This is a genomic window from Butyrivibrio sp. XPD2002 (assembly GCF_000423945.1).
Taxonomy (GTDB): Bacteria; Bacillota; Clostridia; order Lachnospirales; family Lachnospiraceae; genus Butyrivibrio.
In genome coordinates this window covers 1-45441 of sequence record NZ_KE384118.1, presented here as the reverse complement: position 1 = coordinate 45441, position 45441 = coordinate 1, and the positions used below count along the sequence as shown (strand labels likewise).

Annotated in this window: 46 protein-coding genes and 3 tRNA genes; 41 read left to right on the top strand and 8 right to left on the bottom strand. The window is 42.3% G+C overall.

Translation table 11 applies throughout. The annotated features are described in order from the left end of the window. Positions 1–429: 429 nt before the first annotated feature. A complete protein-coding gene (locus tag G587_RS0120465; RefSeq protein WP_026493760.1) occupies positions 430–774 on the top strand; it encodes a phenylpyruvate tautomerase MIF-related protein in 345 nt (114 codons plus the stop codon). A 28-nt stretch (positions 775–802) separates the two neighbouring features. On the opposite strand, the gene G587_RS24900 is transcribed toward G587_RS0120465, so the two are convergent. Both G587_RS24900 and G587_RS0120455 read right to left on the bottom strand, forming a co-directional pair. Beyond that, entirely contained in the window at positions 803–2329 is a 1527-nt protein-coding gene (locus tag G587_RS24900; RefSeq protein ID WP_207637489.1) for a sensor domain-containing diguanylate cyclase, read from the bottom strand. Between the two features lie 33 nt (positions 2330–2362). Continuing rightward, on the bottom strand, positions 2363–3502 hold the full coding sequence (locus G587_RS0120455; protein ID WP_026493758.1) for a GGDEF domain-containing protein: 1140 nt from the start codon (positions 3500–3502) through the stop codon (positions 2363–2365). A 168-nt stretch (positions 3503–3670) separates the two neighbouring features. On the opposite strand from G587_RS0120455, the gene G587_RS0120450 reads away from it, so the two are divergent. The 7 genes from G587_RS0120450 (at position 3671) to G587_RS24890 (ending at position 12759) form a co-directional block, all read left to right on the top strand. Continuing rightward, the gene (locus G587_RS0120450; protein WP_026493757.1) at positions 3671–4903 is read left to right on the top strand and encodes an ABC transporter substrate-binding protein; all 1233 of its coding nucleotides are present in this window, start codon (positions 3671–3673) and stop codon (positions 4901–4903) included. Between the two features lie 120 nt (positions 4904–5023). After that, on the top strand, positions 5024–6736 hold the full coding sequence (locus tag G587_RS0120445; RefSeq protein ID WP_026493756.1) for an ABC transporter permease: 1713 nt from the start codon (positions 5024–5026) through the stop codon (positions 6734–6736). A 50-nt stretch (positions 6737–6786) separates the two neighbouring features. Continuing rightward, complete coding sequence (locus G587_RS0120440) at positions 6787–7848, top strand: ABC transporter ATP-binding protein (RefSeq protein WP_026493755.1); 1062 nt, start codon at positions 6787–6789, stop codon at positions 7846–7848. Positions 7849–7971: 123 nt separating this feature from the next. Next, positions 7972–8670, top strand: a complete 699-nt coding sequence (locus tag G587_RS0120435; RefSeq protein WP_026493754.1) for an MgtC/SapB family protein — start codon at positions 7972–7974, stop codon at positions 8668–8670. A gap of 33 nt (positions 8671–8703) precedes the next feature. Further along, entirely contained in the window at positions 8704–10551 is a 1848-nt protein-coding gene (locus G587_RS24895) for a DUF3298 and DUF4163 domain-containing protein (RefSeq protein ID WP_051201204.1), read from the top strand. 194 nt (positions 10552–10745) lie between these two features. After that, entirely contained in the window at positions 10746–10961 is a 216-nt protein-coding gene (locus tag G587_RS0120425; protein WP_026493753.1) for a DUF1858 domain-containing protein, read from the top strand. A 193-nt stretch (positions 10962–11154) separates the two neighbouring features. Further along, positions 11155–12759 carry a GGDEF domain-containing protein gene (locus G587_RS24890; RefSeq protein ID WP_196812640.1) on the top strand — a complete coding sequence of 535 codons (1605 nt, stop codon included), beginning with the start codon at positions 11155–11157 and terminating at the stop codon, positions 12757–12759. Between the two features lie 29 nt (positions 12760–12788). On the opposite strand, the gene G587_RS23870 is transcribed toward G587_RS24890, so the two are convergent. The 3 genes from G587_RS23870 to G587_RS0120405 all read right to left on the bottom strand — a co-directional run bounded on the left by G587_RS23870 (position 12789) and on the right by G587_RS0120405 (position 16892). After that, positions 12789–15566 carry a translation factor GTPase family protein gene (locus G587_RS23870; protein ID WP_035787483.1) on the bottom strand — a complete coding sequence of 926 codons (2778 nt, stop codon included), beginning with the start codon at positions 15564–15566 and terminating at the stop codon, positions 12789–12791. A gap of 100 nt (positions 15567–15666) precedes the next feature. Next, entirely contained in the window at positions 15667–16623 is a 957-nt protein-coding gene (locus tag G587_RS0120410; RefSeq protein ID WP_026493751.1) for a CPBP family intramembrane glutamic endopeptidase, read from the bottom strand. A gap of 195 nt (positions 16624–16818) precedes the next feature. Beyond that, a tRNA-Pro gene (locus G587_RS0120405) sits at positions 16819–16892 on the bottom strand. 211 nt (positions 16893–17103) lie between these two features. Between G587_RS0120405 and G587_RS24885 the strand changes: the two genes are divergently transcribed. From G587_RS24885 to G587_RS0120360, 9 genes are all read left to right on the top strand, one after another. Next, positions 17104–18396 carry a CAP domain-containing protein gene (locus tag G587_RS24885; RefSeq protein WP_051201203.1) on the top strand — a complete coding sequence of 431 codons (1293 nt, stop codon included), beginning with the start codon at positions 17104–17106 and terminating at the stop codon, positions 18394–18396. Between the two features lie 45 nt (positions 18397–18441). Next, positions 18442–19368, top strand: a complete 927-nt coding sequence (locus G587_RS0120395; protein WP_026493750.1) for a serine O-acetyltransferase — start codon at positions 18442–18444, stop codon at positions 19366–19368. An 80-nt stretch (positions 19369–19448) separates the two neighbouring features. After that, positions 19449–20798 (top strand): flagellar hook protein FlgE, encoded by a 1350-nt coding sequence (locus tag G587_RS24880; protein WP_196808938.1) that lies wholly within the window; start codon positions 19449–19451, stop codon positions 20796–20798. Positions 20799–21242: 444 nt separating this feature from the next. Continuing rightward, entirely contained in the window at positions 21243–22010 is a 768-nt protein-coding gene (locus G587_RS0120385) for an adaptor protein MecA (protein WP_026493749.1), read from the top strand. Positions 22011–22012: 2 nt separating this feature from the next. Beyond that, a complete protein-coding gene (locus G587_RS0120380) occupies positions 22013–22795 on the top strand; it encodes an arginase family protein (RefSeq protein WP_026493748.1) in 783 nt (260 codons plus the stop codon). A gap of 146 nt (positions 22796–22941) precedes the next feature. Beyond that, complete coding sequence (locus G587_RS0120375; protein ID WP_026493747.1) at positions 22942–24975, top strand: methyl-accepting chemotaxis protein; 2034 nt, start codon at positions 22942–22944, stop codon at positions 24973–24975. A 107-nt stretch (positions 24976–25082) separates the two neighbouring features. Continuing rightward, entirely contained in the window at positions 25083–25412 is a 330-nt protein-coding gene (locus G587_RS0120370; protein ID WP_026493746.1) for a hypothetical protein, read from the top strand. A 90-nt stretch (positions 25413–25502) separates the two neighbouring features. Continuing rightward, positions 25503–25586 (top strand) — tRNA-Leu (locus G587_RS0120365). Between the two features lie 39 nt (positions 25587–25625). Continuing rightward, positions 25626–25709, top strand: a tRNA-Leu gene (locus G587_RS0120360). A gap of 841 nt (positions 25710–26550) precedes the next feature. On the opposite strand, the gene G587_RS0120355 is transcribed toward G587_RS0120360, so the two are convergent. Beyond that, positions 26551–27123 carry a DUF3793 family protein gene (locus tag G587_RS0120355; protein ID WP_026493745.1) on the bottom strand — a complete coding sequence of 191 codons (573 nt, stop codon included), beginning with the start codon at positions 27121–27123 and terminating at the stop codon, positions 26551–26553. Between the two features lie 219 nt (positions 27124–27342). On the opposite strand from G587_RS0120355, the gene G587_RS0120350 reads away from it, so the two are divergent. Next, on the top strand, positions 27343–28230 hold the full coding sequence (locus tag G587_RS0120350) for a mechanosensitive ion channel family protein (protein ID WP_026493744.1): 888 nt from the start codon (positions 27343–27345) through the stop codon (positions 28228–28230). An 85-nt stretch (positions 28231–28315) separates the two neighbouring features. After that, positions 28316–28573, top strand: a complete 258-nt coding sequence (locus tag G587_RS0120345) for an ATP-binding protein (RefSeq protein WP_026493743.1) — start codon at positions 28316–28318, stop codon at positions 28571–28573. A 464-nt stretch (positions 28574–29037) separates the two neighbouring features. Here the strand turns inward: G587_RS0120345 and G587_RS0120340 are convergent, their stop codons facing one another. Beyond that, on the bottom strand, positions 29038–29646 hold the full coding sequence (locus G587_RS0120340) for a hypothetical protein (protein WP_026493742.1): 609 nt from the start codon (positions 29644–29646) through the stop codon (positions 29038–29040). A gap of 257 nt (positions 29647–29903) precedes the next feature. Between G587_RS0120340 and G587_RS0120335 the strand changes: the two genes are divergently transcribed. The 22 genes from G587_RS0120335 (at position 29904) to G587_RS0120225 (ending at position 45124) form a co-directional block, all read left to right on the top strand. Further along, on the top strand, positions 29904–31091 hold the full coding sequence (locus G587_RS0120335; RefSeq protein ID WP_026493741.1) for a hypothetical protein: 1188 nt from the start codon (positions 29904–29906) through the stop codon (positions 31089–31091). Positions 31092–31210: 119 nt separating this feature from the next. Beyond that, entirely contained in the window at positions 31211–31774 is a 564-nt protein-coding gene (locus G587_RS0120330; protein WP_026493740.1) for an alpha/beta hydrolase, read from the top strand. 81 nt (positions 31775–31855) lie between these two features. Continuing rightward, the gene (locus tag G587_RS0120325; RefSeq protein ID WP_026493739.1) at positions 31856–32233 is read left to right on the top strand and encodes a DUF1622 domain-containing protein; all 378 of its coding nucleotides are present in this window, start codon (positions 31856–31858) and stop codon (positions 32231–32233) included. A gap of 33 nt (positions 32234–32266) precedes the next feature. After that, on the top strand, positions 32267–33154 hold the full coding sequence (locus tag G587_RS0120320; RefSeq protein ID WP_026493738.1) for a ParB/RepB/Spo0J family partition protein: 888 nt from the start codon (positions 32267–32269) through the stop codon (positions 33152–33154). After that, on the top strand, positions 33141–33671 hold the full coding sequence (locus G587_RS0120315) for an HAD family hydrolase (protein ID WP_242830125.1): 531 nt from the start codon (positions 33141–33143) through the stop codon (positions 33669–33671). The genes G587_RS0120320 and G587_RS0120315 overlap by 14 nt, the downstream gene beginning before the upstream one ends. 224 nt (positions 33672–33895) lie before the next feature. Continuing rightward, complete coding sequence (locus G587_RS23855; protein WP_051201201.1) at positions 33896–34465, top strand: hypothetical protein; 570 nt, start codon at positions 33896–33898, stop codon at positions 34463–34465. Between the two features lie 16 nt (positions 34466–34481). Beyond that, positions 34482–35099, top strand: coding sequence for a class I SAM-dependent methyltransferase (locus G587_RS0120305; protein ID WP_026493736.1), 618 nt, complete (start codon positions 34482–34484; stop codon positions 35097–35099). An 82-nt stretch (positions 35100–35181) separates the two neighbouring features. Next, positions 35182–35418, top strand: coding sequence for a tautomerase PptA (gene pptA / locus G587_RS0120300; RefSeq protein ID WP_026493735.1), 237 nt, complete (start codon positions 35182–35184; stop codon positions 35416–35418). A gap of 3 nt (positions 35419–35421) precedes the next feature. Then, positions 35422–35865 carry a GNAT family N-acetyltransferase gene (locus G587_RS0120295; protein WP_026493734.1) on the top strand — a complete coding sequence of 148 codons (444 nt, stop codon included), beginning with the start codon at positions 35422–35424 and terminating at the stop codon, positions 35863–35865. Between the two features lie 17 nt (positions 35866–35882). Continuing rightward, positions 35883–36029, top strand: a complete 147-nt coding sequence (locus G587_RS25750; protein ID WP_155829642.1) for a hypothetical protein — start codon at positions 35883–35885, stop codon at positions 36027–36029. Between the two features lie 109 nt (positions 36030–36138). Then, the gene (locus tag G587_RS0120285; RefSeq protein ID WP_196812639.1) at positions 36139–36456 is read left to right on the top strand and encodes a hypothetical protein; all 318 of its coding nucleotides are present in this window, start codon (positions 36139–36141) and stop codon (positions 36454–36456) included. A 170-nt stretch (positions 36457–36626) separates the two neighbouring features. Further along, positions 36627–37442, top strand: a complete 816-nt coding sequence (locus tag G587_RS0120280; RefSeq protein WP_026493732.1) for an NAD-dependent epimerase/dehydratase family protein — start codon at positions 36627–36629, stop codon at positions 37440–37442. Continuing rightward, on the top strand, positions 37432–38010 hold the full coding sequence (locus tag G587_RS0120275) for a GNAT family N-acetyltransferase (RefSeq protein WP_026493731.1): 579 nt from the start codon (positions 37432–37434) through the stop codon (positions 38008–38010). Before G587_RS0120280 ends, G587_RS0120275 begins: the two co-directional genes overlap by 11 nt. Before the next feature lie 409 nt (positions 38011–38419). Beyond that, positions 38420–39022, top strand: a complete 603-nt coding sequence (locus tag G587_RS0120270; RefSeq protein WP_242830124.1) for a DUF5714 domain-containing protein — start codon at positions 38420–38422, stop codon at positions 39020–39022. A gap of 84 nt (positions 39023–39106) precedes the next feature. After that, a complete protein-coding gene (locus tag G587_RS0120265) occupies positions 39107–39682 on the top strand; it encodes a DUF6434 domain-containing protein (RefSeq protein WP_026493729.1) in 576 nt (191 codons plus the stop codon). A 140-nt stretch (positions 39683–39822) separates the two neighbouring features. Beyond that, the gene (locus G587_RS0120260; RefSeq protein ID WP_026493728.1) at positions 39823–40329 is read left to right on the top strand and encodes an NUDIX domain-containing protein; all 507 of its coding nucleotides are present in this window, start codon (positions 39823–39825) and stop codon (positions 40327–40329) included. A gap of 159 nt (positions 40330–40488) precedes the next feature. Then, the gene (locus G587_RS0120255) at positions 40489–41058 is read left to right on the top strand and encodes a TetR/AcrR family transcriptional regulator (protein ID WP_026493727.1); all 570 of its coding nucleotides are present in this window, start codon (positions 40489–40491) and stop codon (positions 41056–41058) included. Between the two features lie 2 nt (positions 41059–41060). Next, on the top strand, positions 41061–42185 hold the full coding sequence (locus G587_RS26705; RefSeq protein ID WP_081679550.1) for a GNAT family N-acetyltransferase: 1125 nt from the start codon (positions 41061–41063) through the stop codon (positions 42183–42185). 17 nt (positions 42186–42202) lie between these two features. Continuing rightward, positions 42203–42964: a GNAT family N-acetyltransferase gene (locus G587_RS0120245; RefSeq protein ID WP_026493725.1), complete on the top strand. Its 762-nt coding sequence runs from the start codon at positions 42203–42205 to the stop codon at positions 42962–42964. Positions 42965–43274: 310 nt separating this feature from the next. After that, on the top strand, positions 43275–43619 hold the full coding sequence (locus G587_RS0120235) for a hypothetical protein (protein WP_026493724.1): 345 nt from the start codon (positions 43275–43277) through the stop codon (positions 43617–43619). 89 nt (positions 43620–43708) lie between these two features. After that, positions 43709–44650 carry a hypothetical protein gene (locus G587_RS0120230; protein ID WP_026493723.1) on the top strand — a complete coding sequence of 314 codons (942 nt, stop codon included), beginning with the start codon at positions 43709–43711 and terminating at the stop codon, positions 44648–44650. Between the two features lie 27 nt (positions 44651–44677). After that, a complete protein-coding gene (locus G587_RS0120225) occupies positions 44678–45124 on the top strand; it encodes a GNAT family N-acetyltransferase (RefSeq protein WP_026493722.1) in 447 nt (148 codons plus the stop codon). Between the two features lie 101 nt (positions 45125–45225). On the opposite strand, the gene G587_RS26440 is transcribed toward G587_RS0120225, so the two are convergent. After that, a complete protein-coding gene (locus G587_RS26440; RefSeq protein WP_196812581.1) occupies positions 45226–45372 on the bottom strand; it encodes a hypothetical protein in 147 nt (48 codons plus the stop codon). Positions 45373–45441: the final 69 nt, after the last annotated feature.

Below are 45441 nucleotides of genomic sequence, written 5' to 3'. Positions count from 1 at the left end.
TATCTAATATATTGACTCCCCTCGCGGGAGGGTTGTTCAGGAGCCGTTACGTCTATTCGCGAACAAGTATTACTATAGACTTCACGGATGGAGTAGCGTAGACAATCGTATTACGCCAGTAGAAGGATTTGTTCGCGACCGGGTCTATCGGCAACTTGAAGACGCACCCCACGAGGTAACCGATAACTAGAATTGTTCGGGCATCGGCGTAATGCCACCCGGAAAGCCATCCCCGCGAGGTAACCGATATCATCACGGCCTACAAAATAGGCGTAACACCCACCAGAAGCCCTCACCGCGAGGCAACCAACATCATCATCCTTCTTCAAACAGACGTAACGCTCACCCAAAATCTCCCCTCCCGCCAAAACTTTTGTATTATAATATTCATAAAACAGACAATATCGACAAAAGAACAGGAGGACCACCATGCCATTTATTGATTCAAAAGTAAGTGTAAAAACCACACCTGAACAGAGAACAGAACTCAAGGAAAGACTTGGACAGGCCATCGCTCTGATTCCCGGAAAGAGTGAGAGCTGGCTCATGATCGACCTTGCTGATGAGCAGGAGATGTACTTTAGAGGTGACGGACAAAAGCCCACAGCCTTCATTTGTGTAAATATTTTCGGAGATCCCGACAGGGCTGCATTTGAGAGAATGACTGCAGAGCTCACAAAAATATACGGCGAGGTGCTGGGAATAGCTCCTGACCGCATGTATATAAAATATACAGCTTCTCATGAATGGGGATGGAACGGAAGCAATTTCTAAACAGAATTAAAAGCATGAAAAAACAAGACTATCTCTTACCACGGCGCTCGTAGCCTGTTTCCTGATAGTATTTTGTTTTTTCTTCATACATTATCTTGTCAGAGAGTTTCTTTAACTCGTTTATGCTTGCATCCGGATGATCCTTATGGGATGCATAGCCGATAGAAAGCGCAAGATCATCGGAGTAGCTTCCTTTCCAGGAAGCTGCTTTTTGATTAATCTTATCGACGATTGCAGCTATAGCGGTGGAGTGAACAACAGCGGTGAATTCGTCGCCGCCTGTTCTGTAAACCTTGCCTTTTTTACCGATGGCGGAGGTGAGACAGTCAGCTGCTGCGCGGATAAGCTCATCGCCGGCGTCATGTCCCAAAGAATCGTTGATGGCCTTAAGTCTGTTGATATCAATAGACAGGATAACAAGATCTGCCTCCATGGGTCCACTTTCATAGCGGGCAATATCAGCATCAAGACTTCTCCTGTTGAAAAGCTGAGTCAGCTCATCAGTAAGGGAAATCCTGATAAGATTTTCCTCACGTCTCTTATCAGAGTTGATATTCTGAACAGTGTAAATAACGGTGGTGGGAACGCCCTGACCATTGGATTCCACATTGATGTACTGGGCGCGGAACCATCCGGTCTTAGTGTTAACAAATTCCCCGAATATAAATCTTTTTCCTGTAAGTCTCCTTTCAAGTGTTCTTAAATTGGTAAAGTCCAGAAAGGCTTCAAGATAATCAGGAGAAACCTGCTTTTTTATCATGTGATTCATGACGGTGTGAGCGTGCTTCTCAAAATCCAGCTCGTAGGTCTCGTAGGACTGGTCATTGAGGGACGTCTCAGTCATGGAATTTAAGTCGATCAGATTCACATGGTCATAGATTTCTGCCATTGAAAACAGAATGTTCATCTGCTCCTTTAACCTGTCAGAGTTTTCCAAAGCTTCCCTGTTTTTCTGCATAAGAGCGGAAAAGAAATCGTAGAGAATCTTAGTCAGGGTAAGTCCTGCTACCAGCATGACCATAGTCTCGATGGTGTAACCCAGCATCGTATTTACAAAGTACTCAAAGGGTGTATCGAACGTGGAATTAGTGCTGCTGTCGTAGGGTGATATAAGCCAGGTAGAAATGACCATTGCGGCATAATTGGTCAGCAGGGTAATTGAAAACAGTTTTCCATCGCAAAACAGAATACTTAGTAGTGGAATGAAAAACCAGGTGATGTGAATGTGGATATGGTGATACACCATAAATACCAAAAGAAGCTCCATGGAAATAAGAGCAAGCAGGCCAACGTGCTCAGAATAGGGCCAGATCTTGATGATAAGGAGATGGAGCAGAGCCACGATAAACATGTACATGGAAACTGCCATGCAGGTCGAATAGGTAGCTGCCATAAAAACGCCGAACTTAATACCGACAGCAATAGCAGGACCTGTCAGAATGCAGAACCAGAGAACAGTGTTTAAATATCTGTTCACCATCTGTCTGTTTTCACGTATGAAGGATGAATAATCGGTGACATCAGAGATAGAGTGTCTGATATCAGAAAAATTCATATTTACCATATTTATACCTGTCGCGTGAAATGATCAACTGCGCTTTTCTAATTCTTCATGCCTGATTCTCTTGGCTTCATACATGTTGTTGTCCATGTGCTTTAAGAAGGCATCAAGAGACTCGTTTTCGGAATCGTAGGTGCTGCATCCCATGGAAAGGGATAGCTTGTAGGGTCGCCTGTTCTGACTGTTGAAAAATTCGACTGCTCTGGTCATACGGATTTTTATGTTCTCTAATTCTTCTATAGAAGTGTCATAGGCCAGGAGAATAAATTCATCTCCTGCAAAACGTATTGCAGTTGCATTGTCAGGCTTATTATTGTTAAGAATCTTTGCTACATCGGTCAGAGCTTTATCACCGGTGGAGTGTCCATAGGTGTCATTTATCTGCTTAAAATAGTCCACATCCACCATAATTCCGCCAAGCTTTGGATCCTTGAATTTTCCTGTGAAATCAAGCTTGTAATACAGATATGCCCTGTTATAAAGACCTGTCAGAGTATCAAGGTAGGCGGATTCGTTCTGTATGGACATATAGATTGCGGTGATTCCGACTGCAAGTGATACCCAGATAAGTGATACACCAAAGAATATTAGCTGCAGCGCACATCCTAAGGTAATTGGGCCAAGAAACAGGTATAGAGGGAAAAACCTTACCTTACCGTACTTTTTCTCATATTTTGCAATGACAATATAGCTAAACAGAAGATATACGGTATCGATCAGGTAGTAGACATAGCTCAGCGGAAGCCTGTGATATACATTGTCCTCTGTGACATAGAAAATTATCGGGTAAAAAAGATTAACGAAAACAAGAATTATCATTATAACGGCAGGAATAGAAGCCAGATTATAGATTTTTCTCAGCCTGTAAATGGAGTGGTAGAGCTTATAATCCTCATAAAGGCACCAGCTGAAAACAAAAACCGGATTTGCAAAAAAGCAGAATGAATTAGCCATGATGTTGATAATTCTCCAGGCATTACCGGGGTTTCCGTCCGCATAAAAAGAGATGAAATCAACGAAGCATGAAATCAGTGTAAGAAAAGCGATATTTGAAAAAATCTTCATGTCAAGCTGCTGATCGACGCGCTTAAAACGACTGTTGATCAGCAGAGCTATAAGAAGAATTATTCCTATGTAATCTGTTACTGCGACTGCAACTATATTCATAAATTCCTCCAAATGGGAATTGAAATCACTTAGTGCATTCACCTCTTCAATTATGATTGTACCATGTTCAGTTTTACGGATAAATAAACAGAAAATTGGGTATTTAAAATTTAATATTTTCTTTATGATTTGTTTATCAATTGACCGATTTTGAAAGGAGAGAGGGATATGAAAAAGAAATTGGCATTGGCGTTGGCCGGAGTAATGACATTTGGCCTTATTGGATGTGGTGGTTCAGGTTCAGCACCTGCAAAGACACCTGCAGCTGACACAAAGACAGAGGAGGCAGCATCTGCAGAGACTTCTACTGCAGAGGCATCTACAGAGGGAGCTGCTGAGGAGACAGCTGAGGCAACAGAAGAGACATCTGAGGACGGCGCAGCTACAGAGGTTGCTGGAATGGACGAGCTCATCGAGGCAGCTAAGGCTGAGGGCGAGCTGGTTGTTTACGGTTCCTGCGAAGAGGAGTATCTTGCAGCAGCTTGTGAGAACTTCGAGAAGTTATACGGCATAAAGGTTCAGTATCAGAGACTTTCAACCGGTGAAGTTCAGAGTAAGATCGAGGAAGAAAACGGTAATCCTTCAGGTGATGTATGGTTTGGCGGCACAACAGATCCTTACAACGTAGCAGCAGGTGAGGGCCTTCTTGAGGCTTATGAAGCTCAGAATGCAAGCCACCTCATCAGCGATACATACAGGGATAAAGACGGCTACTGGTATGGAATATATAAGGGAATCCTTGGCTTCATGGTAAACAGGGACGAGCTTGAGAGAATGGGAGTTGAGGAGCCCGCTGACTGGCAGGATCTTCTTGATGAAAAGTATAAAGGCCTTATCTGGCTTTCAAACTACAACACAGCTGGAACAGCTAAGCTTGTTATCAACACAATGATCCAGAAGTACGGTCATGATGAAGGTATCCAGTACCTTGTAGACCTTGATAAGAACATCGAAGTTTACACAAAGTCAGGTTCAGGCCCTTCTAAGAACGTTGGTACAGGTGAGTGTATCGTTGGTATCGGTTTCCTTCATGATGGAATCACACAGATCGTAGACAACGGCTATGGCAACATTGATCTTATTATTCCTTCAACAGGTACATCCTTCGAGGTTGGTGCAACAGCTATTTTCAAGGGTTGTGCTCATCCCAATGCAGCTAAGCTTTGGATCGAGTATGCACTTTCTCCTGATTGCGTAGAGCTTGCAGCTCAGAACGGTTCTTACCAGTTCCTTGTAATTGACAACGCACAGCAGCCTGAGGTTGCTTCAGAGTTCGGCCTTGATCCTGAGAACGTTATGGACTATGACTTCGAGGATGCCAAGCAGAACACAGAGAAGTACATTGAAGAGGTTATGACAGCTCTTGGAAGCGCAGCAGACGATCGTTTCCAGACCGAGTAATTGTTAGGGGCGGCAATCTAAAATGATTGCCAGATTAGAGAAGTATTTCTTGTGGTTACAGATTATGAAGGACGGATGTAAAAATCTTCCGTCCTTCTTTTTAAGAGGAGGATTATATTGATGGCTAAGAGTCAAAGTGCCAGCCTTGACAGAAAAAAGCTGATGGCTGATCCGATAATGGTCACAACCATTGTGCTTTTGGTGGCTTTTCTTACTTTGTTTATTCTATATCCGCTGGCAATACTGCTGGTGGACAGCTTCATTTCAGAAGAAGGTTTCACACTTGCTATTTTCGAGAGAGTAATGGCTCTTGCAAACTTCAGAAGAGCTATAACAAATACACTTAAAGTAGGATTTTTGGTAGGTATTGCATCAGCTCTCATAGGTCTTCTTTTTGCCTATGTAGAGGTTTACGTTAAGCTTAGAACGAAATTTATGGAAAATCTTTTCAAGGCAGTTTCCATGCTGCCTGTAGTATCACCGCCGTTTGTATTATCTCTTTCAATGATAATGCTCTTTGGTAAGGCAGGTATTATTACAAGATTTTTATTACACATATACGACAACAGTGTCTACGGTTTCTGGGGAATTGCGATTGTTCAGACACTTACATTTTTCCCTGTTTGCTACATGATGCTCAAGGGACTTCTTAAAAACATCGATCCGTCACTTGAAGAGGCTGCAAGAGACATGGGCGCTTCAAGATTAAAGGTATTCATGACTGTTACATTCCCGCTTATTCTTCCGGGACTTGGAAATGCTTTCCTTGTAACCTTCATCGAGTCAATCGCAGACTTTGCGAACCCTATGATTATCGGTGGTTCCTATGACACACTTGCAACAACGATTTACCTGCAGATCACAGGTGCCTACGACAAAGAGGGTGCGGCTGCAATGGCGGTAGTACTTCTCGGAATCACACTTCTTATGTTCGTAGTTCAGAAGTATTATCTTGAGGCGAAGAGTACAGCAACTCTTTCAGGAAAAGCTTCAAGAGAGCGTATGCTCATCACTGATAAGTCAGTTACAGTGCCGCTCACAATCCTGTGCTCAGCACTTGCAATGTTTGTTATTCTGATGTACATCTGCGTTCCCTTCGGCGCAATGTTCAAGACCTGGGGATATGATTTCCATCTTACCTTCAAGTGGTTTGGACAGGTATTTACAAAGTACAAGGGACTTAAGGCATTTAAGGACAGCTTCATACTTTCACTTATTTCAGCGCCTATAACAGCACTTTTGTCCATGATCATTTCTTATCTGGTTGTAAAAAGAAGATTCAAATCAAAGGGCTTCATTGAGGCAGTTTCAATGCTTGCAATGGCAGTTCCCGGAACAGTACTCGGCATTGGTTACATCAGAGGTTTTTCAGGCGGTATCTTCGGAACAGGAATCCTTCAGAGCCTGTACGGAACAGGAGCAATCCTTGTAATCGTATTCATCGTTCGAAGCCTTCCTACAGGTACCAGAAGCGGTATCTCAGCTCTTCGTCAGATCGATAAGAGCATCGAGGAATCAGCTTATGACATGGGTGCGGACAGCTTCAAGGTATTCATGACAGTTACTCTTCCTCTTATCAAGGACAGTTTCCTCAGCGGATTTGTAACATCCTTCGTCCGCAGTATTACAGCGATCAGTGCGATCATCCTTCTGGTTACACCTTCTTATCTGCTCATCACAGTTCAGATCAATGAGTTCGCAGAGAAGGGATCCTACGGAATTGCCTGCGCATTTGCATCAATCCTGATTCTCATTACCTACAGTGCGGTTCTTATCATGAACCTTCTTATGAAGTTCTTCGGAACCAGCCGCAAGGTGAACCTGGATAACTAATAATCAATATGTCAGCCGAACCTTTGATACGGCAGAATGGAGTATAAAAAATGGCAAAAGAGAAAAAGGGCGTACGCCTTGAGCATATTTCAAAAATATATAAGGATCACAAGACAGGTAAAGATTTTTATGCTGTTAAGGATCAGAACCTTGAGATCGAACCAGGGAGCTTTGTAACACTGCTTGGTCCTTCCGGATGTGGTAAAACAACAACACTTCGTATGATAGCAGGCTTTGAGTCACCGGATGAGGGTGAGATTTATCTTGGCGGTGAGCCGATAAATGCACTTACACCCAATAAGCGTGATACAGCGATGGTTTTCCAGAGCTATGCGCTTCTTCCTCACTACAACATTTTTGATAACGTTGCATACGGACTTAAGCTTCGCAAGATGGATACAGCTACAATCAGGAAAAAGGTAACAGATATCCTTGCCCTGGTAGGACTTGAGGGTATGGAAAATCGTATGACAAACCAGCTCTCCGGTGGACAGCAACAGAGAGTAGCTCTTGCAAGAGCTCTTGTAATCGAGCCCGGTGTTCTTCTTTTCGATGAGCCCCTTTCAAACCTTGATGCAAAGCTTCGTGTTTCCATGAGAACTGAGATCAGACGTATCCAGCAGGAAGCAGGAATCACAGCGGTTTATGTAACACATGATCAGTCTGAGGCTATGGCTATTTCAGATAAGGTCATCATCATGAACAAGGGTATCGTTGAGCAGGTGGCATCGCCTCAGGAAGCATATTACTACCCGAAGAGCAGGTTCGTTGCTGACTTTATCGGTGAGTGTAACTTCCTTAAGGCTAAGGTTACAGGACAGGATCAGGTTGAGATAAACGGACACTCCTTAAAGTGTGCAACAGGAAACCTTGCTGTAGGTGCTGCTTGTGACATGGTTCTTCGTCCTGAAGGCGCAACTCTTGCGGACAGCGGCGCTGTAAAGGGTGTGGTTGATTACTCATGCTTCATGGGAGCTTATCAGGACTATCACATCAGAGTTGGTGAGAGCATTGTTAAGATCCAGGAGTACAATCCGAAGAATAAGAAGATTTATAAGGTAGGAGAAGAAGTACACCTTAACTTTGAGGATAACACTCTTTACGCTTTATAAATTTCTTCTAAAATATTGCGTCTTCCTCTTTTCGGATATGCCGGTTTGTTTGTAACATTAATATAATCCATATGACAGAGTCGGAAGATGAAATACAAAAGCGTAAAGAATGGAGAATGTTATATGAGTATTGGCGTTATCATAGATTATCTGCAGAGTACTGCTGATGGCGCTGTGGCCTTCAGACTGATCCTTGCTACTATTCTTGGAAGTATAGTGGGGTGGGAGCGTCTTATAAGGCATCACAGTGCAGGTATCAAGACCTTCGCTCTTGTAAGTCTTGGTTCAGCTGTAGCAACTGCTCTAAATATTTATCTTGCTATGTTCCCGGGGCTTAATGCTGATGTCAGCCGTATCCCTGCCGGCGTAGTAAGTGGAATCGGCTTCCTTGGTGCAGGTACCATCCTTGTCACCGGTAAGAAGCAGATCAAGGGTCTGTCAACTGCAGCATCCCTGTGGGTTACCTCCTGTATGGGTATGGCCATAGGTGGTGGTTATCTGGTAGTTGGTCTTACATGCTTTTTACTTATAGCCTTTTCCAATATGGTTCTTCTTCATGCCAGCAAAAAGGTTGAGGAGCACAGCCTGTATATGAGCATATACATCGAGGTGAACAAGAACCACGGTGTGACCAAGCTCTCCAAGGTTATCTCGGATGAAGGCATTGTGATTACCAGCCTTACCAAGAGCAAGGACAAGACCTTAAGATCCTCAGACTGCGCGCTTCTTATAGACATGGAGCTTGACAGGAAGAGATCTCACGACGAGATACTTCAGATATTCAATGAACTTGAGTATGTGAACTATGTAGAAGAGGTATAAATGATTAGTTGAATAGAATTGAGGGGGACAAAAATGCATAGGAGGAACAGGTTATATAAAAACGCCATATCTATCATACTGATCTGTGCGATGGTCTTATCAGCCGGCTGCGCAGGAGCCGGGAAAAAGGATGATGCTTCCGCTAACTCAGTAGGAGAAGGAAAAACCAAGGCTGTACAAACTACTGAAAACAAGGATGATGCATCCGCCCAGGGAAAATCAGCTGAAGCAGACGGAACCCAAAATGAAGCAGATGGTACAAAAAACGATGAAGGCACACAAGCTGAAGCAGGCGAAGCTGATAACAGCAATACTTCCGATTCCGTCGAAATTTCAGAAGCTGACTTATCTTCTCCAATAGAATTCTCATACCAGAAGAATCCCGTACAGCTTATGGCCGGGGAGACAGAGATGGGTTCCGGATATTATTACAGCATCACTCTTGACAAAAGTGATAAGGACAAATTCTCCGGACTCCAGAAGTCCCTGGACGAATTCAACAGCAAGGGAGAAGCGGATCTGAACGAAAGCCTCAATTCCTCCATTGAGGAGCTTAAGGAAATATTTGAAAGTGGCTGGGGACTGGCATATGAATACGATCATGATCTGTATCCCATAAGGTCTGATGGAAGAGTATTTTCTTTTGTTGTTTCAAACTATACATTTCTGGCAGGAGCCCATGGCTATAATGATTACACCAATTACAACATTGACCCTGTTACAGGAAAAGAAATAAAGTTTGACGATGTCATGAAGGTGTCCGATGATTTTGCCCAGATTGTTGAGGATGAGCTAATAAAGCAAAATGATGACCTCGACGAATGCATGGACAAAGAGAGCTTCATTGAGGGCATGCCCGGACGACTTAAGGACGATGCGAAAGGTCTTTGCTGGGCTATTGGATATGATGGTGTATGGCTGTACTTTGAGGATTATGCAATGGGCAGCTATGCTGCAGGATCCCGCTATGTGAAAATCTCCTGGTTCGACCATCCTGAACTTTTCACAGATACCTACCAAAACTATGAGAAGGACAGCGTTCCTGAGATCTCCGATGTGGCAAAAGAATTAAAGGATGCAGATACAGCCACCATCGATGCCGGGATTACCATTAATGCGGGCGACGCCGTTGAAGGTGATGGAAGCGATGAGGGTGAAGGCGAGGACTGGTGGTATCATGCGGTTGTGAAAAATCCCGGATGGACTGCATGGGTCGCTGACGGAATCGATACATCTGTCGGAACACCTTCCGTAGAACTAAAAGAGATAAGCCACAATAAAACAGATTGGCTTGATGAGGATGCCTGGTCCGGTAAGATGGGAATTCCACTTCCTGAGGGACTGCCCTATAATGACGGAACCTATAGCTATAGCGTTGTCAATGAGGCGGATGAAGGAACACTTAGTCTTACGGTAATGGATGAAGCGAATCAGACCCTCAACGGCAATTACTTCTTTGATGAGTTCATAGATGCACCTGATCAGGGTCAGGGACTATTTGCCGACTATACAGAGCCCTACGTCAGATATGCGATGATGAAGGATGACATACTCTATGTATCGCTGGGACATCTAACATATGCTTCTGCAAATCCGCATAAAGCCTACATTGTAGCCATTGATACAGTCTCCGGTAATACTCTTTGGAAAAGTGATGACCTTGTTTGTGGCTCAAATAACTTCATTATCGAGGGAGACAGCATTATCTGCGGATATGGTTTTACTGATGAACCTGATTATATTTACATACTCAACCGTACTAACGGCAAAACACAAAAGCAGATCAAGGTAGCGTCGGCACCATCATATTTTATTAAGCAGGATAATAATCAGTTATACGTCCTTACCTACAACACGGAGTATCTGTATTCGATTAAATAACAAAGACTGCATACCCTGCTATTAGATGCGACATATAAAATGTAATCGCAAGCTATAAGAAAAATATATTTTGCACAATGAATTTTCTCTTGCCAAAAGAATTTATTCTTGCTAAAATTCAGTATCTGACAAAAATAGTGTCGTAGCGACATTTTCTTTTAGACAGTTAATACTTGATTTTTTAGGAGGTAAGTATGAGCGAACAGATCATTAGTGCAGATATGCTTGTAGGTGATATCATTTCAAAGCACCCTCTTGCAGCACAGTTTCTTATGGAGTGCGGAATGGGTTGTATCCATTGCCCTGCTTCACAGATGGAATCACTTTCAGATGCATGTGCAGTACACGGCATTGACGGTGAGGAGATCACAGATGCATTGAATGACTATCTCTTAGAGCACAATGCATAAGCGAAAATAATCATTTATTATCCCCGGAGCTTACGGCTTCGGGGATTTTTATTTCTAAAAATACTATATTTAAGAAACGAAATTTTAATAATTATTACTTATAATAATGTGTAGCGATAAACAATGCATGAGATATGCCAAAAGGATGAATAAATCAGCGATTAAAAAATTATTCATAGGTATTATCATTTTCATGGCTGGACTGGTACTTGCCCAGTTTCTTTATGATGTTTACTGCTATTTGGAGAAAAAAGCCAATCATGAGAAAGTTCAGGCGGTTATCCAGCAGGATCTTCTTTTCAGCTGGGATACTATGGATGCTGAAATAGAGGAAATCAGCGAATGGACCACGAAGAAGAATCTTACTAACGCAGACCGTGGCCGACTCTATGAAAGGCTTAGTCTTATTTATATGCAAAAGGGCGAAACCATGACCTACTACAGGAACCTTGGCTATGCGCTTTATTATCTTGAGCGAAGTGAGGATACGGACTACACGATAAATATCTATCTCGATCTCGCTAACTTTTTCCTGAACAACTACACAGTTAATTCGGCTCAGAGCATGATAGATAAGGCAGAGTCTATCAAGAGATTTGATGACATTGAGGATCTGCAGATAAGAAGCTACGCCTTCAGAATGCTTGGAATAATGAAAATCCAGTCCGAGGATTACGAAACTGCTGAAGAGTTTCTTGATAAGGCTCAGGAGCTGGTTGATATGTCCCATACAGGCGTCTATGAAGAGGCATATACAGCAATCAACGATGTATGGCTTGCCAAGGTTTATGTGGAGACCGGTCGCTACGATGAGTGCAGAGAGAAGCTGGACAAATGGGAAGGCCATGTTATGTTTACAACGGACGTATACAGACAGATCATGCTCCGCGATCTGATTATTCCGTTCTATCAGGCAAAGTCCCTGCTTCAGGCGGCTGAGATATTTGAGGGCGCTGATAATTTTGATGGCGATGAGTTTTCAAAGAAGGAACACGAGGTTGCTGATGCTATTGAGGATTTTATGAAGCTTTGCGAGGAAAATGGCTATGAAAAGGCTGAGCTTAGCACAATATTAGAGCTTCAGAAAAAATATCCACCCACTGATGAAAATATCAGAAGCGAGATGTATGCCATCGTCAACAGACTTTATACCAAGCTTTTTGATAATCAGAATGTCGCCTATGCCAACGTTATTGACAATATGGTGGAAGATTCCAAGCTGGAGATGAACAAGGCTGAGATTATGGAGTCCCAGGTCTACAAAAGAACAAGGCTTATCATCCTGTCAATTCTCGTTGTAATAGTAGTGTTTATCATCCTTGCAGTCATCATCTTTAACAGCAGATTTGATGGCCTGACGGGGCTTCTCAACAGGAAAAACTTCAATCTTAGTCTACAGCGTGCAAAGCGCAGGAATGATATCTACGGCGTAATAATGATAGATATTGATGATTTCAAGCAGATAAACGATACCTACGGACATCAGAACGGTGATATAGTCCTTGGGCGTCTTGGACAGCTAATGCAAAGAGAGATCACGGCAGATGTTCATTGCTACCGATATGGTGGTGAGGAGTTTGCGATCATACTGGATAAAAAGGCCATACCTTATACCTCCAGCGTGGGCGAGAGGCTTAGAAAGGTCATGGCCCTTCAGAACTGGGAATTTGCACCGGGTCTTGTGATTACGTTAAGTGTAGGTGTTGCCACCGGAACCGGTAATGATGATGTATTAAAAATGGCAGATGACAATCTCTACCATTCAAAGGCAGCAGGTAAGAACCAGGTTACGGATTAAAAAGAAAGCTGATTTGTTCATCCAAAAGTCTAGGACAACCTGTCGCGTATTTCATCCTCGGTTCTCTTTATTTCATACCAGAAGTCGGAGGCAGACATTCGCATGGCTCCGGCACCGTAGATGATTACCTGCTCTATGGCATCAGAGGTAGCAACTGTCACGCGATTTTTCCTGCTGTACTTGTGGGCAGTGCGCTCAATGTACTGGTCTGCTGTTTCGGCTTCCTTTGTGAATACCACGTCGAGGTTGTGGTATTTTAATACATGCTCGGTTCCACCGGGAACTCTATAAGCATCAAACACCAGGATGACAGTTTCTCTTCTGTAACCCTGAAAATTGGACAAAATATCCATAAGCTTATCACGGGCGGACTTCATGTCACTATCAGCAAGGGCACGAAGTTCGTCGTTCGCGTATATGATGTTGTAGCCGTCAACAAGAAGATATGAATCCTCGGGAGAGTACTCCTTTGCGCGGTACTTCTTTTCCGGGGCTTTGTTTGCGGCTTTTCTTTTTCTTTCTTCATCCGCTTTGGCGTCGTAGCGGGGCTTTACAGGTCCATAGGTCCGCTCGAAAATGCTGTCCAGCTCCTGAATGGTAGCGTTGTAAGCCTTCGTTCGCTCCTCATAGGTAAGCTCAGCTTCTTTTCTAAGATCATCCGATTTAAAGCTTTTAAGGGCATCACCCATTCTGGTAAGGTCAGTATCTGAAGCGGAGGAGTTTCCTTCGCCATCCGGCGTCCAGCCTGTATCAACGTGCATATGGCTTCTTACTTCATCCCAGGGAATGACGATTCCTGCGCCGTGGGAGCAGAATACGCTTCCTGTGGGCTGTTCTATGTCGCGCTCCGGATCGTAGGCCTTCTCCTCTATGATATCCTCTGCGTTGTGGCAGGGCTCATAGCCGCGAAGAGACAGATTAAGGCGGCCCTGACCATGGGTGTAGGACAATAGCTCAGTGGCATAATCATGAAGCTCTGAAGCGGGCACAGAGCCTGTTAAAACTGAGCTTCCATCGGACATAAGGTCCGGAGGATTGGTGGTTCCGCTCATTTTCTGTATATCACTTATGGCGCGGCCCACGGATTCAGTAGGGAGCTCAATTACAAAATCATAGACGGGTTCAAGCAAAATACTCTCTGCCATCATAAGTCCCTGACGGACAGCGCGCATGGTAGCCTCTCTGAAATCGCCTCCCTCAGTGTGCTTAAGATGTGACCTTCCGCCTATGACGGTTATTCTCATATCTGTTATTTCAGAGCCTGTGAGAACGCCTCTTATCTTAAACTCCTCAAGGTGTGACAGGATAAGATTCTGCCAGTTGACCGCAAGGTCATCCACAGGGCAGTCCGCATCAAAGGACAGACCACTTCCGGGCTCTGTGGGAGTAAGCAGAAGATGAGCCTCTGCATAATGTCTTAAGGGCTCAAAATGTCCAACGCCCTCAACGGGAGCCTTGATGGTTTCCTTATAAACAATACTTCCGGGGCCAAAGCCTATTTCAAGACCGTAGCGCTCCATGCAGCGGTGCTTTAGAATCTCCATCTGAACCTCGCCCATAACCTGAATGGACAGATCGCCTGTGACGTCATCCTTTTTTACATCAAGAAGAGGCTCCTCCTCGGATAATTCCAGGAGCTGCTTATACACGGTAAAAGGATCCGCACCCTCAGGAAGTATGATTCTGGAGGAGAGGATAGGAGCAAGTACCTCTGTGAGCTCACCTGTAAGTGCGCCAAGTCCCTGACCTGCATAGGAGGAATCAAGGCCTGTTACGGCCACAATCTGGCCTGCCTTAGCCTCCTGTAAAAGCTCGTATTTATCTCCGGAGTATACACGGATCTGATCAACCTTTTCTGATGTACTATTATCGGTTCCGCTGCTCTTAGCACCTGAGTGGGAGCCGGCTACAGGCATGGACAGTATGTCTCTTACGTGTAAGGTGCCGCCCATGATCTTAAGCCAGGAGAGCCTTGTTCCACCGGAATCTCTTGATATCTTGTAGACTCTTGCTGCGAAGTCCTCCGGATAGACAGGAGCCTTTGAAAAGGAATCAATAAGGAACATAAGCTCCTTTACGCCCTCCATTTTAAGAGCACTTCCAAAGAGACAGGGGAATAGCCTTCTGGTGGATATGAGGCTCTGAATATCTGAAACTACAACCTTTCTGCCATCCTCGAGATAAGCATTTAAAAGCTCGTCATCGCAGACAGCAAGCTCCTCCTGAAATTCGTCATTTCCAAGGAAGTCCTCATTAAGAGAGGCGTCAGCTTCTGAATATAAAACGGAATTACCTCTTCCCACATTACTTATAATAGTCTCTGAAAAATCCAGGGCGTGGGCAGAAAGTCTCTTCTGAATATCTGAGAGGAGAGCAGTTTTATCTGCCTGGTTCTGGTCCATCTTGTTTACGAATATGAAAATCGGAACCTCATAGTGCTCAAGAAGTTTCCACAGAGTCTGAACCTGTGAGGTTACGCCGTCGGCTGCGCTTATTATCAAAATAGCCAGATCAAGAACCTTCATGGTGCGCTCTGTTTCGGGCGCAAAATCAGCGTGTCCCGGAGTATCCAGAAGGGTGATGTGGGTATTTTCTGTCAGGTCAAGCTCAGCCTGCTTAGAAAAAATGGTGATGCCTCTTTTTCTCTCTAAATCATAAGTATCGAAGAAGGTATCACCGTGATCCACGCGGCCGGATTTTCTGACAACACCTGCGAGGTACAAAAGTGCCTCTGAAAGGGTGGTCTTACCGGCGTCAACGTGGGCATATATTCCAATGTTTAAATGTTTTTTATCTGCAGTATTCATAACCTCAATATTACCAAAAAAATATAGTGAACGACAAACAAAAGTTGCCGTTCACTATATTAAATAATCGCGTCTGCATTATGTGGTTTTAAACCGCTCTTTAGAATACTCCTGTCATAAAGAATGAGAGGTATATAACGAATGCGAATCCGATGACTGTTGAAAGGATTGCAGGTGAAGTACGGAAAATATGAGCTGTCTCCTTGGACTCATTTTTCTTGAAGATAGAATTGTACTCCTCAAGATGTCCTTCCTTCTTAGCGATAGCCTGCATGATCTTGTGTGCGATAAATGAAGCAATTATAGCAAGTACAAAGCAAACACCTGCTCTTGTAAGCTGAGCGCTCTTTGAGTTTAAAGCTGCTGTCTGAGCTTCAACTGCTGCAGGGTCTGCAACCTGCTGTGCAAGTAAGGATGCATAAAGAATTAATACGTTGAAACCGTTTATAAGGAAATGCAGGATCATTGATGTAACAATACTGCCACTTGCAACATTAACAAATGCGAAAATAACGCCAAGTAAAAATGCGTAGCAGAACTGGTTGAGGTTCAGGTGAATGAGTCCGAAAAACAGACCTGAAAGAAGGGCTGCCTTAAGGATAGTAGATACCTTTCTGTACTTGTTGAATAACAGGCCGCGGAAAAGCATTTCCTCAAAAAGCGGTGGCAATAAGGAAATAACAAGCATTGCAGCACCTGCAGAGGACTCTACCATGTTGGTGATTCCCTCGCCGGCTATATTAGGTACAAAAAGCTGTGAGAAAAAGTTTCCGAACATCCAGATAGGTGTAATTACAATGTTAAGCAGGATTGTAAGGAAAACTGTTGAAACCTTGATTTTGTGGAAACCAAGAGTGCTGAAAAAAGGCTCATTTTTCATCTTGAGGTAGATTACAAGCGGAATGAAAATTGCAGCCTCAGCTAAAACCGTTGCCCAAATGCCCAAAATCTTTCCTTGACGTGCCATAAAAATTGACAGTGGAATAAGTGCGATGTTAAGTACAAGAGCAATTAAGAAAATGATACTTGTGTTTTTTGATTCTCTTTGTTTTGTCATATTTTTTAGTCCCTCCAAAAATTTTTTCACAATGAAAATAATAACCTATGGAGAAACGAGATACAACTATTGAATATAGAAATAGGGATTGTTATCTGGATAAATTGGAAACTAAACAGAAAAAGTATAAATATGCAAATAGAGAGGGTGAAATGAATAAAAAAGAAGCTGTAAGAAATCTTACAGCTTCAGTAGTCGGAGTGGCGGGACTCGAACTCGCGGCCTCTACCTCCCTAAGATAGCGCGCTAACCAACTGCGCTACACCCCGGCGACAAGTGGTATAATATCATGCCACGAAAATAAAAGCAACAACTTTTTTTCAATATTTTAATAAATCGTTATTGCGACATTGAATAATTGAATTAGCGTCTATAACCGGATGTTTTATTCCGATTCTGAGATAATATGCTATTATATAGTAAGTGCTTGGTAAAACATGCACCAGGAGCATATTTTTATATAGAAATTTTGGGGGATTTATGAAAAAGTTTTGTTTTTTAAGCAGCAAAAGAATTCTTGCAGCGGTGCTTTCTGTATCGCTCTTAGCATCTCCGGTTTTAATGCCGTCAGAGAGCCTTGTTGTCAGGGCTGATAACACAGCAGTACAAAAGAAAATAGCGAAGCCTGTCATCAAGGAAATCTCAAATGATTACAAGGGACTGACCATATATTGGAAGACAGCCAGCGGAGCAAAGGAATACAGGATTTTCAGAAGAAGGAGAAACGCTGATCCCTTTGAACTTATCGCTGTGGTATCAGGGGATGAGAGGTCCTATACGGACAGTGACGCCATGAAGGAAGGCGGAATATATACATATATGATAAAGGGAGCTGACGGGGCCACAGAGTCTGAGGAATCAGAGCCCAAGACAGCTTCAAGATTCCTTGTGTCCAAGGTTAGATTCAAGGTTAAATACGCCCAGAAATCTGCAAGAGAGATGCAGAAGATGATTAATGATTTCAGAACAGGTAAGGATACCTGGTGCTGGAACACAACAAATACCCAGAAGGTTTACACACAGGGCATCGGCAAGCTTGCTTATGACTACAACCTTGAGAAGGTTGCCATGACAAGAGCTGCTGAGATTGCTTTAAAGTTTGGTCATGAGAGACCAAACGGTAAGACCTGCTTCACCGCAATGTCCGATGAGGGCTACAAATTCACCTATGCGGGCGAGAACATAGCCTACGGCTATAAGACAGCAAAGAAGGCATTTGAAGCCTTTCAGGAGACTAATCAGTACTACTCAGGTCAGGGACATCGCAGAAATATGCTGAATACCAACTACAATGTCTGCGCGATCGGACACACTAAGGTGAATGGAGTGCATTACTGGGTTCAGCTTTTTGCCTACACCACTGAGGATTCAGACTACACCAAGACAGTAAGCACCACCAAGAATGTGTCACTTTACGTATCAGCTGATGACCTTAGCAGCTATAAGAAGAGTCTTAAGTCACTTGGAGCTACCATTAAGGACTATGCTCCCGGAACTGTGACATGGGTTGATATTCAGGCTGAAAAGAAGAAGGCTACGCTTTTTTATAACAAATCAATAGGCGCATCCGGCTATGAGATTTACAGATCAAACAGCAAGAAAACCGGCTATAAGAAGGTTGGTACAGTAAAGAACCAGCTTAAGCTTGAATACACCGACAAGAAGCTTGCAAGAAAAAAGAAGTACTATTATTATATTGTTCCATATAGAGTTGCGCATGATGAAAAGATTTATGGCAAAAAATCAGCGATAAAGATGGTGAAAACCAATTAAGCGCAGGAACAGTTTTTACTGATAAAAAAAGGATGGGAAATGACTATGGATATCGGAGAGCGTCAGAATCTTAGGAACGAGATAGAGGGCATTGTTAATCTGATCATTGACGACTACAACAAGGGCAGAGATGTAGATCAGATGGACATTTTCAATCAGCCCGACAGAGATGTGGTTGTTGATATTGTAAAAAAGCTGCTGAGAGTTTTGTATCCCGGCTATTTCAGGGACAATGTTTACAGAAGCTATAATGATTCAAACCGAGTTGCGGTAATAATCGAGGACGTAATTTACAATATGCAGAAGCAGGTTGCTATTGCCTATAGGCATGGCGAGGTCTATCAGAATGCAACTGATGAAACCCTGACCTGTGGTGCAAGATGTATCACCCATGAGTTTTTCAAAAAGATCCCGCACATCCGTGCCCTTATAGACACTGACCTCCAGGCCAGCTACGAGGGAGACCCGGCTGCATTTAGTAAGGAGGAAATCATCCTCTCATATCCGGGACTTATGGCGACAGCGATAAACCGTATGGCACATGAGCTCTATCTTCTGAAGGTGCCGCTTATTCCGCGTATCATGACTGAGTATGCCCATTCAGTAACGGGAATCGATATCCATCCCGGTGCAACCATTGGAAAATACTTCATGATTGACCACGGAACAGGCATAGTTATTGGTGAGACTTCAATAATAGGTGAGCACGTTAAGGTATATCAGGGTGTTACAATAGGTGCACTTTCAACAAGGGGCGGACAGGCTCTTAAGGGAGCTAAGAGACATCCCACCATTGAGGATAACGTTACGATCTACGCCGGAGCTTCAATCCTTGGCGGAGAGACTGTAATCGGACATGATTCAGTGGTTGGTTCTAACGCGTTCCTTACTTCTTCAATCGCTCCGGGAACCAAGGTGAGCATTAAGAATCAGGAGCTCCAGTTTAATAACGACGGATCAAAGGATTTTTAAAAAAGACTAAAGATTCTTATCATGATGACCGAAATAAGAGATGTAGGTATAGACTCATTATGTATGAAAGCGGTGAGATTATGATGAGATCATTGTGGTCCGGTGTTGCCGGGCTTAAGACACATCAGATACAGATGGACGTTATCGGTAATAACGTTGCAAATGTAAATACCACATCCTATAAAGCACAGAAGACTACCTTCGGTGATCTTTTGTATCAGAATGCGAGAAAGGCAGCAGGCCCCTCAAATGTAAGAGCAGGCACCAATGCCAGACAGGTCGGACTTGGAGCAAAGACATCCTCCATAATGACAAATATCGCAAAACAGGGATCTATTCAGCAGACAGATAATGTCTTTGATCTTAGTATTACAGGTGATTCCTTCTTCGTAGTTGAGAACCAGAGAGGTGAGATGAACTATACAAGAGATGGTTCATTTACCGTTGACGCTCAGGGCTACCTCGTTACAAGAGCAGATGGCTTCTATGTAAGAGGAACGGCAGCTGAAGGCGATGATGGCGGAGCAGTAGGCGGAGAACTTACAGCCGGTGTCGGCAACAGACTCCAGGTTCTTCCTATAGATGACGAAGGTAACATCAAGAAAATGGCAGGCCAGCCTACGACCTATGCCAGAGTTACAGGTAATATCAGCAGAACAGACACCCTTCTTTCAGCAGATGGCGGAAGAAAGGTTGATCTTGAGTTCTACGGAGCTGATGGCAAGACATATACAGTAAGAATGGCCTTTTCAGATGCCGGTGACGACAATGACACTACATATCAGGCTTCAATAACCGGAATCATGGACGAGAACCATCAGTTCATCGAGGGCGGCGTAGCTGCGGGAACTGTTGTTAACCTGACCTATGACCCCTCAACAGGAAAATTCACCGGAGCAAACGGTGCGGCGAACGGGCAGGTTCAGTTGGCATTTACCGGTGATGCGGCAGCAGCGGGCAGTATCACTCTTGACTATTCAGGTACCACAAACTATGCTCCCCTTAACGGAATGAGCAGCTCATCACTTGCAACCTACAGAGGTACTATTGAAGGTGAAGGTGAAGGCTATCCTGAGGGTGACATGAACGGTGTTGCTATCGCAAGAGACGGCACTATTACCAGACTTTACAGCAATGGTCAGAACAGAGTTGCAGGAAGAATTGCAGTGGCAGAATTTGCCAATGTCACAGGCCTTTCCAAGGAGGGTGAAAACCTCTATCAGGTAACCGGAAACTCAGGACCAGCACAGGTGATGTGGGTAACTGATGACGGTGGCTACATGACATCAGGAACTCTGGAAATGAGTAACGTTGATCTCTCAAATGAGTTCACCGATATGATCATTACACAGAGAGGATTCCAGGCAAACAGCCGAGTAATTACAGTTTCGGATACACTTCTCGATGAGCTTAGACAGCTTAAGAGATAAAAGTAATCACTTAGCGATGTGCAGAACACTTGGCGAGGTTCTATCGAGCCTGGTGTAATGTCATACAGAGTAGGTTTTTTCGAGCTTAGTGTACTACTTTGTTCTGGCGAGGGCACTGCCCGAGAGCAGAACTTCCACATATTTTAGCACATTGAAAACACCCGTAATTTGGACGCTTGGGGGAGAGTCCTTGTTAGGGGTGTTGTTTTTTTAGAAATTACAAAAAGTGGCTTGTAAACTACTTAACATCAACTATTTTTGTAAATATTCGTTCATGAATTATGTAATAAAATTAGTGATTTTGACCGAAATATATAGTACAATATAAGTAGAGAAAGTGAATTTTGCGACAATTAGCACTCAACACTAGACAGTGCTAACATAATGAGTTATAATCATCAAATCATAGCAATTCATTTTTCAATGGAAAGGAGATGAGGCTATATGGTAATCGTTAAAATGAATAATACGACAGTTGAATGCAGTATTGCTGCATCAGAACTCCGTGAAATCGGCCTCACCCCTGAAGCAATCATGAATGGAGAGAAGAGAACAGTTCCGTTTATGGCGCAGCTGAACAGGGAAGTTGGCGAGCAGCTGGGGTATGATCCCGAAACAGAAGTACTCATGATGAGTAAGAACATGATGGTAGATGGAAGTGTGCGCATCTTCGCCATAAAAATGTCCAATGAGGACATTCAGAAATCAGCAGACAGAATACGTGGATCAGCAGAGGCTATTCTCAGGGAGATGACTCAGGAGAGAGTTGACTCCATCAAGGCTAAGACTGGTTCCGACAAGGGACAGGCCCTTAATGAGATGATCGGACACGTTTCAGAACTCATAGAGCAGATTTATGATCAGGATGAAGAGCAGGATCCTCAGATTGAAGCAATGGCTAAGCCCATTATGAATTCTGAGAGATACATGGCCAGATTCAAGGACTTAGGTTCTGCTGCAAGATTTGCTAAGGTTACCTACAGTCTTCCTATTACAGAGTCCAAGCTTTACAAGGAGGACGACCTGTACTACGTAACATTGGTTCTTGAGCCTGACGGAGAGAATGCAGTGTATGATCTTCGCAGAAGCGGACTTGAGTATGCTGAGGAGCTGATGATGAATTCAGCTGAGCAGACTCACATCGAAGAGACCGGAAAATGCATCATTAAGGAGGACGCACTCCTTCACCTGAAGGATATGATCGCTGGATAACTATGAAGGTAACGGTATTTGATTTTACGGGAATTTATGAGAACGAGAGCTTTGACTTTTGTAAAAGAGAAGGCTTTCGTTCTCTTTTTGTGGATTTAAAGGATATAAGCGGAACCAACTGTATATGTGACGATTACGCTTTCGAGGAGATCAGGAAAAGGATCATCGCCTCTGAAAACACTTTGAATGTGCAGGGTGGAAGTGGAGAGTTAAGCTTTAGATTTTTTGATAATGGAAACTACCACTACATGTCAAGGATACTTATGAATGCGACGGTGCCCTTTGATCTCGTTGTATTTGACCACCATCCCGATATGAAGTGGACATCCTACGGAGAGATATTGTCCTGCGGATGTTGGGTTTTGAGCGCCCTTAAAAACATTTCGGAGCTCTCACGTGTGTACATAGTTGGCGCGGATAAGGCTCTTATGGAGGAGGCTTACGCTGACAATCCGGAGTACAAGGACAGGGTGTTCTATTTTGAGGACTGTATGTCTTTGCGACAAATGTTTGAGATCACAGAAGATGCGGCTCAAAGCATCTACATTTCTGTGGATAAGGACGTACTCTCAAGGGATGAACTTATAACCAACTGGGATCAGGGAGAAATGACCCTTGAAGAGCTTAAGGAAGGCCTTTCCTTTTTGAAGGCACATTACGGAGAAAATATCGTAGCTGTTGATGTCTGCGGAGAGTGCGCTCCGGATGACCCCGATGCTTTTTCTGAAAAGGGGTTTGATGCCGGAAACAGAATCAATGCTGCTATAATGGACGCATTTTCTTAAAATATTTATAAAAATTTAATTGTGTATGCATAGGATTGTTGCTCAGCAATCTATAGAATTAGCATAAGGGGCACGCGCGATTGCCTCTTTACAGATGCCTATGATCCCGGTTTTTAAAGCACAGAGTGCTTAAGAAGGAGTAGATTGTGAGCAAAGATAATGATCAGAACGAAAAAAGAGAAAAGATAAGTCTGCTGAGCACAGTTAAGGCAAGGCTTATCATAACCACAGTAGCACTTGTGGCTATTCCACTTATTATCGCAATTGCTGTCAGCTATAGAAGCTCTATGAACAGAGGTCTTAATGACGCTAAGGAGATAAACTCCAGACAGTGTACTATAGTTGAGCAGAAATTCATGACTGTTATTCAGCAGCAGCTACGAGCTCTCGAATCAGTAGCTGAAAGTCCCTACACTATTAACTATCTGAAGGATGAGGCGTCCAGAAATGAACCTGAAATGGTAGCTTACCTGCAACAGGTAAATGTTCCCTTTAATGATGGCAACGCTATTGTTATTTCGGGAAATGACGGAATGCAGGTTGTAAGATCTGATGGCGGAAAGCTTTCTGATATTTCAGAGAGAAACTTCTATCAGACAGCCCTTAAGGGTACTGAGAACATTTCTGAGGTGCTCGTATCCAAAGCAACAGGCGCCCGCATAATCGTGCCTGCAGTTCCTGTTTATGACACTGACTACAAGACAGTAATCGGTGTTGCTCAGCGAAGCTACGACCTGAACGTTTTGTATCAGCTCCTTGTTGATAACGTAGGAGAGAATCAGAGAGCATTCATTACTGATACTAACGGTATTGTTGTTGCCATCTCAGATTATGAGATAAAGCCCGATGATCCTGAGGATAACAGAAGCGACAGAGACTTTTTCATTCAGGCAAAGACTCAGAGTTCCGGTACCTATGTTACAGGTAAGGGTAATGATAAGCTGATTGTATCTTATCTTAAAGAGCCCACAACTGGCTGGATAATCGTTGTTTCCTCCAACTACAACGCAACTCTTGCAGATGCAAGACAGAGTGCAATGCTCATCGTACTTCTTGGAGTAATAATGATAATCCTTGCAATCGTTCTTTCCTTTAGAATGGCTAATTCCTTCACAGGACCTATGCATGAGGTTAATGATGCTCTTCATCATCTGGCAAATGGTGAATTCGTCGATATTCAGAAGTTTACAGACCGTAAGGATGAGTTTGGCGAGATGATAAACAACACCAACACAGTGGTGGATGTTCTGGGAGACATAGTAAAGAATATCAAGTCCTCTGCTGTTTCGGTTAACGAATCCTCGGAAGAACTGGCAGATGCGGCAAGTCAGATATCTCAGACTGCGGATGATGTATCCAATGCCGTTCAGGAGATCGCATCCGGAGCAACACAGCAGGCTGATGAGATTCAAAGCGTTACAGAGAATGTCGCAAATATCGACCAGGCTACCGGAAATGTACAGGATAGCACGGAAGACCTTGCCAATATCGCACAAAGGATGCAGGAGGTTTCAACTGAGTCAGCACAGAGCCTGGCAGACCTTCAGCAGAGCAGCCATAATATGAGCAACAATATTTCTCAGATCACTGAGAAGATTGGTGCTACAAGTAAGGCAGTTGAGAGTATCAATGAAAAGGTTGAGGGTATTGCATCTATCGCAAGCCAGACCAACCTCCTTTCACTGAATGCCTCAATTGAGGCAGCAAGAGCCGGCGATGCGGGTAAAGGTTTCGCGGTTGTTGCAGAAGAGATCGGAAAGCTTGCAGACGATTCACGTAAGATGGCTGACGATATCAGAAGAGAGATGGATATACTTCTTGCAGAGTCACAGTCCGCAGTTGAAATGGCTGCAGAGGTTCAGAAGGGCAATGACGAGCAGGAGGAAGTACTTGGCAATACAGTTCAGAGCGTAAATGCGATGATAGAGGATATCTCATCTACTGTTGTCAGTGTTAAGAGCATTGAAAGCGAGGCTACTACCTGTGTTGATGCCAAGAACGTTGTGGCTGATGCAATGGCATCCCTGTCCGCAATCTCAGAGGAGAATGCAGCATCCTCAGAGGAGACAGGAGCATCCATGCAGGAGCTTTCCGCAACTGTTACAACACTTTCCAGCTCTGCGGATTCACTTAAGAGCATAGCAGTTAAGCTAAGAGATGATATGCAGTTCTTTAAATAATGAAAAAAGTGCTATAATAGGAAATGGCAGCCGGCAAAATGGATTTGCCGGCTGTCTTTTTGGTAAAATGCGTTTTAGGGGATAGACAGAAATTGCCGGAGGAGAGTATGGACAAAAGGATAAGGGACAGAATCAAGAAAATCGAGAAGCTGGAGATGGATCTTTTATCGGATGAGGAGATCCTTACTCAGAAGAAGGAGATAACACTTCTTATAGAGGCTCTGCAGCAGGAGCTTTTGAGAAGGACAATTGTTATCGGGGCTGTGATCATTGCCTTTGTTATTGCGGTTGTGGGACTGTTTTCATATCCCTCAACACCTATGCTTTTTGTGACGCTTGTGAGCCTTTTGACGTTCATTATGCTGGTGATAATTTATACTCAGAAATTAAAAATGTATAATGACCTTTACAAAGCGGCAGATATATTGTATAAATAGTATTGCTGCGTCACAAATAGAAAGTTTAAAATGCTTGATTATTTGTATTGACAAACCACCGGCAAGTAGCTAAAATATCTATTGTTGCTTGCAGGAATGGCGGAATTGGCAGACGCGCACGGTTCAGGTCCGTGTGATAGCAATATCATGAGGGTTCAAGTCCCTTTTCCTGCATTAGTTTTTAACTAGTGCAACTAATTAAATACTTGATATGCGGAAGTGTCGGAATTGGCAGACGAGCAAGACTAAGGATCTTGTGATGGCTACATCGTGAGGGTTCAAGTCCCTTCTTCCGCACGATAAAAGAGAGGTAAGACGAAAGTCTTACCTCTTTTTTATCGTGCGGAGGAGCCCCTTGAACCCTGGGTTCAAGGGGTCTCCGCTTTGCTCCGGTCGGCTCAGGACCGACGTCCCCCGGACGTCGTGCGCCCTCGCAGTATAGCTGCTTCGTCGGTCGGTTCGGCGGGAAAAAGGTCCCCCGGACCTTTTTCTATTTCCGCCTCACCCCTTCTTCCGCTATTTGAATGATTTACGTTTCCGCACGTCGAATGGTATACTGTTTTGTTCGTATGGGAGAGGGACTTGCCCCGCTTGCGCACGTTGAATGATTTACTGTTTCGTGGGGTAATCGGATCAAAGAATTGTTCGCGAATAGACGTAACGGATACCGGAAGGGAATTTCCGCAGGGTAATCGGATCAAAGAATTGTTCGCGAGTAGACGTAGTGACTACCTGAAGGAACTATCCGCGATTGGACCGGAAAGAGATGTTATAGTCTAACTGGATGAACGATGGGAGTGCCATAAAGAAGGTAGTTCAACCTATGGTGCTTGATAAACCAAAACAGGTTGATATGCGGGAAGCGTGTTTAGGAATGAGTTACGTCAACTCGCGAACAAATTAGAGCACAGGCGTAAGGGAACCAATAAAGCGGGCATGAAAGCGCAACCGATATTGAAAAAATAAAATCTACCGGTGTAACGCTCCCTAAAAAGCAATAAATTAGTTCAACCTATAGAAAGGCAAGTTCGCGGATAGACGTAACGGTCACATGAAAGCAATCCCCGCAGGGTAACCGGTTGAAAGAATTGTTCGCGATCAGGCGTAACAGCAACCGGCAAGTAAACCCCGCGGTAATTTATGCGATAGATTTAACACGGTTGGTGTTTACTACCATCTGAGATAAGTGTCTTCCACGGGAGAGGCACTTCTTATATATTTCTGTGCATTTTTTGTAGCTTGAGAAGGTTTTCTCGGCCTTTTCTTTGTCGCCGTAGACCTTCCAGTAGCCGACGCATTTTACGCCCTTACGGGTGTCCTCCATGAAGCCCTTGACGTCGATGGGAGGGTAGCCCAAAAAGAGGCCGATTTCGTGAGGAAATGAGCCATCATTGTGGATGTGATGGATGAGGTGAACGATATCACTCTCGATGGAATCGCAGCCGTAGCCCTTCTTCCGGAGGATTGCTTTGGCTTCTTCACAAGAAAGATCGGCCTTAAGCTTCTCAGGGCGATATAGATATATCAAAATGGTTTTATCTGTGATCTTCAAAGGAATTGCGCGGAGTCCCTTGTCAACAAAGCACTGGTTTAGCTCGCTGAGCTCTTCCTTTATATCTGAAATCAGACTTCTGTCGATAGTGAAAATGTTTCCTGTTTTTATTCCTGCCAATGTGGGCGAGCAGTTTTCAATAATGATACTGTCAGGCATACCTATGGCTCCTCCTAAGATTAAAGTTAGCATTTGCTAACTAAAAGTATACAATATTAAAAATGTGTTAGCAATAGGTAACTTGATAAAGGCAGAATCTAAACATTCCATAAAGTGGGTTTTATCTTTTTTTTACAATATATCCAAACGCAATATAGTAAAATTAAATGGGATATTTCTCACAAAAATATGGCTTGAAAGTATGAGGGGGACATTTTAATGAATCAGGATCAAGGTAATTGGAATAAAATTTTAGAAACGCTTTTTAAGGATGCTCCTACTGAAGTGGTATGGGGGCTAATGGGGGCTGCTGCTGTTACTGCAGTGATCCTGTTCGTACTATATCTTGGCTTTGTCTTTCTGTTACTCAAGATAAAAAGAAAGATTATTGGCAGTATTGAGAAAAAGAAGGGCAAAACGCTTACACTCCAGTTCATAGAAAAAATGATTACCTTTGCGATGATCGTTTTATTCATAGTGCTTCCACTAGGAGGCGACGAAATAGCCAATTCGCTGCTTGGTAGTACTGCTGTAGTTGCAGCTGTTGTGGGTTTCGCAGCTCAGGAAGCTATCAGGAACATGTTTGCCGGACTCCAGATAAGTCTCTATAAGCCCTTCGATATAGGCTCAAGAGTTGAGCTTGAAGATGGAACTACGGGAATAGTTGAGAACATGACGTTAAGACATATCGTGGTCTGCCTTCTTGATTCCACCAGAGCGATTATTCCCAACAGAAAATTTGATGAAATGAAGATTATCAATTACAGCTATGCAGCGGATGTGCCAAGGGCTGCAGTTTTCAAGTATCCCATCGGTTATGACTCCGATATTCAAAAGGCAAAGGATATAATCAGAAAAACCATATGCGAATGCCCTCTTACTCTTAATGAAGATAAATATGATGAGAACGAGCCAAACAGCAGGATGGTATATTTTCTTGAAGTGCAGGACAGTGCACTTATCATGGGAGCTACGGTTAAATTCCCGGCTAATGTAAGAAGCGAAGTAATAAAGGATGAGATAAATACTTCCGTATTTAATGCGCTTAAAGAAAATGGAATTGAGATCCCTTTCAATCAGTTGGATGTTCATATGAAAAATGTCTGATTGTTGCAGATTCTGTTTATGTTATTGGTAGGAAAACAAATGGAAAAGAATGACAAGCTTGTAAGCAACACCTTTAATTGAAGAAATGCTCACGAACACTATAGATCATGGCTATAAAGACGATAGGGAAAAGAACATTGATATAAGAGTTATTTACGGTAAAGATAAGCAGACAATAAGAATCCGCGATAACGGCAAGCTCTTTGATCCCGTGGAATGGCACAAGAAGAACCACCCCGAGGACCCTGCATCAGGCCTTGGAATAAGGATGGTTATGGGCCTCGCCAAGGAAGTCAGATATGTGCCGGCGATGGATATGAATAATATTATGTTGATTTTGTGATATTTTGAGATATTAAGGATATATTTGAAGTTTTTTTATCGGAACTATGCCTGTTGTTGGCATAGCTCCGGCATTTTTTGTTGGTGGGAGGCCAGAATCTGGCCGGATCTTGGGGATAATCAACCAGTTCTCATAGTTTTGTGAAAACTGACTTATCACTTTACGAATAACAGAGCATGTTTTCAAGCACTGTTACACCGGGATGCTCTTGTTTTGACTTATAGGTTGAATTTTCTATGACATATTGTGGGATAAATATAATATAGCCAAATCAACAGCCGGAATTTTAAGTCAGAAAGCTTGTTGAAAGGAATATTGGTATACTGCAAACGTAATTGCGTTAACTTTTAAATGAGAATGGTAAATCAGTTTTCTTGATTTGGTACCAATTGGTTGAACAGCCACCGAATTTTATATACGCAATAAAAAAGGGAGCATATCACTTAGCGATAGCCCCTTACTAATTATTTCTCATAATACACACATCTTATGGCATATATCTTGTCGTTGTAGTCTGAAAGCCTGGTGAGATGGTCCTGGAGCGGATCCATGCAGACATACTCGCCATTTTCAGTGCCTATAATAAGGACGTAGTGGTGATAGCTGAAAATTGACTTCCTGTGTATCTTGATGATGGGGTAGTGTCCCGCTGCCAGGCAGTTGTCGATGATTTCCGAGCTTACGTCGGAATACACATCAGCGTATAAACCGTTGATCTCATCAATCCTGCCCCACTGAAGGTTTCCTGCCTCATCAAAGGCATTGTTCTTACTCAAGAATTTGTTCATGGCGCCCGGATCCATTGCTACTGAAGTGCTGGACAGCGCTGTTGCTATGCTTGTTATTATGCAGCCGGAGCTTCCCATCGTATATTTGGATTCTCCGATCTTGTCATTTTTCCATGCAGCGTCGTCCTGTCTGTAGGCCACGAGCTTTTCATTTACAGGAAAATCCGAGTTGCATTTTACTACTACACCGCCTCTGTCCTTTATCTTAGTAATGACAAACAGACAGAGAATAATTCCCAATACAATAACTACTAATAATATTCCAAGTTTCTTTTTTCCGGTCACAGTTTGTTCCTCTCATAAAATGTTATCTATATTCTATAAGGATACTACCAAAATCATTTTGTTTATAGTCTGAAAAAACAAGACCTTGGATTTTTATTAATTAACGATATTATAAACATTTTATAAATAGGATAAAACTGCTGTAAACAAGCATGTTATCACGTTGACTATGAAAAATTCAAGATGATAAAATTGTATATGTCACGGTATAGCGTCTACGAAAAGACGTTAATATTTCTTATGATGGAGGTAATCATATGAGTAAATTTTCCAAATTTGGTGCCACTGCGCTGGCAATGGCACTGTCATTAACATTAGTTGCTCCTATTACTGCCAATGCTCAGGTTCTCTGGAAGAAGGAGGGGACTGACAGAGTATACACTAATGAGGACACGAAGAAGAGTTTGTCCAAAGAGAAGAATAATGTTGATCTTATGCAGGCAGAAGATCTTCTGAGGACAGAAGAGAAGGTCCACTATATTAGTGTTAATGCAAAAAATCAGACTGTGCAACTTGCAACAACACAGGACGTTGCAAAGTTTGAGAACTTTAAGGGAAAGAAGGGCCTTAAGGTTAAGGTAATATTTAAGAGTGAATATGCGGATCCTAAATCTGCAGCTGAGAAGGAAGTAATTAATGAAGATTATACTGAGAATGGAGCTGGCTATTACAAAAACCATAAGGGTGACTTCGTAAAGATTGATGAAAATGCCCCCAAAGGAATGGATTATGGACTCTATACAATAAGACTGTTTGCAAAGAAGGCTGGAAACTATAAGCTTACCTATGATGCAAAGCTTAAGGATGGCTCTACAGTCAAAAAGTCCCTCAAGGTAGTAGCAAGAGAGGATTCAGCTGCTATTAAATCTGTAACATATGCCGGCAAGGTTATATCAGAAACCACAGATGTTGATGCTCCTTCCAATAATAAGCTTTGGAAAAAGTCCTATGGTGAAAATACAACTACTGTAAAAAAGGGTACTATCAAGGTTGTTGTAAATAAGGATTTCAAGCTTAAGAAGGTCGAGGTTGGTACACCCAGACTGAAGAGTGCTACAAATGATGAAGGTAAAACGAGATATGGTTATGAAGAAGCTACTTCTGAGCTTGATGAAGCAGATGTTCGTGATGTGGATGCATATGCAGAGGATGAAGCTGATCGTCCCGGCAGACCTCCGGAAGGCGAAGGTCCAAATATGGATTTTCTGAACCTAAGTTATAAAGGTGTACAGGATATGCCAACCTACTCTTGGAAAAAGGTTAAGAATGGCAAGAAGATCAAACTCAGCAAGGTTGATGAAGCCAAAGCAGGTATGGTAACTCTCGCTGGGGATAGTTTTTATGCTAAGGATGTACAGACCAAGACAGTCATCAGAGTTACTGTATATGACAAGAAGAATAAGATAACAAAGAGATTCTATTACAATATTTTCTTAGCTAGGTAATAAATAGATACTTCTCATAGGGGGCGGTTCTGGCCGTCCCCTTTTTGTGACAAATCCACACTATTTTGCTAAGATTGCTATTAAGACAAACGCATTATAAGTGGAGGAAGCTTTCTACTATGAAAATCGCAATTTATTTCCCCGGTGTGGGATATCATGCGGATAAACCGCTTTTATATTACTCAAGAGATATAGCCCGGGAAGCAGGGTATGAGGAATACAGAAGCATCGCCTATACCTGCTCTGTTAAGAAGATCCGCGGTGACATGGATAAGATGAAAAGAGCCTTCGAAGAGTTATACATGCAGACGGAGGATGCCTTGAAGGATATCAGGTGGGATGAATATGATGATGTACTTTTCGTCTCCAAGAGCATAGGTACCGTGATTGCTATAACTTACGCCCTTAAATACGATATTAAAAATGCAAGGCAGGTTCTTTATACACCTCTTGCGGAAACCTTTACAGCTACAAATGCTCCAAAGGATTTGAAAGCAGTAGCTTTTATTGGCACAAAGGATCCCTGGAGTGATTCTGCCAAGGTAGTAGAACTCGCAGAAGCTTTGAATATACCGATCCATCAATACGAAGGTGTAAATCACTCCCTTGAAGGCGATGACACCTTGAAAAATCTCGAGATAATGCGGGATGTAATGGCTAAAACAAAGGACTGGATCGGCTGATAAAACAAGTTGATAGAAGTACTGTAAAAGCTTAAAATATTTATATACATAGTCGTTGTTTCCTGTTGCAAGGAGGGCGAAATGGAAGAGCTGTATCTTAATGCAGAGAATTTGCTTCGATACATAGTCGAGTTTTCCACGCTCCTTTTGGAATTCTTTGGCATATGCATTCTTGTGTATACTGCGATAAAGAGTTTTATTTTCTGGCTGAAAAAGGATAATTCAATCAGACTTGCACTTGCCCAGGGCATTGCGCTGGCGCTGGAATTTAAGCTGGGCGGAGAGGTACTGAGAACAGTTGTGGTTCGTGAGTGGGCTGAGCTTGGTATCCTCGGAGCTATCATTTTGCTTAGAGCTACGCTCACCTTCCTTATCCATTGGGAGATCAAGAACGAGGAGAAAGCCCTCGCGCCCAAGGAGAATATGACAGAAAATAGCACGGCTCCGAAAACAGAATAACTTGTTCGATTTTTTATCTATGAGGGGATAAATATGGCAGAGTCAGGAACAGGCTTTATGGCCTATTTAAAGAGCGAACTTGAAAAGTACAGTGGCGTTTACGTTCCGGTAAAGGCTTCCTGGTTGGAATGCCTTCTGGTTAATTCTGCGCCCTATTCTAAACTTCATCCTAATCCCAGCGATGAATTCTGCATCGACAAGGTTGGTCCCAGCTTCAGAATTATAGATGAATATGCAAGCAAATTCAGAGCAGCGATGGGTAGAGATGGCGTAGCCATTGAGGAGCCTCTCGATGTGGAAAAAGTGCGTCCTGACGGATATATGATCCTGAACGGACACCACAGATGGGCTGCAGCAATAGTTTCCGGAATCGACAGGATTCCTATCAGAATTGTCAACATTACTCAACTTGCAGATATTGAGAAGATGCTGAGAAAATCTGTGAGAACCAAGCGTGTCACCTTCGACCTTGACGAGGTGGTTTTTGCAAGTGAAGACGGCTCCTTCGAGGCTGTGCCTGCATCTGCACCTGCAAGTAAATTCCCTGAGAAGGTAAGGCTCGGGGTTCCTGCGTTGTTCCACTATTTTCATTCAAGGGATTATGACGTATGGGTATTCACATCAAAGTATTATTCCATGGACTACATAAAGAAGCTGTTCAAGAAATACTCTGTTGATGTGGACGGAATCGTGACAGGCTTTGGACGAAAGGTGGCCGGCGATAAGGATGTCAAAAAGCAGATAGACAGCCTCATTGAAAGAAAATATGAGGAAACCATAAGCGTTGATAATGAGATGATTGTCAGAACTATCAGCGGTTCCAAGGATTTCGATCAATATGAGATAGACACAAAGAATCAGAAGTGGTCAGCACAGGTTATGAAAATCTTAGAGGAAGCGGCAGCGAATGAAGAAAAATGACAAAGACAATAATAAGATGCGGATTTCCTTCGACCTGGATGAAGTGCTGTTTGTCTGGCCGGAGACCCATAAGACAGAGCCGCCGCTGAAGTATCCTCTCAACAAGATCTACAAGGAAAGACTTCGGCTGGGGACTCCCGAACTGATACACAGGCTGCAGGAGCTTGGCTACGAGGTCTGGGTTTACACCTCATCTTTCCGCACGGAGAGATATATAAAGAATCTGTTCAAGCATTACGGTGTAAAATTCGACGGAATCGTAAATGGCACCAGGCACCTGAAGGAGGTCCAGAGGGATAACAAGACAACACTTCCCCAAAAGCTTCCAAGCATGTATCGAATATCGCTTCACGTTGATGATGAGGAAATCGTATGCTCCCTTGGAAGGCAGTACGGCTACAGAACCTATCAGCTTGACGAGGAGGATGACGAGTGGAAGGAGAAAATCATCGCAAGAGCCGACGAGATAAGACATCTGAATGAACTTGAAAAGGCTGAGCTGGAAAAACAAAATTAGCGAAGAAATAGGACAAAGGATTTTTCAAAATATTCTGAAAAATCCTTTGTTTTTCTTTTATTTACATATAAAATGGATACATATTTGCTTAATTTGAAGGATGGGAGGAATGGAACCTGATAAAGACAGAGACGGAGCCATTTGGGAAGTTTGATGCTGAGGTAAATCATATCGGAGATATCGATGTATATAATGGCGAAATCTACGCAGGCGTTGAGTATTTCATGGACGGTGCTGCCTCTAATATTCAGATGGCGGTATATGATGCAGAAACATTGGAGCTTGTAAGGACATATATGTTTGACCCGAAAAGTGGACAGACAGAAGTTTCCGGAATCGCCGTTGATCCTGATCACAAATCCATGTGGATGTGCTCATGGGCAGAGGACGAGAGTGGGAGCTTTTTATACAGATATGATCTTGAAAGTGGAGAATATCTGGGAAAAGCTTGCATGAAGGGAGCTCCTAAGCTTATTCAGGGTATCGCCTATTACGATGGCTGCATTTATATCACTGCAGATGATGGTGATGCCGATAAGGATGCGCCGGATCATGTGTATAAATGTAAGGTCGATACCGAAGCTGAAGAGCTTACCGTAGTTACAGAAAAAACACTGGACGACGTTACTCGTCAGGGAGAAATCGAAGGAATATCTTTTGATAAAGAGAAAAAGCAGATGCTCATCAGCTATAACCGGGGCGCCATAATTGTGAAGGGCATGCCTAAAGGATTTTACGACGGATACGACTCGGAAATCCATGAGGTATTTTTATTCAATATCAAAGAGCAATAGATAAAAAGGAGACAAGATGTTAGACAACAAAGGATTTGATTTATGGGCAGATGGCTATGATGCAGCCGTTGGCCTTTCAGATGAAGAAAACAGCTATCCATTTGCAGGATATAAGGATGTTCTTGGAACTATTTTTAGTGAGATTATGGCAAAGAAAAATGCCAGAGTTCTTGATATCGGATTCGGAACAGGAACACTCACAACAAAGCTCTACGAGAATGGATGTGATGTTTACGGCCAGGATTTCTCACAGAGAATGATTGAACTTGCTAAGCAGAAGATGGAAAATGCACATCTCTATCAGGGAGATTTTTCAAAGGGATTAGTAAAAGAACTTTCGGAAAATAAATATGATTTCATCGTTTGCACATACTCTTTACATCATATTACAGATGAACAGAAGATAGTATTTTTAAAATCACTACTAGATAGACTGGTTGAAGGTGGAAAACTTTTTATCGGTGATGTTGCATTTGAAACAAGGTCTGATCTGGAGAAGTGCAGAGAAGAAGTTGGAGACGAATGGGATGAGGATGAGATCTACTGTGTGGTGGATGGACTTAAGAGATCATTTGACAAAGTGAAGTTTTTCCCTAAGTCATTTTGCGCAGGAGTTATTGAGATAATGCCATAATGGACCAGGGGGACGGGGTTAGTGGTCCAAAATAAAAATGAACCACAAACCCCGTCCCTTAGTACCATTAGAGGAGAGAACTATGCCACATGTTGAAATAAAGTGCTTTTCTGGCAGGACAGAAGAGCAGAAGCAGATATGCGCAGACCGCGTTGCGGACGTAATAGCAGAAACACTGGGCTGTAAAAAGACAAGTGTTTCGGTTGCAATTAAGGATGTTCAGGAAGATGACTGGAAAGCTGAAGTTTGGGATAAAGAAATAGTTCCGAATTTTAATGACTTATACAAAAAGCCAGGATATTCATGTGATGAGGAGTAAGCTATGGGGAATTTTAAAGTGAAAAAATGTAATGACACAGAAGTTGTAAAAGAGCTGTTCAAGGAGTACTCGCAGATAAAAGGTGCTGAAAGCTGCTTTGTTTCTTTTGATAAAGAGCTAGCAGATCTTGAAGGATTTTACAGTGGTGGCGCACTTCTTGTCGGTTATGAAGAGGATAAACCGGTTGCATGTATAGCAATCAAAAAGCTGAATGACAACACCTGCGAAGCGAAACGGTTATTCATAAAACCGGAGTATCGAGGAAAAGGATATGCCAGAACCATGCTGAATAACATGCTCGATAAGTCAAAGGAGCTTGGATTTACTGAGGTTACATTTACCACGAAGCCCTCTGTAATGCAGATAGGATATGGCCTTTACAAGAGAATGGGATTTGAAGAAACTGCTGAAGAAAATGGAACCGTCAGCATGAGGATGGCAATATAGGCCTTGAGGAGGGCAGTATGAAAATCGAAATGGAACCAATTGGCTATGTTAGAAACGATGTTAAGGACAGAAAAGATGTAGCGTGGGGAGAAGATACTTCCTCTATAGTTCTGGATGCGTCGGTTCCTGAGTGGGTCGATCGACTGATGGAGCATTATTTCTGAAAAGATAATCGGAGTTTAACAGTAAAATATGGGCACAATAAAAGCGATAGTGTTTGACGCGTTTGGAACCCTTTTTAAATTCACAAGAGGTAGTTCCGCCAGAACGATAATGAAACATATAATGGACCTTGGGATAGAGGTTGATGAAAAGGCATTTCTTGAAGAGTGGAAGCCTTTTTATACCAGCCATACTGTAGGCGCTGATACATTTATGACTGAGCGGGAAATCTTTTTTGCCAGAAATCAGATGCTTTATGAAAGATATAATGTGGATAGGGATGCCAGGGCAGACGCTGATGAGCTTTTATCAGAGGCTTCAAAACGTGTAGCCTTTCCGGATGTCCCCATAGCACTTGAAGAGATAAAGAAGCACTATAAGGTTTTTATTGGCTCTAATACAGATAATAGTCCAGGGGGACGGGGTTAAAGGGCCAAAAATGAAAATGGACCACGAACCCCGTCCCCTAGGTTCACAGGTATTGGGAAGAGACCATAATAAAGGATTTAAATGGAAATGTGCTTGAAACGCTTCCTGGAGATGTAATGGTTATGCCAAACGGAGAATTTTGGCATTTAAAGTAATTACGGAGTAAAAAAGTGAAAGTATTGATTATTGGAGCCAGTGGGTTCCTTGGAAGAACTATCTATTTCATAATCAAGAGTAGTGGTAATGAAGTTTTAGGAACATACAGTAAGAATGGAAGAGACAGCGATTATGTAAAACTGGATGTTTTTGACACGGGTAGCCTGACCGGTTTGGTGCGTGACTTTAAACCTGACGTTATCATCTGGACGGTTATGAATCATGAGCTTGAGGAAGAAATTGCTGAAAAGGTTATGCCTGCACTTTGCGATGTTATGGGTAATATCAGATTTATCTTTTTATCTACGTCAGTTGCCTATGAGAAAAATATGTCCGAAAATGTAGAGCCATTTCTTAGGTCAGAGGAAAGCTACAATTATCATTATTTTAACGGGAAAATTAAGTCTGAGCGTGTGATCAGCAGGTTGCCAAATTACTGTATAGTGCGCACCGGAAGTATCTATGGCATTGATCCTTTTGGAGTGATGGACAACAGGAGTCTCATATTAAAAGAGCATGTGGACTCCAAAAAAACATATATCAGAGCTGGTAATATCAAGTTCAGTATCATCGATGTGAATGAACTGGCAGATGCAATAATCGAACTGGCGACTAATGATTACGTGGGAATACTTAATGTATCTGAAGAAAAACCGGTATCGCATTATGAATTTAATAAGGCTCTTTGCAGAAAATACGGCTGGGATGATAGCTGTGTTGTAGCAAATGAAGAAAAAGAGAACATATATTATCTGGATAATAGTTTGAGAAAAAGAATTCTTAAAACAAGAATCGGAAGTTTGCGGAGGGAAGAGGAACATGAATTATGATATAGTCGCACTGCCAAAAGAGCAGTGGAAAGGTAAGGTCATACCCTTGGTAACCAGAAGCGATTGTTATTATGACCTTGAGATAAATCCATTAAATGATAAAGGATGTACTATCTCTATAGTTAAGAAGCCTGCGGAAAAAGAGATCGTTCACACTCCCGAGGAATATGATTTTCCTGACTCACTTTATCAGGATCATTGGGAGGGGGCAGAAGCCTATGGCGTTGTGAGCGATTCCGGTGAGATGTTAGCCTGCATTGAAGTATGTCCTGAAGAGTGGTCGAACAGACTCCTGGTTACAGAATTATGGGTAAGTGATGCGCTTCAGGGAAAAGGCATCGGAAAGAGGCTGATGGACAAAGCAAAGGAAGTTGCACGCCTTCAGGAAAGGCGCGCCATAATTTTAGAGACGCAATCCTGCAATACAAAGGCTATCGGATTTTACCTTCATCAAGGTTTTGAACTTATAGGTTTTGATACATGCTGTTATACAAACAATGATATTGACCGCAAGGAAGTAAGATTTAATCTTGGATACTTTTTTCATAGAGAAGGACGAAGAAGATAACATGTAAATCGAGTGGTGGTTCCCAAAATGGAGTTTGGGAAGGCAAAAAGGCTTAGGCAGACATCTTTTTTATAACAACTATATATGTTCTTTGCTGGGTTTTAGTTGTTTGGATTTTTTTATTGAGCAACTATTCTTGCTGTTTACTGGGAATTAGTTGTTTGGAAATTTTTATTGAGCAACTATTCCTGCTGTTTACTGGGAATTAGTTGTTTGGAATTTTTCATTGAACAACTATTCTTGCTGTTTACTGGGAATTAGTTGTTTGGAATTTTTCATTGAGCAACTATTCATGTTGTTTACTAGATTTTAGTTGTTTTGAATTTTGCATAGCACAACTATTCTGTATGTTTACAGTGAATTAGTTGCTTTTGACCTAAATTACCGAAGGAGAATCGGAATATATCTTATGAAGATGATATCTGATGAAAAAATGTGGAGTATTAAAGCTATGACAATAGAAGAAAAAGCTAACAGGATCATAACGGATATCCGTGGCGAAAAAGGCACAAATCCAATAAGGATGTTTAAAAGCATCGCGCAAAAGGATTATATCAGCATACACGGACCTGAACATCACGTTTTGGACGGGGCATGTCTATTGATGGCTTTTCATAATGCCGGAGGCAACATTGATATTGATGAAGGACTACAAAAACTTCTTTATGAGGGACTGAGAATGCCCGGAGCAATGTGCGGACTTTGGGGAATCTGCGGCGCCATAACATCAATTGGAGCAGCGCTTTCCATAATCGATGGAACTGGGCCTCTTTCCGTAGATGGTACATGGGGGAATCACATGGGATTTACGTCAAGCGCAATAGGAGAACTTGGAAGGATCAATGGACCCAGGTGCTGCAAAAGAGATGCCATGATAGCATTTAAACATGGGACCTTGTATGTGAATCAGCACTATGGTGTTCATCTGGAATACGAAGAGCAAACCTGCGAATTTTCAGCGCAGAACCAGCAGTGTATAAGGGAAAGATGCCCTTTTTATGAAGACAAATGATGATCCAGGGGGACGGGGGTGATGGACCAAAATAAAAAATGGACCACAAACCCCGTCCCCTAGGGCCAATCGTGAGGTACGAATATGAGTGAGAGACCAGAACTATCTATTGATTTAGATGGGAATACATTTAGAAATTATTATTACCTGAAAGAGGAACTGGTAGATTTCTGCAGAAAGAATGGGCTTCCGACGGTTGGAGGGAAGATAGAACTTACAGAAAGAATTGTTTGTTTTCTTGATACGGGAAAAGTAATAAAGCCTGTTTCAAAAGTAAAACGGACTGCAGATGTCGGTGAGATTTCTGAAGATACTTTAATTGAATCAGGCTTTGTGTGTTCGGAAAAGCACCGGGCATTTTTTAAGGAAAAAATCGGTAACAGTTTTTCTTTTAACGTGCTGTTTCAACGATGGTTAAAGGAAAATGCCGGAAAGACTTATAAAGATGCCATTGCTGCATATTTCCAAATTTTGGAGGAGAAGAAAAACGGTAAAACCAAGATAGATAAGCAGTTTGAATATAATACGTATATTCGAGATTTCTTTGATGATAATAAGGGCAGGAGTTTGGATGAAGCCATCAAGTGTTGGAAGTATAAGAAGAGTCTGGCTGGACATAATCGTTATGACAGGTCGGACCTGGTGGCGTTGGAGAAGTGATAACGCGCAGGTTAAAATGAAAAATGGACCACAAACCCCGTCCCCTAGGAACGCGCAGGTTTGTGCTCGTGAAATCAAGCTTGACTCTGCCCTTAGGGTATCCTTTACCATGAGGTACATAACAATACCGGGGGTGAAGTATGCTTTTCAAATACTGTGCTGAATGTGGTCATAAAGTAGAAGATATCAGGTGCGGAGATGATGACTGCAAAATATGTCCATCGTGCAAAAGGATCTACGGAAGAAATCCATTGCCAGTTGTCGAAGTACTTGTGGTAAATGAATTTAATGAAATTCTTCTACTTAAACAGAACTATATATCAGAGAAAAAATGGACTGTGGTATCAGGATACATGGTTGAGGGTGAGACCATAGAAGAAGCAGTTGCCAGAGAAGTAAAAGAGGAAACAGGGCAGGCTGTTTATAGATACCAGTATATTTCCAGCTACTATTTTGAGCCAAAACAATTGATTATGATTGGCTTTATAGCCTATGTGAAAAAGAGTCAGTTTGCTGATTCTGATGAAGTGGATGACCTCAAATGGTACAAAATTAAAGATGTTGAAGCGGTTATAGCCAGAGAGAATAATTGCTCTGGAATACATTTTGATATGTGTAAACGCTTTTTGGAAAATACAATCATATAGTTGATGCTGCAATCAAGTGCAAAACAGGTCCTTATCAGTGAAGATAAGGCCTGTTTTTTATTTTGAGTTATTCTTATTTTGAAAAAGCTGTTGACGAAAATCGACACGCGTGTCTATAATATAAAAACAGACACATGTGTCGAAAAAAGGAGATTGGCAATGGCAACTAAAGGAGAAAAGACAAGAGAATACATTTTGGATGCTTCTTATGAGCTTTTTGCAAAAAAGGGCTTTAAGCAGGTAACCATGAAAGATATATGTGAAATTACAGGTATGAGCAGAGGTGGTTTGTATAGCCATTTTTCTAGTACAAGCCAACTATTTGAGGCGCTGCTTGAGAAAATAACGAAGAAGGACGAAATGGATTTTCAGGGTGAAATTGAAAAAGGAAATTCAGCCATAGATATTTTGGAAGGCGCGTTAGTCCTTATGGAAGACGAAATGGAACATCCGGAGGATTCTTTAAGTATTGCCATGTATGAGTATGCGGAAACAGTTGACTCTAATGTGATGGAAAGTTTTAACCGTATCGGTGAAGAAAAATGGTCAATGCTGATTCGTTATGGAATTGAAAACGGAGAATTTCAAGATGTTGATGTAAACGAAATTGTGAATGTGATTCTTTTCTCATATCAAGGCATCAGAATGTGGAGTCGAATTATCCCTATGAAGCCAGAAACCTTCCGCTATATTGTGAATCACATAAAAAAACAATTGATAGGAGAATAGAAATGATAACACTGAGAAAGCCAATAAAAAAATATGAATCAGAGGCAATGGCTTTTAAGCAGGAGTTTCTGAATAATGGAGAGTCTGTAATCAATGGTAGTGAATTACTTGATCAAATGGAATCATACGACGAATGGCTAAAATCTGTAACAGATAATACATCATCAGAAACGGTGAGTCCTTCCTGGGTTGTTACAGACACATATTTTGCATTCGACGATAATGACAGACTTGTAGGTATCATTGATCTTCGTCACGAATTAAATGATTTTCTTAAGGATTTCGGGAATTGCGGATATAGTGTAAGACCTTCAGAGAGAAGAAAAGGCTATGCCACGCAAATGTTGGAACTTGTTATTTGGCGTGCGGCGGAAGTTGGAATGGACAAGTTACAGCTTTCGGTAGAAAAATCAAATACGGCATCCATAAAGACCATCACGAAAAACGGTGGTAAGTATGCGAGAAGCTTTACTTTTGAGGGTGAAGAAGCTGATGTATATTTCATTGATATAGAGGAAAAAAGGAAAAGCACCGTTATACTATATGTTCACGGAAAAGGTGGCAGTGCAGATGAAGCATGTCATTACAAAGCTCTGTTTCCGGATATGGACATTTTGGGATTGGACTACAAGACGGATTCTCCGTGGGAAACAAACAAGGAAATAGAGAAGACTGTAGCGATCTTAAAGAAGAAATATACTCGCATTATTCTAATTGCAAATAGTATAGGAGCGTTTTATTCGATGAATGCTGACATTTGCAAGAGCATTGATCATGCTTTTTTTATTTCTCCAATGGCAGATATGGAAACTCTGATTTCCAATATGATGACATGGGCTAATGTTTCAGAGGATGATTTGAAAAGAGAGAAGGTCATAAAAACAGATTTTGGAGAGGACCTGTCATGGGAGTATCTTTGTTATGTGAGGGATAATCCGATTAACTGGACTGTTCCTACAGATATTCTTTATGGCTCTGCAGATCATTTACAATCATTTGAATCTATAAAAAAATTTGCAGACAGGACAGGAGCTTCGCTGACTGTCTTACAAGACGGAGAGCATTGGTTCCATACCGAAGATCAAATGAAATTCTTAGATGAATGGATAACAAAAATTGAGTACTGACTAAAGGATGGGGGAAAATGATTTACGAATTACAGGATATGAAAATAGTAACTGGTTTCTTTGATGGTTGGCAGGAAACGCTGATTTATTCCTGTCTTCAGAAGGTCATGGGGAAAATATTTGTAACAGATCTTGAAAATCCTCAAGCTGCATGCGCTTATGTTGGTTGTTTCGCTTTTTGTGCGGGAGAACCGGATAGGAAACTGGTCATGAATAAACCGGAAGGTTTTGTCATCATGGTGCCCGAAAATGATTCATGGGGCAATCTTATCGAGGAGTGTTTTCCAAAAGCAAAAAAAGTAACCAGATATGCGATTAAAAAAGATACGCAGTTTAAGAAGGATATGTTGAAGAAGTTTGTAGATGACCTTCCTGCTGGATACGAACTACATGAAATAGATGCGGATATTTATGATAAATGTCTCGAAAATCCGGTCACAAAAGATTTTGTATCGTCATTTGAAAGTAAGGAAACATATCTGAAAAATGGAAGAGGAATGGTGATACTTAAGGAGGGCAGGATTGTATCAGGAGCATCTTCCTATACCCGCTATCTCGAGGGAATAGAGATAGAGGTGGATACAGTTTCAGATGAACAAAGAAAGGGCTTGGCTACAATCGTATGTGCAGCCCTGATACTTCGCTGCCTGGAAGAAAATCTGTATCCAAGCTGGGATGCACAAAACATGAATTCAGTTCGCCTCTCCCAAAAACTTGGGTACGAATTTGACCATGAATATACGGCGTATGAGGTGGAAAGAGAGGATAGAAGGTTTTGAAAAAAATTAGTGTTAATGGGAAAGACTACGAAATAGAAAAACTCTTAGGTAAAGGGAAGGGTGGAATTTTGAAAATTGGGGCGTGAAGTATTGGTCAAAGACACCAGAGTTTATGCAGTATGTAAATGAGCATAAATAAGTATCTGCTACATGGAAAAACGAGTAATTGTGATAATAGCGTAAATTTATTAAAAAAGAAAGCATAGAACTGGCAGAGTGACAAGAAAAAGATTGAAAATAAATTGAAGTAAATAGCTGCATTTGGCATACTATTATCATATCTTTTGGTGGAGAAAATATGGAGGTGTGTATGAGGAATAGCAGCTATTCGAAGGCAAAGGTACTGACACTGATTCCAATCATTGTTTTTGTGGTCACTGTGATCTGCATGGTACTTGCAACAGTGCTTGAAGGTCCCACACACAGAGGCGCGATTTATTCAATCTTTGCATTCGTGTGGATAATAAGTATGTTCATATCACCACTACCATGTCTGGTGCTATCCATTCTCGGAACGGTGTTTGCTGCAAAGGCATCGAAGGATGGTTCAGCAAAAACTCCTGTATTTTTAATACTGGGTATCATTGAGATACTTATTTATGTTGTGGGGGCAATCTTAGCGGTCTTAATGTTCATAGGCGGCCAGAGCGTGTAATGGTCCAGGGGGACGGGGTTAGTGGACCAAAATAAAAAATGGACCACAAACCCCGTCCCCTGGGACCATAGAGGAGAACAAGTGACAGTATGAAAAATTTGTTTTGCGAAGGATTACTTGAAAATGATATAAACAAACTTTTGTCAGCACCAAAAAGTGATCTCCACAATCATTCGACAAAGGGATGCAGACGGGAATGGCTTGCCAAGAGGCTTAACGTACCGATTCCCAAACCGCCAGGTCGCCTTGATGGTCTTGATGGAATGCAGGACTATTTCAGATCTTCAATAAAGCCATATTGTAATGGCTATGAAAATATGCTGATAAGATGGGAAGGCGCTTTTGCTGAAGCAAAACGAAATAATATAGTTCGGCTCGTTATGAATTTTGGAACGGCTGAGGTGGATCAGGTGGGAAGTGTTGAAGACTTCCGAGAGCTTATTGAAGGTTATCATAAAGTATATTGTCCTGACACTGTATTCGAAGCTGAGCTTACGTATCCATCGTTTTGCGATGCTGCCTATGAAGCAGAGAGGCTTGATGAGTATGCGGGGGCTGGCTATTTTAAAGCAATCGATGTATGTGCGGGAGAAAATGTTCAGCCCTTCGAAGCCTTCATCTCACTGTACAGAAAGGCAGATCAGTTCCATCTCACGAAGAAGATGCATGTTGGAGAGACAGGATCTGCTGAGGATGTGAGAAGAGCTGTTGAAGTGCTTGGACTTTCAGAGGTTCATCATGGAATAAATTCAGCTACGTCGAAGGATACGATGAGATTTTTATCGGACAATCATATCCAGCTAAATGTGTGTCCAAGCAGCAATGTGATGCTGGGATTTGCCAGGGATTATAAGACTCATCCAATAAAAACGCTTGTTGAAAATGGTGTGACGGTAACTATCAATACAGATGACCTTTTGATATTTGATTCGTCTATTGAAAATGAATATCTGATGCTGTACCAGGCAGGGACACTCGGCGCAGAACAACTGGATAAGATAAGACAGGTTGGACTTGGCATATCAGACTAAAGCAGAGGAAATGTGAGGGAACATAACTTGATAAGAAAAGCGAACAATAAAGATTTATCCAGGATTGCTGAAATTCTGGTTTTTGTAAAAAGAATGAAGTACCGGTCCATTTTTCATAATGATGCTTATTCCTTCGGGGCATTACAGGTGATTCCGGTAGCTGAGCAATATTCAAAACCGGAAATATTAGAGCATATCTGGGTGTATGAGGAAGATGGAATTATAAAGGGGATGATTCATATAGAGGGAGAGCAAATAGCTGAGCTCTATGTGGATTACTTCTTCCATGGACAGGGGATAGGATCTGAACTTATCGAGTTTGCCAAGAAGGAATATGATGTCAGATTTTTGTGGACATTAGAGAAAAACCAGGATGCGATCAAATTCTATGAAACTCATGGTTTTTGCAAGTCAGGAGATAAAAAACTTGAGGAAGGCACACCTGAGTACATTATTAGAATGGAGATAGTGTAAAGTCTGCTATGGAAAAATGAGCCAAAGAAAAAAGGCTCAAAAGAACCTTGAAAATGTAGATATTGATACCGACAAGCTCTCCGAGGGCTTAGGGCTCCGCCCTAAGAACCTGCAAGGGACCAGTCCCTTGACCCGTTAAGCGGGCTCTGCCCGCACCCGTCCTCGCCGGAAGCAGGCCAGCAAGCACACTTGCTGACCAATGTATCAGGATTATCCGTGAACCTTATGTCAAGGAACTTTCGCGGCATATCCTCGCGGCGCTGCCGCTTCGGTATTCCACGTTTTCCTTGACAACGGTTCCGCTCCGTTTTATGCGG

Coding starts and splice junctions, on each gene's coding strand:
- G587_RS24880 (WP_196808938.1), top strand. CDS start 19,449: ATGATGAGATCATTGTGGTCCGGTGTTGCCGGGCTTAAGACACATCAG.
- G587_RS0120270 (WP_242830124.1), top strand. CDS start 38,420: ATGAAGATGATATCTGATGAAAAAATGTGGAGTATTAAAGCTATGACA.
- G587_RS0120465 (WP_026493760.1), top strand. CDS start 430: ATGCCATTTATTGATTCAAAAGTAAGTGTAAAAACCACACCTGAACAG.
- G587_RS23855 (WP_051201201.1), top strand. CDS start 33,896: ATGGACGGTGCTGCCTCTAATATTCAGATGGCGGTATATGATGCAGAA.
- G587_RS0120265 (WP_026493729.1), top strand. CDS start 39,107: ATGAGTGAGAGACCAGAACTATCTATTGATTTAGATGGGAATACATTT.
- G587_RS0120305 (WP_026493736.1), top strand. CDS start 34,482: ATGTTAGACAACAAAGGATTTGATTTATGGGCAGATGGCTATGATGCA.
- G587_RS0120345 (WP_026493743.1), top strand. CDS start 28,316: ATGCTCACGAACACTATAGATCATGGCTATAAAGACGATAGGGAAAAG.
- G587_RS0120235 (WP_026493724.1), top strand. CDS start 43,275: ATGAGGAATAGCAGCTATTCGAAGGCAAAGGTACTGACACTGATTCCA.
- G587_RS0120370 (WP_026493746.1), top strand. CDS start 25,083: ATGGACAAAAGGATAAGGGACAGAATCAAGAAAATCGAGAAGCTGGAG.
- G587_RS0120245 (WP_026493725.1), top strand. CDS start 42,203: ATGATTTACGAATTACAGGATATGAAAATAGTAACTGGTTTCTTTGAT.
- G587_RS0120350 (WP_026493744.1), top strand. CDS start 27,343: ATGAATCAGGATCAAGGTAATTGGAATAAAATTTTAGAAACGCTTTTT.
- G587_RS0120330 (WP_026493740.1), top strand. CDS start 31,211: ATGAAAATCGCAATTTATTTCCCCGGTGTGGGATATCATGCGGATAAA.
- G587_RS0120275 (WP_026493731.1), top strand. CDS start 37,432: ATGAATTATGATATAGTCGCACTGCCAAAAGAGCAGTGGAAAGGTAAG.
- G587_RS0120450 (WP_026493757.1), top strand. CDS start 3,671: ATGAAAAAGAAATTGGCATTGGCGTTGGCCGGAGTAATGACATTTGGC.
- G587_RS0120255 (WP_026493727.1), top strand. CDS start 40,489: ATGGCAACTAAAGGAGAAAAGACAAGAGAATACATTTTGGATGCTTCT.
- G587_RS0120260 (WP_026493728.1), top strand. CDS start 39,823: ATGCTTTTCAAATACTGTGCTGAATGTGGTCATAAAGTAGAAGATATC.
- G587_RS0120285 (WP_196812639.1), top strand. CDS start 36,139: ATGAAACATATAATGGACCTTGGGATAGAGGTTGATGAAAAGGCATTT.
- G587_RS26705 (WP_081679550.1), top strand. CDS start 41,061: ATGATAACACTGAGAAAGCCAATAAAAAAATATGAATCAGAGGCAATG.
- G587_RS0120445 (WP_026493756.1), top strand. CDS start 5,024: ATGGCTAAGAGTCAAAGTGCCAGCCTTGACAGAAAAAAGCTGATGGCT.
- G587_RS0120355 (WP_026493745.1), bottom strand. CDS start 27,123: ATGCCTGACAGTATCATTATTGAAAACTGCTCGCCCACATTGGCAGGA.
- G587_RS0120325 (WP_026493739.1), top strand. CDS start 31,856: ATGGAAGAGCTGTATCTTAATGCAGAGAATTTGCTTCGATACATAGTC.
- G587_RS26440 (WP_196812581.1), bottom strand. CDS start 45,372: ATGCCGCGAAAGTTCCTTGACATAAGGTTCACGGATAATCCTGATACA.
- G587_RS0120380 (WP_026493748.1), top strand. CDS start 22,013: ATGAAGGTAACGGTATTTGATTTTACGGGAATTTATGAGAACGAGAGC.
- G587_RS24900 (WP_207637489.1), bottom strand. CDS start 2,329: ATGAATTTTTCTGATATCAGACACTCTATCTCTGATGTCACCGATTAT.
- G587_RS0120435 (WP_026493754.1), top strand. CDS start 7,972: ATGAGTATTGGCGTTATCATAGATTATCTGCAGAGTACTGCTGATGGC.
- G587_RS25750 (WP_155829642.1), top strand. CDS start 35,883: ATGAAAATCGAAATGGAACCAATTGGCTATGTTAGAAACGATGTTAAG.
- G587_RS24885 (WP_051201203.1), top strand. CDS start 17,104: ATGAAAAAGTTTTGTTTTTTAAGCAGCAAAAGAATTCTTGCAGCGGTG.
- G587_RS24890 (WP_196812640.1), top strand. CDS start 11,155: ATGGCTGGACTGGTACTTGCCCAGTTTCTTTATGATGTTTACTGCTAT.
- pptA (WP_026493735.1), top strand. CDS start 35,182: ATGCCACATGTTGAAATAAAGTGCTTTTCTGGCAGGACAGAAGAGCAG.
- G587_RS0120440 (WP_026493755.1), top strand. CDS start 6,787: ATGGCAAAAGAGAAAAAGGGCGTACGCCTTGAGCATATTTCAAAAATA.
- G587_RS0120295 (WP_026493734.1), top strand. CDS start 35,422: ATGGGGAATTTTAAAGTGAAAAAATGTAATGACACAGAAGTTGTAAAA.
- G587_RS0120395 (WP_026493750.1), top strand. CDS start 18,442: ATGGATATCGGAGAGCGTCAGAATCTTAGGAACGAGATAGAGGGCATT.
- G587_RS0120455 (WP_026493758.1), bottom strand. CDS start 3,502: ATGAATATAGTTGCAGTCGCAGTAACAGATTACATAGGAATAATTCTT.
- G587_RS0120425 (WP_026493753.1), top strand. CDS start 10,746: ATGAGCGAACAGATCATTAGTGCAGATATGCTTGTAGGTGATATCATT.
- G587_RS0120230 (WP_026493723.1), top strand. CDS start 43,709: ATGAAAAATTTGTTTTGCGAAGGATTACTTGAAAATGATATAAACAAA.
- G587_RS24895 (WP_051201204.1), top strand. CDS start 8,704: ATGCATAGGAGGAACAGGTTATATAAAAACGCCATATCTATCATACTG.
- G587_RS0120410 (WP_026493751.1), bottom strand. CDS start 16,623: ATGACAAAACAAAGAGAATCAAAAAACACAAGTATCATTTTCTTAATT.
- G587_RS0120335 (WP_026493741.1), top strand. CDS start 29,904: ATGAGTAAATTTTCCAAATTTGGTGCCACTGCGCTGGCAATGGCACTG.
- G587_RS0120315 (WP_242830125.1), top strand. CDS start 33,141: ATGAAGAAAAATGACAAAGACAATAATAAGATGCGGATTTCCTTCGAC.
- G587_RS23870 (WP_035787483.1), bottom strand. CDS start 15,566: ATGAATACTGCAGATAAAAAACATTTAAACATTGGAATATATGCCCAC.
- G587_RS0120320 (WP_026493738.1), top strand. CDS start 32,267: ATGGCAGAGTCAGGAACAGGCTTTATGGCCTATTTAAAGAGCGAACTT.
- G587_RS0120385 (WP_026493749.1), top strand. CDS start 21,243: ATGGTAATCGTTAAAATGAATAATACGACAGTTGAATGCAGTATTGCT.